The following is a 56,196-nucleotide window of genomic DNA, read 5'->3' on the forward strand; positions in this document are numbered from 1 at the left end:
CCCCCCCCCCCCCCCCCCCCCCCCCCCCCCCCCCCCCCCCCCCCCCCCCCCCCCCCCCCCCCCCCCCCCCCCCCCCCCCCCCCCCCCCCCCCCCAGGCCGGGTCAGGCCTCTTCGTCGACCCACGACATCAGCTTGCGCAGCTGCTTGCCGGTGGTCTCCAGCAGGTGCTCGGAGTCCTGCTTCTTGTACTCGTCGTACTTCTTCAGGCCACCGTGGTACTCGTCCATCCAGTTCCGGGCGAAGGTGCCGTCCTGGATCTCGGCGAGGACCTTCTTCATCTCGGCCTTGGTGGCGTCGGTGATGATGCGCGGGCCGGTGACGTAGTCGCCCCACTCGGCGGTCTCGGAGACGGACCAGCGCATCTTCTCCAGGCCGCCCTCGTACATGAGGTCGACGATCAGCTTCAGCTCGTGCAGGCACTCGAAGTAGGCGATCTCCGGCTGGTAACCGGCCTCGACCAGGGTCTCGAAGCCCGCCTTGACCAGCGCCGAGGCGCCGCCGCACAGCACGGCCTGCTCACCGAAGAGGTCGGTCTCGGTCTCCTCGGTGAAGGTGGTCTTGATGACGCCGGCACGGGTGCCGCCGATGCCCTTGGCGTACGAGAGGGCCAGCGCGAAGGCGTTGCCGGAGGCGTCCTGCTCCACGGCGGCGATGCACGGAACGCCGCGGCCCTCCTCGTACTGGCGGCGGACCAGGTGGCCCGGGCCCTTCGGGGCGACCATGCAGACGTCCACACCGGCCGGGGGCTTGATGAAGCCGAAGCGGATGTTGAAGCCGTGGCCGAAGAACAGCGCGTCACCGTCCTCGAGGTTGTCCTTGATGGACTCCTCGTAGACCTGCGCCTGGATCGGGTCCGGGACCAGGATCATGATGACGCTGGCCTCGGCGGCGGCCTCGGCCGGGGTCACCACGCGCAGGCCCTGCTCCTCGGCCTTGGCCTTGGACTTCGAGCCCTCGTGCAGACCGACACGGACGTCGACACCGGAGTCGCGCAGCGACAGCGCGTGGGCGTGGCCCTGGCTGCCGTAGCCGATGACCGCGACCTTGCGGCCCTGGATGATGGACAGGTCGGCGTCAGCGTCGTAGAACAGCTCGGCCACTTTGGGTTCTCCTTGTGTGCTGGTGGTGCGTCCCACCGTATGACGGCGGGCGGGAGGGAAGTTCGGGGGTCTCGGGATACGGGCGGCTGTTGATCGCCGGCCGTCCGTACCGGGTCTTACGCCGTCCGGTCGAGGGCGCGCAGCGAGCGGTCCGTGATCGAACGGGCGCCGCGGCCGATCGCGATCGTGCCGGACTGGACCAGCTCCTTGATGCCGTACGGCTCCAGCATCTTGAGCATGGCGGACAGCTTGTCGCCGGAACCGGTGGCCTCGATGGTCACGGCCTCCGGGGAGACGTCCACGGTCTTGGCGCGGAACAGCTGGACGATCTCCACGATCTGGGAGCGGGTCTCGTTGTCGGCGCGGACCTTCACCAGGACGAGTTCGCGCTGCACGGCCTGGCCCGGCTCCAGCTCGACGATCTTCAGCACGTTGACGAGCTTGTTGAGCTGTTTGGTCACCTGCTCCAGCGGCAGGTCCTCGACGGTCACCACGATGGTGATGCGGGAGATGTCGGGGTGCTCGGTGACGCCGACCGCGAGCGAGTCGATGTTGAAGCCTCGCCGGGAGAACAGGGCGGCGATCCGGGCGAGGATGCCCGGCGTGTTCTCCACCAGGACGGAGAGCGTGTGCTTGGACATGGTGGTTGCTCTTCCTTGCCTGTTGACGGTCAGTCGTCTTCGTTGTCGCCGAAGTCGGGGCGGACGTCCCGGGCGGCCATGATCTCGTCGTTGGAGGTGCCGGCGGCGACCATCGGCCAGACCATCGCGTCCTCGTGGACGATGAAGTCGACGACGACCGGGCGGTCGTTGATGGAGTTGGCCTCCTCGATGACCTTGTCCAGGTCCTCGGGGCGCTCGCAGCGCAGGGCCACGCAGCCCATGGCCTCCGCCAGCTTCACGAAGTCCGGCACCCGGGTGCCCCGGGCGGCCGGGTCGACGTCGTCCGGGCCGCTGTGCAGCACGGTGTTCGAGTAGCGCTGGTTGTAGAAGAGGGTCTGCCACTGGCGGACCATCCCGAGGGCGCCGTTGTTGATGACGGCGACCTTGATCGGGATGTTGTTCAGGGCGCAGGTGGTCAGTTCCTGATTGGTCATCTGGAAGCAGCCGTCGCCGTCGATCGCCCACACGGTCTGCTCCGGGCGGCCGGCCTTGGCGCCCATGGCGGCGGGGACCGCGTAGCCCATCGTCCCGGCGCCGCCGGAGTTCAGCCAGGTGGCGGGCCGGTCGTACTGGATGAAGTGCGCGGCCCACATCTGGTGCTGGCCGACGCCCGCGGCGAAGATCGTGCCCTCGGGGGCGAGCCGGCCGACGCGCTCGATGACCGCCTGCGGGGAGAGCGAGCCGTCCTCGGGCAGGTCGTAGCCGAGCGGGTAGGTCTCGCGCCACCGGTTCAGGTCGCTCCACCAGGCGGTGTAGTCGCCCTTGTGGCCCTCGCTGTGCTCCTTCTGCACCGCCTGCACCAGGTCGGCGATGACCTCGCGGGCGTCGCCGACGATCGGCACGTCCGCCGCGCGGTTCTTGCCGATCTCGGCCGGGTCGATGTCCGCGTGGACGATCTTGGCGTAGGGCGCGAAGCTGTCCAGCTTTCCGGTGACACGGTCGTCGAAGCGGGCGCCGAGGGCCACGATCAGGTCGGCCTTCTGGAGCGCGGTGACCGCGGCGACGCTGCCGTGCATGCCGGGCATGCCGACGTGCAGCGGGTGGCTGTCGGGGAACGCGCCGAGCGCCATCAGGGTGGTGGTCACGGGGGCGCCGGTCAGCTCGGCGAGGACCTTCAGCTCGGCCGTGGCCTGTGCCTTCAGGACGCCGCCGCCGACGTACAGCACCGGCTTGCGGGCGGCGGTGATGAGCTTGGCGGCCTCGCGGATCTGCTTGGCGTGCGGCTTGGTCACCGGGCGGTAGCCGGGCAGGTCCATCACCGGCGGCCAGGAGAAGGTGGTCTTCGCCTGGAGGGCGTCCTTGGCGATGTCGACCAGGACCGGGCCCGGCCGGCCGGTGGAGGCGACGTGGAAGGCCTGCGCGATCACCCGGGGGATGTCCTCGGCCTTGGTGACCAGCCAGTTGTGCTTGGTGATCGGCATGGTGATGCCGACGATGTCCGCCTCCTGGAAGGCGTCCGTGCCGATCGACTTGGAGGCCACCTGGCCGGTGATCGCGACCAGCGGCACCGAGTCCATGTGCGCGTCCGCGATCGGCGTGACCAGGTTGGTGGCGCCCGGGCCGGAGGTCGCCATGCAGACGCCGACCTTGCCGGTGGCCTGCGCGTAGCCGGTGGCCGCGTGGCCCGCGCCCTGCTCGTGCCGGACCAGGACGTGCCGCACCCGGGTGGAGTCCATCAGCGGGTCGTACGCCGGGAGGATCGCGCCGCCGGGAATGCCGAATACCGTGTCCGCGCCGACCTCCTCGAGGGAGCGGATGAGGGACTGCGCACCCGTGACGTGCTCGACGGGGGCGGACTGCTGTCCTCCGGAACGGGGCCGCGGCTGCGGATGGTGGGCCCCGGTGGCCTGCTCGGTCATCGGCATTCTCTTCTCGATGCTGAGGTTTTTTGCGAGGTTCGGGCGGATCTGGGGTGCTGCACGAACGGCACTCGTGCAACAAAAAACCCCTCGTGCCGCAAGGCAAGCGAGGGGAGCGCGCCGGTGAGGTCGCTGGGGATTCCGGAACGTTCTCCGGTGGGTCCCAGCTCAGCCGACGCGCTGTCCAAGTACGAGAATTCGGGTGCGCATGGAACTGACCCTCCCCCCGGCACGCACCACGTGTCAAGTGGGTGGGACGGGCGTCTCAGCATGTGAGCGAAGGGCGCCGCCGCCTCCGAAGACGGCCGGAACACCCCCTGCGTACATCCCGTTCGGCTCCCTCGCGCTGCCCGCGAACGCGGGTTCGGCCGGGGCGTGCGGCACCGGGTAGTGGCCGGATCCGAGCGCCCGGCGCAGCCGGTACTCGTCCAGCGGACCGGCGAACGCCATACCCTGGCCGTGGGTGCAGCCCATGGCGCGCAGCGCGGCCACCTGCTCGGGCAGGTCGACGCCCTCGGCCACCGACTGGAGGCCCAGATCGCCGGCGATCCGCAGCAGACCACTGGTGATCTTGTGCAGCCGCGCGGACTCGACCACGCCCTCGACCAGGCCGCGGTCGAGCTTGAGGATGTCCACGGGCAGCCGCCGCAGGGCCGTGATGGCCGCGTAGCCGCTGCCGAAGCCGTCCAGCGCGATCCGCACCCCGAGCCGGCTGAGCGCGGTCAGCCGCCGCTCCAGCTCGTCCAGCGAGACCCGCGGGTCGGTGTCGGACAGCTCCACGACCAGCGCCCCGGGCGGCAGCCCGTGCCGGGCCAGCAGCGCCTCCACCGAGCCCAGCGGCGACGAGCGGTCCACCAGCCGGCGGGCGCTCATCCGCACCGTCACCGGCACGGCGACCCCGGCGGCGGCCCGCTCGGCCGCCTGCCGCACGGCCTCCTGGAGGATCCAACGGTCCAGCTCGGCGGTCTTGTCGGCGTCGTCGGCCACCCGCAGGAACTCCGCCGGGGTGAACAGCACCCCCTGGGAGGAGCGCCAGCGGGCCTGCGCGGAGACGGTCGTGATCCGGCCGCTCTCCAGGCACACCACCGGCTGGTGCAGCAGCGTGAACTCGCCGTCGTGCAGCGCGGCGCGCAGGCGCGTGGCCAGCTCCGCCTTGCGGACGACGTCCTGCTGCATCTGCGGCTTGTACAGCTCGACCCGGCCCTTCCCGGCCGACTTCGCGCGGTACATCGCCAGGTCGGCGTTTCTCAGCAGCTCGCCCGCGCCGATGCCCGGCTCGGCGAAGGCGACGCCGATGGAGGCGGCGACCCGGACGTCGTTGCCGTCGATGACGTACGGCTGGGAGAGGGTCACCCGCAGGCGGTCGGCCAGTTCCAGGATGTTCCGCTCGCGGGCGGCCCGGTCCCGGGTGCCGTCGCCGACGATCAGGGCCGCGAACTCGTCGCCGCCCAGCCGGGAGGCGGTGTCGCCCTGCCGGACGGCCTCCTGGAGTCTGCGGGCGGCCTGGATGAGCAGCTCGTCGCCGGCCTGGTGCCCGATCGTGTCGTTGACCGCCTTAAACCCGTCCAGGTCGATGAAGAGCACCGCCGTACCGCGCAGGGCGGCGCCCCGGTCGGTGGCCCGGCGGCCGGACAGGGCCTGCTGCACGCGCCGGGTGAACAGCGCGCGGTTGGGCAGGTCGGTCAGCGGGTCGTGCTCGGCGTTGTGCTGCAACTGCGCCTGGAGGCGGACCCGCTCGGTCACGTCCCGGCTGTTGAAGATCAGCCCGCCGTGGTGGCGGTTGACGGTCGACTCGACGTTCAGCCAGCCGCCGTCGCCGGAGCGGAACCGGCACTCGATGCGCGTGGTGGGCTCCTGCACCGGGTTGGCGGCGAGGAAGCGGCGCACCTCGTGCACCACGCAGCCCAGGTCCTCGGGGTGGATGAGGGCGGCCAGCTCGGTGCCCACCAGTTCCTCGGCGGGCCGGCCGTACACCCCGGCGGCGGCCGGGGAGACGTACCGCAGGACGCCGTTGGGCGCGGCGATCATGATGACGTCGCTGGAGCCCTGCACCAGGGACCGGAAGTGGTTCTCCTTCTGCGCCAGTTCCTGGGTGAGGGTGATGTTGTCCAGCAGCATGATGCCCTGCCGGATGACGAGGGCCAGCACCACGGCGCCCGCCGTGATCAGGACGACGTGGTCGGGCCTGCGGCCGTTGAGGACGTTGTACAGGATGCCCAGCGTGCACACGGCCGCGGCGAGGTACGGGGTGAGCGCGGCGAGGGAGCCGGTGAGCGGCCGGCCGGACGGGTACCGCGGGTGCTCGACGCCCGGCGCCGGCACCGGCAGCGCCGGCGCGTGCGGGTGCCCCGTGGTCCACTGGCCGGGGTTCCCCTGGCCCGTGCTCCATTGCGCCGTGCTCCACTGGCCCGTGCTCCACTGGCCGGTGCCGCGCTGGCCCGGCACGTGCTCGTGGACGACGCGCGTGTGCCCGTCGGAGGCGTGCGCCTCCTTCCCGCCGTGCCGCCGGGGCGCGGCCCAGGGGGCGTAGGCGAGCAGCAGCGAACCGGCGAACCAGCCCGCGTCCAGCAGCCGGCCGGAGCGGTAGCCGCTGTGCAGCAGCGGCGAGGTGAACAGCGCGTCGCACATCACGGTCAGCGCGAGCGCGCCGATCGCCGTGTTCACCGCCGTGCGGTTGCCCGGCGCCCGGCGGAAGTGCAGCGCGAGCACCATGCTGACCAGGGCGATGTCGAGCAGCGGGTACGCCAGCGACAGCGCCGCGTGCGCCACGCTCGACCCGTCGATCCGGGCCGCCTGGGCGAGCGCGAGGCTCCACGAGAGGGTGAGCAGCGAGCCGCCGATCAGCCAGGCGTCCAGTCCCAGACAGATCCAGCCCGCGCGGGACGCCGGCCGCTTGGCGAGCACCAGCAGGCCCACGATGGCGGGCGGCGCGAAGCACAGGAAGAACAGGTCGGCGTAGCTGGGGCTCGGCACCTCGGCGTCCAGGGCGACCTCGTACCAGCCCCAGACGGCGTTGCCCAGCGAGGTCATCGTCGCCGAGAGGGCGAACAGCAGCCAGGCGGACCGGAAGCGGACGCGCGGGCCGCGGGCGTACAGGAAGCAGGAGACGGCGGCGGCGGCGGCCGCCGCGCTCAGCCCGAAGTCGCCCATCACGTCCGCGACCCGGTCGGAGCCCCAGCCGAAGGCGGCTCCGCCGGCGTAGGCGGCGCAGACCAGGGCGAGGACCAGTTGCTCCACCAGGCGCCGGTTCTCGGCGACGGCCGGCCGGCGGGGCGGCGGTGCCTCGTGCGGGTGCGGTGCGCGCACCGCCCCGCCGAGGGGGGTCGTCAAGGAGGTCGGGGCACTCACCGGGGCCTCCCGGTCCGTGCCGTTCCCCGGTCCTGACGGTCCCGGTGCGCCGTGTACGCGGTCCGGCGACGGCCGCTGCACCTGCGCTGGTGGTGATGGCTGGTGTGATGGCCGCGCCTGCGCGTGGCCGTGCGCCAGGGTCGCCGTCGGCGGCTCCGCCGCGTCGGATCGTTCGTCCATAGGCCGTGCATCGCCCGTCGCCCCCCTCACGAATCTGAAATGTCCATCCCCGGCGCCGAACGTCAGCGGCGCAGCCCCTGCCCGGGACGATACACCAGGATCGTCACTCAGGGACATAGCTTCTCTACGCTCCGTGACGACCAGGGCGTATGCCGGTACGCGGTGCGCCCGAAAGATTGCGGAGGGTGCCGGAAGGCGCCTAGCGCCCGGTTGCTCCCCCCGTTTCGGGACCGGTCGTAAGGATCACGTTCCGCAGGGGTTCGTGGTTCACGAACCGGGTCAGCTGGTCGACGAGAAGCCGCTTGGCGCGGGGCAGGAAGGCCGAGGAGGGCCCGCCGACATGGGGGCTGATCAGCACGCCCGGCGCCTGCCACAAGGGGTGGCCGGCGGGCAGCGGCTCGGGGTCCGTCACGTCCAGGGCCGCCGTGATCCGGCCCCGTTCCAGTTCGGCGAGGAGCGCCTTGGTGTCCACGACGGGCCCGCGCGCGACGTTGACGAGCAGCGCGCCGTCCTTCATCCGGGCGAGGAAGCCGGCGTCCACGAGTCCCCGGGTGTCTTCCGTGAGGGGGGTGCACAGGATCACGACATCCGCGTGCGGAAGCAGAGAGGGCACATCGGCGATCGGATGCACGGGGCCGCGCGCCACCGTGCGACCGGAGCGTGCGACCCGTGCGACCCGCGCGACCTCGAAGGGCACGAGCCGGTCCTCGATGGCGGCGCCGATGGCCCCGTACCCGACGATCAGGACGTTCTTGTCGGCGAGGGAGGGGTGGAACCCGCCCACCCAGCGCTCCTGCTGCTGGGCGCGGACGAATTCCGGTATGCCGCGCAGCGCGGCGAGGGTCAGGGTGAGCGCCAGCTCGGCGGTGCTGGTCTCGTGCACTCCCCGCGCGTTGCACAGGCGTACGCCCGGCGCGATGTCCGAAAGCCGCGCGGTGATGTCGTCGACGCCGGCGGTGAGCGTCTGGATGACCCGGACGTTCGTCAGCCGCGCCAGCGGGGCCACCCGGGCCGGCAGCGGCTTCATGTACGGCACCACGTACACCGCGCACTGGGCCGGGTCGCCGGGGAACGGCTGGTCGCCGTCCGCGCCCCCGTCCCAGAACAGGTACCGGGGCCCCTCGGGCAGCCCCTCGATCTCCTCGGGCGGAATGGGAAGCCACACCTGTGAAGTCATGCCAGGAGGCTATGTCAGGCACGCGGGGGCGCAGAGGTTAGGTTGGTGGCCGGGCAGAGGGAGGTTCACGAGCAGGTGGAGCGCAGGACGATCGGCGCGGGGGGACTCGCGGTGGGGGCCGTCGGACTCGGATGCATGCCGATGAACTGGGCGTACACCGCATCCCGGCGACGGGGTGAGGAGTCGGTCAAAGCCGTGCACCGGGCGCTGGACCTCGGCTCGGACCTCCTGGACACCGCGGACATGTACGGACCGTTCACCAACGAGCTGCTGCTGGGGCGGGTGCTCAAGGAGCGGCGCGCGGACGCCTTCGTGGCGACGAAGGTGGGGCTGCTGGTGGGCGAGCAGCACATCGTGGCCAACGGCCGCCCCGGCTACGTGCGGCGGGCCTGCGACGCCTCGCTGCGCCGGCTCCAGACGGACGTGATCGACCTGTACCAGCTGCACCGCCCCGACCCCGAGGTGCCCGTCGAGGAGACGTGGGGCGCGATGGCGGACCTGGTGCGGGCCGGGAAGGTGCGGGCGCTGGGCCTGTGCGCGCTGGGGGCGCGCGGCGGGCGCCGCTCGGGCGCGGGGCCGTACGACGGGACGCTGCGCCGGTTGCAGCGGATCCAGCAGGTGTTCCCGGTGAGCGCGGTGCAGGCGGAGCTGTCGGTGTGGTCGCCGCAGGCGCTGGGGGCGCTGGTGCCGTGGTGCGAGGCGCGCGGGGTCGGCTTCCTCGCGGCGATGCCGCTGGGCAACGGCTTCCTGACCGGCACGCTGACGCCGGGCGAGGGGTTCGAGCCGGACGACGTGCGGGCCCGGCATCCCCGGTTCACGGCCGAGATGATGGCGGCCAACCAGCCGATCGTCGCGGGGCTGCGGCGCGTCGCCCGGCGGCACGGCGAGGGGGTCACCCCGGCGCAGGTGGCGCTCGCCTGGGTGCTGGCGCAGGGCCGCCACGTGATCGCGCTGCCGGGCACCAAGCGGGAGCGCTGGGCCGCCGAGAACGCGGGCGCGGCGGCCCTGCGGCTGACCGCGCAGGACCTGGCGGAGGTGTCCCGGCTGCCGGCGGCACAGGGGTCCTGGGGCTGAGGTTTCCTGGGACTGGGGTTTCCGGGGACTGGGGTGTCCGCCCGGCGGGGCGCCGGGCCGGGGGCCGGGGCGGGGTGACCGGGAATCCGGGGGCCGGGGTTCGGCGACGGCCTCCGGCGGCACCCGGCGGCTGTCCGGGGCGCGCGGCGTCCTCCGTGACGCGCACCGGCCGTCGCCGGCACGGCAACGGCCCTCGGGCGGGCGGGAGTAGCGTGCCGGGTGGGCCGTCGTGGTGTCCGCCGTCCCGAAGGGAACCGTGATCGTGCGACGTCGAGCTGTACCCGCCGTGCTGGCCGTGACCGCCCTGCTGCTGGCGGCCGGCTGCTCCTCCGGGGGCGGGGAGTCCCCGGGCCGGCTGCCGGGCGTCACCGCGCCCGGCGGGGACACCGCCTCGCGGGGCACCGGGCCGGCCGCCCCGGCCAAGGGGTCGGTGAAGGTGCTGCGCACGGTGGCGGAGGGGCTGAAGTCGCCGTGGGGGCTGGCCCCGCTGCCCGGCGGTGATCTGCTGGTGTCCTCCCGGGACGAGGGCACGATCAGCCGGGTCGACGCGAAGAGCGACCGGACGACGGTGCTGGGCACGGTCTCCGGGGTCTCCCCGGCCGGGGAGGGCGGGCTGCTGGGCATCGCGCTGTCCCCCGGCTACGCCTCGGACCGCATGGTCTACGCCTACTTCACCTCGGCCTCCGACAACCGCGTGGTCCGTGTCCGCTACGACGAGCGGAAACCGGCCGGTGAGCAACTCGGCGCACCCGACACGGTGTTCAAGGGCATCCCCAAGGGCACCATCCACAACGGCGGCCGGATCGCGTTCGGACCGGACGGCATGCTCTACGCGGGCACCGGCGAGAGCGGCAAGCGGGGTCTGGCACAGGACCGGTCCTCGCTCGGCGGGAAGATCCTGCGGATGACCCCGGACGGCGAACCGGCGCCCGGCAACCCGTTCCCCGGCTCCGTCGTGTACTCCTACGGCCACCGCAACGTCCAGGGACTGGCCTGGGACCGCCACGAGCGCCTGTTCGCCTCGGAGTTCGGCCAGGACACCTGGGACGAGCTGAACGCGATCAAGCCGGGCGGGAACTACGGCTGGCCGAAGGCGGAGGGCCGGTCCTCCGACGCCGGTCTCCAGAACCCGGTGGCCCAGTGGCACACCGACGAGGCCTCCCCCAGTGGCATCGCCCACGTGGACGGCGCGATCTGGATGGCGGGACTGCGCGGCGAGCGCCTGTGGCGCGTCCCGCTGGACGGTGTCACGGCCTCCGCCGCCCCGCAGGCGTTCCTCACCGGCACCTACGGCCGGCTGCGCACGGTCGCCCCGGCGGGCGCGGGCCGGCTCTGGCTCGTGACCAGCGACACGGACGGCCGGGGCGATGCCGGGAAGGGCGACGACCGGGTACTGGAACTTCAGGTCCGCTAGGTCCCGGCGGCCCGGGTCAGTCGGTGTCGCCGGTGCCGGGTTCGGGCTCCTCGTCGGGCCGGGCGGGCGGGGACAGTCGTATCACCGCCTTGCCGGAGGTCAGGTCTATGGGGCCGTGACCGGGGTCGTTGTCGCCGACGTCCTCCCGGGACAGCTCCAGCCGGTTCTGTTCGTCCCGGGTGTGTTTGCGGCCGGGTGCGAACAGGTCCTCGAAGACGTTGAACACGGCTCCCCCTCTTTGCCGGTTTTCTCCAGCGTAGATCTCACCCGGTCGTCTCGGCAGCGAGCGTCCCGGCCATGACCAGGCCGAGCCGGTGCGCCACCGCCGCCGCCTCGCCCCGGCCCGAGACGCCGAGCTTGCCCAGGATGTGGGAGACGTGGACGCTCGCGGTCTTCGGCGAGATGAACAGTTCCCCGGCTATCTGGCGGTTGGTGCGGCCTGCCGCGACCAGGGTGAGGACGTCCCGCTCCCGGCTGGTGAGGCCGAACGCGGCGGCCGGGTCGGCGGCCGTCTCCTGCCGTCCGCCGCCGCCGAGGGTGAGCCGGGCGCGCTGGGCGAGCCGGGCGACGGCGTCGGCGAGCGGGCGGGCCTTCAGGTGGGCGGCGACCGCCGCGGCCAGCCGGAGCAGTTCCACCGCGCGGTCGCGCTCGTCGTCGCCGCCCTCGGCCAGCAGCGCCCCGGCCAGGCGGTGCCGGACCCGGGCGAGGTCGTAGGGGCGGTCCAGGCATTCGAAGGCGGTGACGACCGGGGACCAGGCCCCGGTGGTGTCCCGGCCCTCGGCGCGGAGCAGTTCGGCCCGGGCCCAGCGGCCGTAGGCCTGCCACAGGGGGACGCCGGTGGTCAGCGTCCGCACGGCCGTGGAGAGGCGGTCGAGGATCTCGGCGCGGCCGGGCCGGGCGGCGGGCAGGGTGCGGGCGTCGGCCTCGGCGGTGGCGGCGGCCAGCAGCAACGGCCAGCCGTGCCGGTGGGTGCCGGGCGGGAACCCGGCGTCCAGGGCGGGCAGCAGGATCGCGCGGGCGTCCTCGATCCTGCCCTCGGCGGCGGCTGCGCCGAGGGCGGTGCGGGCCAGCGGCAGGGACTGCTGGGGCCGGGGGTCGTGGGTGCCGTACCAGGAGCGGGCGGTGGCGAGCTGCCGGGCGGCCTCGGCGAGGTCGCCGCGGGCCAGGGCGAGGTGGGCCAGGCGCAGGGCGCCCCCGGCCCGGGGCTTGGCGCTGTGGCCGACGCGGGTGGCGTGCGCGGCGGCCTCGGCGGCCTCGTCCCACCGGCCGAGCGCGTAGAGCGCCTCGGAGAGGTTGCCCCAGGCCCAGGCCCCGGAGTCCAGCAGTCCGTACCGGCGGCAGAACTCGATGCCCTCGTGCAGCAGCGGGACGGCCTCCCGGTCCCGGCCGACGCTGCGCAGCGCGGACGGCAGGTTGACATAGGCGCGGCCCGCGACCGGGTGCACGCCCTCCGCCAGGGTGTCCCGCAGCACCTGCCGCATCTGCGCGAGACCCGCCTCCGGGGCGCCGGACTCGACCGTCAGGCCGCCCAGGGTGAGCAGGGCGTGCAGCTCCGTCTCGCGGGCGCCCACCATGCGCGCGTACTCCACGGCCCGTTCGGCGGCGGCCAGGGCCTCGGGGCCGGGCCGGTGCTGCATGGACCAGTTGGCGACGACCGCCAGCACCTCGGCGTGCACCTCGGACGGCGGCAGGCCGCGCACCAGCTCCTGCGCGGTGGCCAGTTCCCGCCAGCCGTCGCCGCGGGCCTGGGCCTGGACCAGCCGGGAGCGCTGCACCCAGAACCAGGCGGCGCGCAGCGGGTCCGGGTCCTCCTCCAGCAGGCGCAGGGCCCGCTTGGTGATCTTCAGGGCGCGTTCCCGTTCGCCTCCGAAGCGGCCCGCCACCGCGGCCTCGGCCATCAGGTCGAGGTAGCGCAGCGGGGTGGTGGCCGGGTCGCAGCCGCACGGGGGGTAGACCTCCGCGTAGTCGACCGGGCGCAGGGCGGCGCGCACGTCCGCGGGGGCGCCGTCCCACAGTTCCATCGCGCGCTCCAGCAGGCCGAGTTGTTCGGTGTAGGCGTGCCGGCGGCGGGCGACGACGGCGGCGGCCAGGACGGCGGGCAGGGCCTTGGCGGCGTCGTGCGCGTGGTACCAGTAGCTGGCCAGGCGCATCACGCGGGCGTCGGCGGGGACGAGCGTGGGGTCGGCCTCCAGGGCCTCGGCGTAGCGGCGGTTGAGGCGGGAGCGCTCGCCGGGCAGCAGGTCGTCGGCGACGGCCTCGCGGACCAGGGAGTGCCGGAAGCGGTAGCCGTCGCCGGCGGGGGTGACGGTGAGGATGTTGGCGCCGACGGCGGAGCGCAGCGCCTCGATGAGGTCGTCCTCGGCCAGCCGGGCCACGGCGGCGATCAGCCGGTACTCCACCGTGGAGCCGCCCTCGGCGACGATCCGGGCGACCCGCTGGGCGGTCTCGGGCAGGGCCTCGACCCGGACGAGGAGCAGATCGCGCAGGGAGTCGGTGAGGCCGGTGCAGTTGCCCTGGCAGTCGGCGACGGCGAGTTCCTCGATGAAGAAGGCGTTGCCGTCGGAGCGGGCGTAGATCTCGTCGACCCGGGCGGGGTCGGGTTCGGCGGCGAGGATGCCGGCGATCTGGCGGCCGGCCTCCTCGCGGGTGAAGCGGGCCAGTTCGATCCGGCGGACGGTGCGCAGCCGGTCGAGTTCGGCGAGCAGGGGGCGCAGCGGGTGGCGGCGGTGGATGTCGTCGCTGCGGTAGCTGGCCAGGACGAGGAGGCGGCCGGCGCGCAGGGTGCGCAGCAGGTAGGCGAGCAGGTGGCGGGTGGAGGCGTCGGCCCAGTGCAGGTCCTCCAGGACCAGGACGACGGGGTGGGCGGCGGCGACCCGCTCCAGCAGCCGGGCGGTGAGTTCGAAGAGGCGGGCCATGCCCTGTTCGTCGTGGCGGCCGGCGCCGGCCTCGCCGAGGTCGGGCAGCAGCCGGGCGAGTTCCTCCTCCTGGCCGGCCGCGGCGGCGCCGAACTCCTCGGGCAGCGCGTCGCGCAGGGCCCGCAGCGCGGCGGAGAAGGGGGCGAACGGCAGCCCGTCGGCGCCGATCTCCACACAGCCGCCGACGGCGACGACGGCACCGCGGCCGGCGGCTGCCGCGGCGAACTCCTCCACGAGGCGGGTCTTGCCCACGCCTGCCTCGCCGCCGAGCAGCAGCGCCTGCGGCTCGGCGGCGGCGGCGCGGGCGAGCGCCTCGTTCAGCGTGGCCAACTCGGCGGCGCGGCCGACGAACACGGGACTGACGGACCTGGTCTCCACGGGCCCGAGCATCGCACGGGGCCGCGACGGCGGGGCAGTGGTTTTCCACAGGCCCTGTGTGATGGTCGTACCGGCAGCCGGGAGGGCCGTACCGCTCCGCCGGGAAGCCGTACGGCCCTGGGCGCGCGGGCGGCCGACCCCCGTGCGGCCGCCGTCCGCCCCCGTGGTCACGCGCTGCGCGGCAGCCCGTGCCGGCGGGGGCCGCCGGTATGCGACTCGGCGGCCGGGGCACCGCCGCCGGACCGCGCGCGGCGGGCGGCGCGGCGGGAGCGGACGACCTCGCGGGCCAGGCGCTCCTGCTGGGCCGTGCGGCGCAGCTCGGCGGATCGGACGCGGTGCAGTTCGAGTTCGTACATGGCGGGGTCCCTCCCGGGAGTCGGTGGTGTGTGCCGCGTTCGGCGACGTCCCCACTGTCGTCCCGCGCCCGGGGCCGCCGCATCGGGAGAGTTCCGCATCTTCGCCCGGCCGCACGCACGCGTAAGGGGCCTTAGGACGCCCCGCGCGCTGCGCGGAACGCCCTAAGGCCCCTCGGGTCTCGCGGTCGGTCAGCCGGTGGAGGGCAGGCCCAGCAGGGCGTCGGAGTACTTCAGGACGGCCAGCAGCAGGCCGATGACGCCGAGCGAGAGGCCCGCCCAGGCCACCGACCTGATCCAGGCGGCCTGCGGCCGGCCGGGGGTGCCGAAGGCGGGCCGGACCAGCACGACCACGGCGGTGATCAGCGCGGCCAGCGCGAACAGGCCGGCCCACAGCGCGGTGGTGTGCCAGGCGTCGCCGTAGACCTCCTTGAGCTGGGTGCCGACGCTCGCGCTGGTGGACGTCCGCAGCTGGCCGATGAGCTGCTCGCGGGCGGCGGCGACGGTGCCGGTCCAGCCGCCGGTGAGCGAGACCAGGCCCAGCGCCGCGGAGACGACGGCACCGGCGCCCTGGCCGACCCCGGAGGACTTCCCGCCGGCCTCTCCTTCTTCGGTGTCCGGGACTTCCCCGGCGTCCTCGCCGGCCGTGCCGGGCCCGGCGTTCCCGTTCTCCCCGGTCTCCTCGACGGCCCCGGTTCCGGCCGTGGCCGTCTCGTCGTCCTCGCGCGCCTCGGTACCGGAGCCGGTGCCGGCGCTCTCAGCGCCTTCCGCTGTCTTCGTTGCCATGTCCGGCACCGTACGGACGCTGTCTGAGAGGTCCCTTAATGATCGTCGAGGCCTCTTGGTGATCGTTGACCGTCGGGGTCGCTCAGTCGTTCTGTGCGGTACGCGCGCGTGCCGCACGCCACTCGGGGGCCAGCACCGCCCAGATCTCGGTGCTGGTGCGCACTCCCCGGTGCGGGTAGTTCTCGCGGAGCACGCCCTCGCGGGTCATGCCGAGCCGCCGGGCCACGCCGATGCTCGGTTCGTTGGCCGAGGACACCTGCCACTCCACCCGGTGCATGCCGCGCTCCTCGAAGGCCCAGTCGAGCAGCGTCCGCATGCCGCGCGTGACCAGCCCGCGCCCGGACGCGGCCGGCTCCAGCCAGCAGCCGGCCTCGCAGACCCCGCTCGGGGTGTCCCAGACCCGGAACAGCAGCCCGCCGACGAGCTTGCCGTCCAGCCAGATCCCGTGCAGGCCGCCGGCGTCGGCGGCGCGCTTGTCGGCGTAGGACTTCAGCCAGGCGCGGGCCCCGTCGAGATCGCAGACCACGTCGGCGAGCCCTACGTGCCGGCCGATGAACTCCCGTCCCCGGTCGATGTTCTCCAGCAGCTCCCCCGCGTGCCACACCTCCAGGGGCCGCAGTTCGGCGCCGTCGTCACCGAGCGATGTCGCGTACATCCGCCGCTCTTCCTTCCGCAGTTCGTCCGCCGGGATCCGGCCGGTACGGCAAAAATACGTCAGTCGAACTGGTCCCCGAGCGCCATGGTCATCGCGCCCGCGACCAGCAGCCACAGGGCCCTGCGGGTACGGCCCCGGCCGCCGAGCACCGCCGCCGGGACGCACACGGCGGCACCGAGGGCATAGGCGGCGGGCACGAGCGCCGGGGCGGCCCCGGCGGCCCTCAGCAGCGCGGCGGCCAGTCCCGCGCAGGCCAGCAGCGTCCCGGTGCCGACGGCCAGCCAGCGGGCCCGCCGGGCGTCCCCGACGCACTCCTCGGCGTCCCCCGCGTACGGCTCGGCGTCCCCGGCGCGCTCCCCCGCGTCCCCGGCGTACTCCCCCGCGTCCCCGGGGTCCCCGGCGCCTTCCGGCTCTTCCACGGCCTGCGTGGTCGCGGGCTCGACATCGGCATCGGTGCTTCCCCTCATGGCGGGCGAGCGTACCTCCCGCCATGGCGAAAACCCGGTGCGGGGCGGCCGTCCCGGCTGCTAGGCAGGTCGCTTGTGAACACGACACCGACCACACCGGACGCGCTCACCCGCCGTCTCGCCCATCCGCGTTACCCCCGCAGCAACGGCTACGACGCCCGCTGGACCATCGAGAACCAGATGGGCCCGCACGCGCTGTGGCTGCTGGAGTGGCTGGCGCCCGCGCTGGGGCTGGACGCGCTGCCGCCGGGAGCGCGCGTGCTCGACCTCGGCTGCGGGCGGGCGATGACCTCCGTCTTCCTCGCCCGCGAGTACGGCTTCCAGGTCACCGCCGCCGACCTGTGGGTGAAGCCCGGCGACAACGCCGTGCGGATCGCCGAGGCGGGCGTCGCCGACCGGGTGCTGCCCGTGCACGCCGAGGCGCACGACCTGCCGTTCGCCGAAGGGTCCTTCGACGCGATCGTCTCCATCGACGCCTACCAGTACTTCGGCACCGACGACCTCTATCTGCCCACGCTGACCCCGCTGCTGAAGCCCGGCGGGCGGATCGGGGTCGTCGTGCCGGCGCTGCGCGAGGAGCCGGCGGGCACCGAGCCGCCGGAACATCTGAAGCCCTGGTGGGAGCCCGCGTTCTGGTGCTTCCACACCCCCGGCTGGTGGCGGCGCCACTGGACCCGCGGCGGTGGGGTGGAGGTCGAGGCGGCCGACTGGCTGGAGGACGGCTGGCGCGACTGGCTGCTGTGGTGCGACGTGGTCGCCGAGGAGAGCACGGACGACTTCCACGTCCGCATGGCGGGCCGGTCCGCGCGGATGCTCCGCGCGGACGAGGGGCGTGCGCTGGGCTTCGCCCGGGTCGTGGGACGCCGGGTGTAAGCCGCCGTACGGCCCGAAGGGCGCCCCGCACCACGCGTACGGCCCCGGAGGGCGTGCCTCCGGGGCCGTACGCGGACGGGGTCAGCCCTCGCCGACGCCCAGCTTGTCCAGGATCAGCTCCTTGACGCGGGCCGCGTCGGCCTGGCCGCGGGTGGCCTTCATGACCGCGCCGACCAGGGCACCGGCCGCGGCCACCTTGCCGCCGCGGATCTTGTCCGCGATGGCCGGGTTGCCGGCGATGGCCTCCTCGACGGCGGCGGTCAGCGCGCCCTCGTCGGAGACGACCTTCAGGCCGCGCCCCTCGACCACCTCGTCCGGGGTGCCCTCGCCCGCGAGGACGCCCTCGATGACCTGGCGGGCCAGCTTGTCGTTCAGGTCGCCCCCGGCGACCAGCTCGGTGACCCGGGCCACCTGCTGCGGGGTGATCGCCAGCTCGTCCAGCGCCGTGCCGGACTCGTTGGCGCTCCGCGCCAGTTCGCCCATCCACCACTTGCGGGCGGCGGCCGCGTCGGCACCGGCGTCGATCGTGGCGACGATCAGGTCGAGCGCGCCGGCGTTGAGGATCGCCTGCATGTCGGTGGCGGAGATGCCCCACTCCGCCAGCAGGCGGGTACGGCGGGCCAGCGGCAGCTCGGGCAGGGCCGCGCGGATCTCCTCGACCCACTCGCGCGAGGGCGCGACCGGGACCAGGTCGGGCTCCGGGAAGTACCGGTAGTCCTCGGCCTCCTCCTTCACGCGGCCCGAGGTCGTGGACCCGGTGTCCTCGTGGAAGTGGCGGGTCTCCTGGACGATCGTGCCGCCGCCGGAGAGCACGGCCGCGTGGCGCATGATCTCGTAGCGGGCCGCGCGCTCCACCGAGCGCAGGGAGTTGACGTTCTTCGTCTCCGAGCGGGTGCCGAACTTGTCGGCGCCCTTGGGCATCAGCGACAGGTTCACGTCGCAGCGCATCTGGCCCATCTCCATGCGGGCCTCGGACACGCCGAGGGCACGGATGACCTCGCGCAGCTCGCGGACGTACGCCTTCGCCACCTCGGGGGCGCGCTCGCCGGCGCCCACGATCGGCTTGGTGACGATCTCGATCAGCGGGATGCCGGCGCGGTTGTAGTCCAGCAGGGAGTGGGACGCGCCGTGGATACGGCCGGTGGCGCCGCCGACGTGCGTCGACTTGCCGGTGTCCTCCTCCATGTGGGCGCGCTCGATCTCCACGCGGAAGGACTCGCCGTCCTCCAGCTGCACGTCGAGATAGCCGTTGAAGGCGATCGGCTCGTCGTACTGGGAGGTCTGGAAGTTCTTCGGCATGTCCGGATAGAAGTAGTTCTTCCGGGCGAAGCGGCACCACTCGGCGATCTCGCAGTTCAGCGCGAGACCGATCTTGATGGCGGACTCGACGCCGGTCGCGTTGACGACCGGGAGCGCGCCGGGCAGGCCGAGGCAGACCGGGCAGGTCTGGGTGTTCGGGTCGGCGCCGAGCGAGGTCGAGCAGCCGCAGAACATCTTGGTCTTGGTGCCGAGTTCGACATGGACTTCGAGGCCCATGACGGGGTCGTACGCGGTCAGCGCGTCCTCGTACGACACCAGGTCGGTCGTGGTGGTCACGGTGTAACTTCCCTCTCAGCCCAGCAGGACGTCGTCGTCGCCCAGCCGCTTCAGCTCGCGGTAGAGGATGGCGAGGCCGGTGACGATGCCCGCCGCGGTGACGACGGCGTCGACGAGCCTCAGCGTGTCGTTCTCGGCGCGGGCCTTCTTGATCTGCTTGGCGGCGCCGACCGCGCCGAACGCGGTGGCGGCCATGGACAGGTACGTACCGGACTTGGACTTCTTGAAGCCCTTGGCCTTGGACAGTGCGTTCACAGCGACGGTGCCTCCTCCAGCAGCGGGTGACCCCACTTTTCCACGAAGGCGGCCTCGACGGCGGCGCCCACCTTGTACAGCCGGTCGTCCTTCAGCGCCGGGGCGATGATCTGCAGGCCCACCGGGAGGTTGTCCTCGGGGGCGAGACCGCAGGGCAGGGACATGGCCGCGTTGCCCGCCAGGTTGGTCGGGATGGTGCACAGGTCCGCGAGGTACATCGCCATCGGGTCGTCGGCGCGCTCGCCGATCGGGAAGGCGGTGGTCGGGGTCGTCGGGGAGACGATCACGTCGACCTGCTCGAAGGCCTTCTCGAAGTCCCGCGTGATGAGCGTGCGGACCTTCTGCGCGGAGCCGTAGTACGCGTCGTAGTAACCGCTCGACAGGGCGTACGTGCCGAGCATGATCCGGCGCTTGACCTCGGGGCCGAAGCCGGCCTCGCGGGTCAGGGAGGTGACCTCCTCGGCGGAGTGCGTGCCGTCGTCGCCCGTGCGCAGGCCGTAGCGCAGGCCGTCGAAGCGGGCGAGGTTGGAGGAGCACTCGGACGGGGCGATCAGGTAGTACGCCGACAGGGCGAGGTCGAAGGACGGGCAGTCCAGCTCGACGATCTCGGCGCCCAGCTCCTTCAGCAGCTCGACCGACTCGTCGAAGCGCTGGATGACGCCGGCCTGGTAGCCCTCGCCGCGGAACTGCTTGACCACGCCGACGCGCATGCCGCGGACGCTGCCGTTGCGGGCGGCCTCGACCACCGGCGGGACGGGGGCGTCGATGGACGTGGAGTCCAGCGGGTCGTGGCCGGCGATCACCTCGTGCAGCAGGGCCGCGTCCAGGACCGTACGGGCGCAGGGGCCGCCCTGGTCGAGGGAGGAGGAGAAGGCCACCATGCCGTAGCGGGACACCGCGCCGTACGTCGGCTTCACGCCGACCGTGCCGGTGACGGCGGCCGGCTGGCGGATGGAACCGCCGGTGTCGGTGCCGATGGCGAGCGGGGCCTCGTAGGCGGCGAGCGCGGCGGAGGAGCCGCCGCCGGAACCGCCGGGGATCCGGGTGAGGTCCCAGGGGTTGCCGGTCGGGCCGTAGGCGCTGTTCTCGGTGGAGGACCCCATGGCGAACTCGTCCATGTTGGTCTTGCCGAGGATGACGATGTCGGCGGCCTTCAGCCGCTTGGTGAGCGTCGCGTCGTACGGCGGGATCCAGCCCTCGAGGATCTTCGAGCCGACGGTCGTGGGTACGCCCTCGGTGGTGAAGATGTCCTTGAGCGCCAGCGGGACGCCGGCCAGCGGACCGAGCTTCTCGCCGCGGGCCCGCTTCTCGTCGACGGCGCGGGCCTGCGCGAGGGCGCCCTCGCGGTCGACGTGCAGGAAGGCGTGGACCTTCTCGTCCACGGCCTCGATCCGGGCGAGGTGGGCCTCGGTGACCTGGACGGCCGTCAGCTCGCCGGAGGCGATCTTCTCGGCGGTCTGCGCGGCCGTGAGCTTGATGATGTTGCTGTCCGTCATGGTGGTCACTCCTCCCCCAGGATCTGCGGCACCTTGAAACGCTGCTGCTCCTGGGCCGGGGCGCCGGAGAGCGCCTGCTCGGGGGTGAGCGAGGGACGGACCTCGTCCGGCCGCATGACGTTCGTCAGCGGGAGCGGGTGCGAGGTCGGCGGTACGTCTTGGTCGGCGACCTCGCTGACGCGGGCGACCGCGCCGATGATGTCGTCGAGCTGTCCCGCGAAGTGGTCGAGTTCTTCGGGCTTCAGCTCCAGACGCGCCAGCCGGGCGAGGTGGGCGACCTCCTCGCGCGTGATGCCAGGCATGCAGCGATCCTCTGGGGTGAGTGTGTGTGGTTTGGGCCCAATCCTAGGGGGCGGCGCCCCGTGCCCGTGAAACGGTTTCCCCCGGGCCCTCTCCCGGCGGCTCCCGGCGGGCGCCGCGTGGCGTGGCGCTCAGATCGCGAAGAGCAGACCGGCGGTGATCAGCACGACGGTCGCGGTGGCGAAGTGGATGCCGAAGGCGACGGCTCTCGTGCCGCCGTTGCGCAGGACTGTCAGTGTGTCGGCGAGCGGGACGAGTGCCACGCAGAGCATGAACCAGGCCTCGGCGCGGGTTCCGGCGAAGGCGAGGAGGGCGAGGCCCAGCAGCCCGAAGGTGCCGTCCCTGAGCCCCTTGACCGACAGGTAGGCGCGGGCGTCGCCGCGCGGGTCGGCCGCGACTCCGTACCCGGCCGCCGCGGGGCCCGGCCGGAACAGGAAGCGGTAGCCGAGGAACACGCAGAACAGGTCGAGCGGGACGGCCAGGGTGTACGCGGTGACGGTCACGCCATCTCCTTGCCAGCAACGCTGGTGACAGGAGTGAAGCCAGCAGGGCAATGACAGAATGACTAGCGCCGCTAGAGTCAGCAGTGACGCGATCATGGCTGCGGTCGCGGTGCGGGGCTTCACCGGCCTGGCGGCCGGGCGGCGGGCCCGCACGGCGGCGCCGGGCACGCGAGAGGGCGCCGGCGGCGGTGGCGCGGGCGTCCACGTCCTTCGCCCGGCGCCGGGCCGCCCTCTCACCGCGATGTGCACCGACCAGGTGGGACTGCCGTCCGCCGCGCAGCAGCACCGGCACCCCTGTGGGATGCCTTCGCGGAGCTGCTCCTCGCCGGGGAACCGAGCGCGCGGGACGACGACGGCCCCGTCCTGCTCGCGGAGACCTTCTAAGCGGGGCCGCACGGTCTGGCGACGCGCCACAGGCGGCGCACGAGGCGCGTCCGGCGCAGCCGGCCGGCCACTGCACGAGCGGCCGAGCGGCGCCCCGGAGCGGCAGCGGCAGGCGGAGCGGGCGGCTACTCGGCCGCGGGCAGCGCGGCGGGAGCGGCGGGAGCGGCGGGCGTCCGCTGCCAGCCGCGGGACCCCCGGGCCAGCAGCCAGGTGGTGGCCTCGTCCGGCGGCATCGCCGCGGCGACCAGCCAGCCCTGCACCGCGTCGCAGCCCAGGTCCCGCAGCCGCTCCCAGGTCTCGTCGTCCTCCACGCCCTCGGCGACGACCAGCAGCCCCAGCGAGTGGGCCAGGTCCACCGTGCAGCGGACGATCTCGGCGTCCTCGGCGTCCACGGCGAGCCGGGCCACGAAGGAGCGGTCGATCTTCAGCTCGCTGACCGGCAGCCGCCGCAGGTGGACCAGGGACGAGTACCCGGTGCCGAAGTCGTCCAGGGACATCTTCACGCCGTGTCCGGTGAGCCCGGCGAGGGTGTCGGCGGCCCGCTGCGGGTCCTCCAGCAGCACGTGTTCCGTGATCTCCAGCTGGAGCGCCCCCGGGGGCACCCCGTGCCGGGCCAGCCGGGCGGCGACGGAGCCGGCGAAGCCGGGGGTGTGGACGTCGCGCGGGGAGACGTTGACGGCGACCGGGACCCGCAGGCCCTGCGCCCGCCAGCGGGCGACCTGGCCGAGCGCGGTCTCCAGGACGTACTCGGTGAGGTGGGGCATCAGCCCGGAGGACTCGGCTATCGCGATGAACTCGTCCGGCGGCACCTTGCCGCGCTCGGGGTGCACCCAGCGCACCAGCGCCTCCAGGCCGGCGACCTGTCCGTCGAAGCGGACCTTGGGCTGGTAGTGGAGGTGGACCTCGTGCGCGTCGAGGGCCCGGCGCAGGTCACCGAGCAGGCCGAGGCGGTCGGGGGTGTTGGAGTCCCGCTTGGATTCGTAGACCTCGACGCCGGTCCGGTCCCGCTTCGCCTGGTACATCGCGACGTCGGCGCGGCGCAGCAGGCCCTCGGCGTCGAGCGCGTGGTCGGGGAAGACGGCGACGCCGGCACTGGCCTCCAGGACGAGGGTGAGGCCGTCCAGGTCGAGCGGGGAGCTGAGGGCGGTCACGAGACCGCGGGCGACACGCGTCGCCGACGTGGTGGAGTCGGCGACGGGGAGTAACACGGCGAACTCGTCACCGCCGAGCCGGGCGGCCTCGGCGCCGCGCGGCAGGGCGAGCCGCAGCCGGTCGGCGATCTGGAGCAGCAGCCGGTCCCCGGCCAGATGGCCGAGCGTGTCGTTCACCGAACGGAACCGGTCGAGGTCGATCAGCATGAGCGCGGAGCGCGCCCCGATGCGGTCGGCGTCGTCCAGGGCGGTCCAGATGCGCTCCAGCAGCCACTGGCGGTTGGGCAGCCCGGTCAGCGGGTCGCGCAGCTGCTCCTCGGCGCGGGCGCGGGCCATCCACAGCGTGGAGTCCAGGGCGATGAGCGGGATGGCGAAGAGCGGGAGCAGGATCGGCTCGGCGTCGGCGACGACGCACAGCAGCGGGGCGATGCCGAGCAGCGCGACGGCGACCAGTCCCTGTCTGACCAGGGCGGTGCGGGCGACGGTGGGCACTCCGCCCTCGCGCGGCGCGTACAGGTACCACAGCAGGCCGCGGCTGACGGCGAGGTAGGCGACCGCGACCAGGACGACCTGGGGGGCGGTGGCGACGGTCCAGCTGTCGGGCCGCCAGGGCGTCTCGACGCTCGGGACCCGGCCGAACGCGCCGAGCAGCAGGGCGCCGACGCCGATGCCGAGGATGTCCACCGCGCCGTGCAGGACCCCCTGGCGCCAGCGGTGCCGGCGGGCGATGCCGACCAGGACCACGACGGTGAGGCTGACCAGTCCGGCGGGCACCCAGCCGTACAGCAGCAGGACGGCGAGGGTGAGGGCGGCGCCCGATCCGGTGCCGCCCCACCAGCGGGCGCGGCCCAGCATCACGAGGTGGCCGACGATGACGCCGGTGAGCAGGGCCAGCGCCCAGCCGACCGTGCCGCGCGGGAAGAGGGCGTGCTGGTCGGTGTAGGCGCGGTAGAACCCGGCGGCCAGGGCGCAGCCCGCGGCGGCGACGACGGCCGCGGGCAGCGCGGGCCAGGACAGCAGGTGCCGTTCGGTGTCGGCGCCGGTCAGGGCGGGGGCGCCGGCCGGCGGCAGGGGGGCGGCGGGCTCGGTGGCCGCGCACGGGCCGGCGAGGAGCGGGCCCGTGGGGCGCGGCCGCGCGCCCGTACGGCCCGCGGCCCGGCCGGTCCACCGGTTCCGGCGCCAGGTGCCCGCACGGCGGCGCGGACGCAGCCGTGCGTCGGGGGCGGCGCTCTCGGTCGGTTCCATTCCCGTCCCTCTCACAGCCGGCGGTGCCCACGCCACGCGGCCCGGTGCCCGACAACCCTCAGCGGCTCCGCGTCGAAGAAACCCTCCCCGGGCCTGTCGAGGGCACGGAGGTGCCCCAGCCGCAGCTGGGCACGGCAGGCGCACGCCTCAACAGTAGGCCGCGGAAGGCTTCCACGGGCAGCGGTCTCCGACGGTTGCCCGAATGCGCCCGGGCCACCCGTATGCATCTGATATGCGCCGATCGGGCGGCCTTCAACCGCTACTCCTCGGTCGGAAGCGCGACTTCGGCCGCCGCTTCGGGGCCCTGCTCCAACAGGACGTCGAAACCATCCTCGTTCAGAACAGGAACCTTCATTTGCATGGCCTTGTCGTACTTCGATCCAGGGTTGTCACCAACGACAACGAAAGAGGTCTTTTTCGAAACCGAACCGGTCACTTTCGCTCCCCGGCTCTGCAGCGCCTCCTTGGCGCCGTCCCGGGTGAAGTGCTCCAGGGTGCCGGTGACGACGACCGTGAGCCCCGCCAGCGGGCGCGGCCCCTCCTCCTCGCCGGACGCCTCGTCCTCCAGCGGGACCCCGGCGGCCTTCCACTTGCGGACGATCTCGCGGTGCCAGTCCTCGGCGAACCACTCCTTGAGCGCGGCGGCGATGATCGGGCCGACGCCGTCGGTGGCCGCCAGCTCCTCCTCGGTCGCCTGCTCGATGCGGTCGACGGAGCGGAACTCGCGCGCGAGGGCCTGCGCGGCGACCGGGCCCACGTGCCGGATGGACAGCCCGTTAAGGAACCGGGCCAGCGGACGGGACTTGGCCGCCTCGATGTTCGCCAGCAGCGCGAGGGTGTTCTTCTTCGGCTCGCCCTTCTGGTTGGCGAAGACCGTGACGACCTTCTCCTCGCCGGTCTTGGGGTCGCGCTTGGGCAGCCCGCTGTCCGGATCGAGGACGTGGGCCTTGATGGGCAGCAGCTTCTCCACCGTCAGGTCGAACAGGTCGCCCTCGTCCACCAGCGGCGGGTCGGCCGGCTCCAGCGGCCGGGTCAGCGCGGCGGCGGCCACCTGGCCGAAGTGCTCGATGTCCAGGCACTCGCGGCCCGCCAGGTACGACACCCGCTCGCGCAACTGGGCCGGGCACGTACGGGCGTTCGGGCAGCGCAGGTCGACGTCGCCCTCCTTCATCGGCCGCAGCGGCGTGCCGCACTCCGGGCACTTCCCCGGCATCACGAACTCCCGCTCGCCGCCGTCCCGCAGGTCGACCACCGGGCCGAGGATCTCCGGGATGACGTCACCGGCCTTGCGCAGCACGACGGTGTCGCCGATGAGGACGCCCTTGGCCTTGACGACCTCCTGGTTGTGCAGGGTGGCGAACTCCACCTCGCTGCCCGCCACCGTGACCGGCTCCACCTGGGCGTACGGCGTGACCCGGCCGGTGCGGCCGACGCCCACCTTGATGTCGACCAGCTTGGTGTTGACCTCCTCCGGCGCGTACTTGTAGGCGATCGCCCAGCGGGGTGCCCGCGCGGTGGAGCCGAGCCGCCCCTGGAGGCGGATCTCGTCCAGCTTGACCACGACACCGTCGATCTCGTGCTCGACGGAGTGCCGGTTCTCGCCGTAGTGCGCGATGAACTCGCGCACCCCGTCCAGGCCGTCGACCACGCGGTTGTGCGGGGAGGTGGGCAGGCCCCAGGTCTTCAGCAGGTCGTACGCCTGGGAGAGCCGGGTCAGGCCGGTGAAGCCCTCCAGGGCGCCGATGCCGTGCACCACCATGTGCAGCGGGCGGGTCGCGGTGACCCTCGGGTCCTTCTGGCGCAGCGAACCGGCGGCGGCGTTGCGGGGGTTGGCGAACGGCTTGTCGCCGGCCGCGACCAGGCGTTCGTTCAGTTCGAGGAACTTCTCCATCGGGAAGTAGACCTCCCCGCGGATCTCCACCAGGTCGGGCACCTCGTCGCCGGCCAGGCGGTCCGGGATCTCCGCGATGGTGCGGACGTTCGGCGTGATGTCCTCGCCGGTGCGGCCGTCGCCGCGGGTGGCCGCGCGCGTGAGACGGCCCTTCTCGTACGTGAGGTTGACCGCGAGACCGTCCACCTTCAGCTCGCACAGGAAGTGGTACGTCTGGTCGCCCAGTTCCCTCGCGACGCGGTCGGCCCAGGCGGCCAGCTCGTCGTCGTTGAACGTGTTGTCCAGCGACAGCATCCGCTGGCGGTGCTCGACGGCGGTGAACTCCGTCTCGTAGGACCCCGCGACCTTCTGGGTGGGCGAGTCCGGGGTGCGCAGCTCCGGATACCGCTCCTCCAGGGCCTCCAGGGACTTCAGGAGCTGGTCGAACTCCGCGTCGCTGACGACGGGGGCGTCCTTCACGTAGTACCGGAAGCGGTGCTCCTCGATCTGTTCCGCCAGCCGCGCGTGGGTCTCGCGGGCCTCGGCGGGCACCGCTGTCGTCTCCGCTTGCTTGTCGCCGGCCACCGTGTTGTCCTCCGTTACTCAGGGTTGTCCGCGAGGGATCTCGCCGCCCGGACGCAGTGGGCGAGCGCCTGGCGTGCGTACGCGGGGGAAGCGCCCGCCAGACCGCATGCCGGGGTCACCGTGACCGCCTCCGCGAGCAGCCCCGGACGCAGCCCCAGCCTGCGCCACAGCGTCCTGACACCCATGACGCTACCGGCAGGGTCCGACAACGGGCCGTCCGTGCCCGGCACGACACCGGCGAACAGCCGCGTGCCGCTCTCGACGGCCTCACCGATCATGTCGTCGTCACGCTCGGTGAGCAGCGCGAGGTCGAAGGAGACGGCCGCGGCGCCGGCCCGCCGCAGCAGCGCGAACGGCACGTCCGGGGCGCAGGAGTGCACGGCCACGGGCCCGCCGTCGTGCGCCCCGACGACGTCCCGGAGCGTGTCCTCCACCACCTGCCGGTCCACGGCGCGGTGGGTGCGGTAGCCGCTGGCGGTGCGGATCTGACCGCGCAGCACGGCGGTCAGGGAGGGCTCGTCGAGCTGGAGGAGGACCCGGGCGCCCGGGACGCGCCGCCGCACCTCGGCCAGGTGCGAGCGCAGTCCCTCGGCGAGCGAGGCGGCGAGGTCCCGGCAGGCCCCGGGGTCCGACAGGGCGGCCTCGCCGTTCCGCAGCTCCAGCGCGGCGGCCAGCGTCCACGGCCCGACGGCCTGCACCTTCAGATCGCCCGTGTAGCCCTGGGTGAACTCCTCCAGGGCGTCCAGGTCCTCCACCAGCCAGGACCGGGCCCGGCGGGTGTCCCGGCCCGGCCGGTCCCCGATCCGCCAGCCGCTGGGCTCCACGCGCGCGTACAGCTCGACCAGCATCCCCGCGGTCCGGCCGATCATGTCGGCGCCGGGCCCGCGCGCGGGCAGCTCCGCGAGGAACGGGAAGTCCTCGAAGCTGCCGGTGGCGGTCTTGGCGGCCTCGCGGGCGTCGGTGCCGGGCAGGGAGCCGACACCGGTGGCTCCGGGGAACCTGAACAGGCTGTTTTCGCTCACCAGGGAAGCCTACGGAACCCCGGGACCCCGGTCAGCGCCCCGGGCGTACCGACAGGTCGTTGACCTCCGCGTCCCTCGGCAGGTCCAGGGCCATCAGGAGGGCCGTGGCGACCGACTCGGGGTCGATCCACTTCCCCGGGTCGTACTCCTTGCCCTCCTGCTGGTGCACCTTGGCCTGCATGGGGCTGGCGGTGCGGCCGGGGTAGACGGTGGTGACGCGGACGCCGCCCGCGTGCTCCTCCTGGCGCAGCGCGTCGGCGAGGGCCTTCAGGCCGTGCTTGGAGGCGGCGTACCCGGACCAGCCGGCGGAGGCGCTCAGACCCGCACCGGAGTTGACGAAGATCACATGGCCGCGGGCCGCCCGCAGCTGCGGCAGGAAGAGCCGGGTCAGCTCGGCGGGCGCGATCAGGTTGACGTTCAGCTGGTGGTGCCAGGACTTCGGGGTGAGGTCCCCGACCTGCCCCAGCTCGACGACCCCGGCGATGTGCAGCAGGGAGTCCACCCGGTCCGGGAGCGTCTGGTGGGAGAACGCCCAGGAGAGCTTGTCCGGGTCCGCGAGGTCGCCGACCAGGGTGCGTGCGCCGGGGAACTGCGCCGCCAGCTCCTTGGCGCGGCCCGCGTCGCGCGCGTGCAGCACGAGGTCGTCCCCGCGCGCGTGCAGCCGGCGGGCCACGGCCGCGCCGATGCCGGATCCGGCCCCGGTGATCACATGAGTAGCCATGGGGCCATGCTCGCATCAGTGCCCGGCGAGCTGCTCCTCCAGGTAGGCCAGGGCGCCGGCGGGCGCGTCGGCGAAGAAGACCAGCTCGGCCAGCGGGCGGGGCAGGAAGCCCTCGGCCTCCATGCGGCGGAACTGCTCGCGCAGGCCGTCGTAGAAGCCCGCCGTGTTCAGCAGCACGACCGGCTTCCGCGTGCGGCCGTGCTTCTTCAGCTCCAGGATCTCGGTGGCCTCGTCGAGGGTGCCGGTGCCGCCCACCATGATCACCACGGCGTCGGCCTTCTCCAGCAGCAGCCTCTTGCGTTCGGCGAGGTCCGCGGCGATGACCATCTCGTCGGCGCCGGGCCGCGCCTTGTTCGCCAGGAACTCCACGGAGACGCCCAGCAGCCTGCCGCCCGTCTCCTGCACCCCGTCGGCGACCACCTTCATCAGACCGCTGTCGGAGCCGCCCCAGACCAGCGTGTGACCGGCCTTGCCGATCAGTTCCGCGAACTCGCGCGCGGGGCGGGTGTAACGCTCGTCGAGGTCGGCGGCGGACAGGAAGACGCAGATGTTCATGGCTCATACCGTACGGTGCCCGGGCCGGCCGGGAAGAAGCGCGGTCCGTCCGGTGCTGTTCCGGTATGACCGATGGACACACGATCACGATCCACAAGAGCGAGCGGCACGTGCGCGTGGTGCACGGCGACCAGGTGCTCGCGGAGTCCGACCGTCCCCTGGAGCTGCGCGAGACGGGCTGTCCGGTGCGGTACTACATCCCCGCCGAGGACGTGCGCCTCGACTTGCTGACCCCCTCCGACACGCACACCGTCTGTCCGTACAAGGGCACGGCGTCCTACTGGTCGCTGCCGGACGCGGCCGACCTCGTCTGGGCGTACCCCGAGCCCAGGCCCGACATGGCGGAACTCAGGGACCACTACTGCTTCTACGACACCGAGGTCGCATGACCCTCCCCGGCACCGCCGTGTCGTGACCGACGAGGCGGCGGCCGTGCGGCAGTCTGCACGGGCATGGACAAGAAGACGACTTCCCGCGACGGCACCCCCCTCGCGTACCACGTAACCGGCGAGGGGCCCACGGTGATCCTGGTGAGCGGCGCCATGTCCACCGGCGGCACCGTGCTGCCCCTGGCGGAGCGTCTCGCGGCCCGCTGCACGGCCGTCGTCTACGACCGCCGGGGCCGCGGCGCGAGCGGCGACACGGCGCCGTACGCGGTCGAGCGCGAGATCGAGGATTTGGCCGCGCTGATCGACGCGGTGGGCGGCGACGCGGCGCTGTTCGGGGTCTCCTCGGGGGGCGCGCTGGTCCTGCGCGCGGCGGCGGACGGGCTGCCGGCGACCCGGGCGGCGGTGTACGACGTGCCGTACGCCGATCATCTGGCGGACGGCGCCGCGCGTGAGGCCACGTACAAGGAGCAGTTGGGCAAGGCGCTCGGCGAGGGCCGGCGCGGGGACGCGGTGGAGCTGTTCCTGCGCCTGACGGGCCTCGGCGAGGAGATGATCCAGCGTGCCCGGGAGTCGCCGATGTGGCCCGGCATGGAGGCGGTCGCCCCCAGCCTCGCGTACGACGACGCGGTCATGGGCGACGGACTGCTCCCCCGGGACCGGCTCGCCGCGATCGGTGTGCCCGTGCTCGCGGTCGCGGGCGGTGCGAGCCCGGAGTGGATGCACCGGGCGAGCCAGGCGGTCGCGGAGGCCGTGCCGCGGGGCACGTACCGCGTCCTGCCCGGCCAGACCCACATGGTGGAGCCGGATGTGCTGGGGCCGGTGCTGTCGGAGTTCTTCGCCGGGTAGGCCCCGCGCGGCTCAGACCGACGCCGTCGCGCGCGTGGTGGACGCGATCGTCGCCGAACCCACCACGCGCGTGCCGTCGTACAGGACGATCGCCTGGCCGGGGGCGACGCCGCGGACCGGCTCGGCGAAGGTCACGCGCAGCTCGCCGTCCACGAGTTCGGCGCTCACCTCGGTCTCGCCGCCGTGGGCGCGCAGCTGGGCGGTGTAGGTGCCGGGGCCGGCCGGGGCGGTGCCGCACCAGCGGGGCCTGATCGCGGTGAGCGCGGTGACGTCCAGGGCCTCGGCCGGGCCGACGGTGACCGTGTTGGTGACCGGGGAGATGTCCAGGACGTAGCGCGGCTTGCCGTCCGGGGCCGGGGTGCCGATCCTGAGGCCCTTGCGCTGGCCGATGGTGAAGCCGTACGCGCCCTCGTGGCTGCCCAGCCGGGCGCCGGACTCGTCCACGATGTCACCCTCGGCCTTGCCGAGGCGGCGGGCCAGGAAGCCCTGGGTGTCGCCGTCGGCGATGAAGCAGATGTCGTGCGAGTCGGGCTTCTTCGCCACGGCCAGGCCCCGGCGCTCGGCCTCCGCGCGGATCTCCTCCTTGGTGGTGACCGTGTCGCCGAGCGGGAACATCGCGTGCGCGAGCTGCTTGTCGTCCAGCACACCGAGGACGTACGACTGGTCCTTGGCCATGTCGGAGGCGCGGTGCAGCTCGCGGGAGCCGTCCTCGTTCACGATCACCTTGGCGTAGTGGCCGGTGCAGACGGCGTCGAAGCCGAGGGCCAGCGCCTTGTCCAGCAGCGCCGCGAACTTGATCTTCTCGTTGCAGCGCAGGCACGGGTTCGGGGTGCGGCCGGCCTCGTACTCGGCGACGAAGTCCTCGACGACGTCCTCGCGGAAGCGGTCCGCGAGGTCCCAGACGTAGAACGGGATGCCGATGACGTCGGCCGCGCGGCGGGCGTCGCGGGAGTCCTCGATGGTGCAACAGCCCCGCGCGCCGGTTCGGAACGACTGCGGGTTCGCGGAGAGCGCGAGGTGGACGCCGGTGACGTCGTGGCCGGCCTCCGCGGCACGCGCGGCGGCGACGGCGGAGTCCACTCCGCCGGACATGGCGGCGAGGACGCGGAGGGGGCGGGTGCGCTGCGGGGTGTCAGTCATAACCCTTCCAGGGTACGGGGGCGCGGGAACCTGGTCGGCCGGTCGTCCGTTGAGGGTCACATGGGGGCGACGACGGGCTCGGCGGCGGGAGCGGGCACGGGGCCGCCGGGAAGCGACGGGGACCGCCGGCTGGGGCGGCGGGCCCTGCTGGTGGGCGGGGTCGCGGCGGCCGTGGGCACGGCGCTGCTGGCCCGTGAGGAGCTGTCCCGGTCGTGGTGGCGGCTGCCCGGGGTGGACAAGCCGCGGGAGGCGGGCGCGGTGGACTTCCGGGGCGCACGCTGGGTGGCGGCCTCGGCGGCGAACTACCGCGGGGCGGACCGGCCGGCCGACTATCCGGTGGACCGGGTCGTCGTCCATGTCACCCAGGGCGGGTACGCGTCGGCGGTGCGGGCCTTCCAGGATCCCGGCCACGGCGCGGCGGCGCACTACATCGTGCGCGCGGACGGCCGGATCACCCAGCTGGTCCGCGAGCTGGACGTGGCGTTCCACGCGGGCGACCGGACGTACAACGAACGCAGTGTCGGCATCGAGCACGAGGGCTTCGTGGAGGACGCCGGGTCCTTCACGGACGCCATGTACGCGGCCTCGGCGCGGCTGACAGCCGCGATATGCGGGCGGTACGGCATGCCCGCGGACCGGGAGCACATCATCGGGCACGTCCAGGTGCCGGGCACGGACCACACGGACCCGGGGAGGTTCTGGGACTGGGAGCGGTATCTGCGCCTGGTCGGCGCCGAGCGCGCCGCGGCCCGGCCGGCCGGCTAGGTGAGGCCGGCCGCGCGGGCGCGTTCCACCGCCGGGCCGATCGCCTTCGCCACGGCCTCGACGTCCGCCTCGGTGGAGGTGTGGCCGAGGGAGAAGCGCAGGGTGCCGCGGGCCAGGTCCGGGTCGGTGCCGGTGGCGAGGAGGACGTGGCTGGGCTGGGCGACGCCCGCGGTGCAGGCGGAGCCGGTGGAGCACTCGATGCCCTGGGCGTCCAGCAGGAGCAGCAGGGAGTCGCCCTCGCAGCCGGGGAAGGTGAAGTGCGCGTTGGCCGGGAGCCGGCCCCCGGGCGCCGGGTCGCCGCCGAGGATCGCGTCCGGTACGGCGCCGCGCACGGCGTCGACCAGCCGGTCGCGCAGCCCGCCGATCTCCCGCGCGAACCGCTCGCGGCGCTCGGCGGCGAGCCGGCCGGCGACGGCGAAGGAGGCGACGGCGGGCACGTCGAGCGTGCCGGAGCGGACGTGCCGCTCCTGGCCGCCGCCGTGCAGGACGGGCACGGGGCTGTACTCGCGGCCGAGGAGGAGGGCGCCGATGCCGTACGGGCCGCCGATCTTGTGGCCGGAGACGGTCATCGCGGCGAGGCCGGAGGCGGCGAAGTCGACGGGGACCTGCCCGAAGGCCTGGACCGCGTCGGCGTGCAGGGGGACGCCGAACTCGGCGGCGACGTCGGCGAGTTCGCGGACCGGCATGATCGTGCCGATCTCGTTGTTCGCCCACATCACGGTGGCCAGGGCGACGTCGCCGGGGTTGTGGGCGATGGCCTCGCGCAGCGCGTCGGGGTGGACGCGGCCGTGGGCGTCGACCGGGAGGTACTCGACGGTGGCGCCCTCGTGCTCGCCGAGCCAGTGCACGGCGTCGAGGACGGCGTGGTGCTCGACGGGGCTGGCCAGGACGCGGGTGCGGGCGGGGTCGGCGGCGGCGCGGGACCAGTACAGGCCCTTGACGGCGAGGTTGTCGGCCTCGGTGCCGCCCGAGGTGAACACGACCTCGCTGGGGCGGGCGCCGAGCGCCTCCGCGAGGGTCTCGCGGGCCTCCTCGACCGTGCGGCGGGCCTGCCGGCCGGACGCGTGGAGGGAGGAGGCGTTGCCCGTGATGCCCAGCCGGGCGGTGAACGCCTCCGCCGCCTCCGGGAGCATCGGGGTGGTCGCGGCGTGGTCGAGGTAAGCCATGGTGAGGCCGATTCTACGGCTCCCCCGCCGGCGGCCCGGGCCGCGTGTGGCGCCGGGGGCCGAAGGGCGCCTCGCGCCGGCCGGGTCCGGCACCGGATATCCGGTGTCCGGCGTGCGGCGTTCTCACAGGGTCCAGGACACCGACCCGGTCATCTCCATCGCCGTCACCAGGACCAGCAGGTCGGCGACGCCCAGGGCGAGGCCCAGGTAGGCGCGGCCCCGGCGGGCGGTGTCGCGCCAGAGGGCGGCCACGGCGAGGACGACGGCGATCGGGCCGAGGAAGAGGTTGAGGACGAGCAGGCCGAGGAGGCCGAGGATGAAGGACGCGACGGCCATGCCGTCGGCGTCCCGGGTGCGCGGGCGGGCGTCGGTGCGGCCGGTGCCGGCCGGTGCGGTGAGGTGCATGATGCTCAGCTCCCGAGGATCCTGTGCGGCGGACCGGCCGGTGATCCGGCACGGCCGCCGCCGGTCGGACGACGTGCCCGGACCGTCAGTCGGACGACGTGTGACGGCGGCCGTGGCGTTCGCGCAGTGCGAAGACGCCGAGCCAGACGGCGATGACGGCGGCCAGGACGGCGCTGACGCCGAGCGGCGCGTGGGCCACGGTGCCCAGCATCACTCCGAGCAGCATGAGCGCGGCGACGAGGAACAGCATGGGATCGGATCCCCCCTCCGGGGTGCCTCGTGTGCGGCCGTGTGAAGTTTGGGTGAACAGTTGTAGTAACAGTTGTCCACTGAATCCGAGTCTAACGCCTCCTGCGGCTTTCCCATTACGGAGAACAGTTGTTAACTGGATGACATGAGTCACACCCTCGGCATCCGGCAGGCCCAGAAGCAGAAGACCCGGCAGGCGTTCCTCGACGCGGCGCTCGCCCTGCTGGAGGAGCAGAGCCTGAGCAGCCTGGGCCTGCGCGAGGTCACCCGGGCGGTCGGGGTCGCCCCGACCGCCTTCTACCGGCACTTCCGCTCGACCGCCGACCTCGGGGTCGCCCTGGTCGACGAGGCGCTGGGCAGCCTGCATCCGATGGTGCGGACGACGGTGTCCACCACGGGCGACAGCGAGGAACGCATCGCGCGCGCCGTCGAACTGATCGCCCGTCACGTGGCCGAGTACCCCGCCCACGTCAGATTCATCGCCCGCGAACGGCACGGCGGCGTACAGCCCGTGCGCGAGGCCATCCGGGCCCAGTTGCACCGGTTCGCCGAGGAGGTCGGCGCGGAGCTGGCGCGGGACCGGGAGGCCGAGGGCTGGAGCGACGACGACCTCTTGATGCTCGCGCACCTCTATGTCGACCAGATGCTCATCACCGCCTCGCTGTTCCTGGAGGCACTGGAGGCCCCCGAGGAGGAGCGGGAACGGGTGACCCGGCTCGCCACCCGTCAGCTGCGGCTCATCACCCTCGGCCGCACCCACTGGCTGGACTGACGGCCGCCACCCGCTCAGCCCTCGTCGGCCGCCCCCGCCGCCCCGTACAGGTCCAGCACCGCACGCGCCCCCGCGACCAGTTCCGCACGCGCCTCGGGCGGGTCCAGGACCTCCACCCGGTCGGAGAACACGAGGAGCTGGCGTACCGCCCGCAGGGCCGGGTAGGCCAGCCGCGCGGTGACCCAGGCGCCCTCGCCGTCGTCTTCGGGGAGGGCCGTCAGCCGGGCGGCCGTCATCCGCCGGAACATGTCGGCCAGTTCGCGCCGGACCCGCACGGTGACCTCCACCTCGGCGTCCCGTTCCTCCACCCGCCGCCGCAGCCCCTCCCAGACGTCGGGGAGCTCCACCCCGGGCCGGCGCCGTACCGGCTGCTCCAGCGCGCGGGCCGAGCGCACCCGGTCGGCGCGAAACAGCCGGGGCCGGCCGCGCCGGTCGGCGACCAGGTACCAGGTCCCGGCCTTGGCCACGAGGCCGTACGGATCCACGGTGTACGTCCGCACCTCCCGCTCCCCGCTGTGCCGGTAGCGCAGCCTCAGGCGCCGGTCGGAGAAGACCGCGTCCTGGAGCGCCGCGAGGTCGGCGGTCCGTTCGGGGCCGCTCATCCAGCGGGTGGCGTCGACCAGGACACGGCGGCTGGTCACCTCGGCGGCGGGGCGGTGCGGCGCCGGCAGCGCGGCCATGACCTTGCGCAGGGCCGAGGCGAGGGCCGCGTCCAGGCCGAGCGCGGCATGGGCGCCCTGCGCGGCCAGGACGAACAGGGCCCGGGACTCGTCCGCGGTCAGCCCCGTGACATCGGTGCGGAAACCGGCGAGGAGCCCGATGCCGCCGTGCCGGCCGCGCTCGGCGTAGACCGGGACCCCGGCGGCCGACAGCGCCTCGACGTCCCGGTAGACGGTGCGCACCGACACCTCCAGGCGCTCGGCGAGTTCGGGCGCGGGGACCCGGCCCCGGGTCTGCAGGAGCAGCAGGATCGACAGCAGCCGGTCGGACTTCACCGCGCCAGCTTCCCGCCGGACGGGCGGCGACGGCAAACCTGACGGCGGGTGTCAGGTTTCGGCGGGAACGTACTCCCCGGACCACCCGTACGAAGGAAGGCCGGCCATGACCACCGATCCCCGCCCGCTGTACGCCCGCGCCACCGCCCAGGCGGCCCGGCTCATCGAGACCGTGCGCCCCGAGCAGCTCACCGCGCCCACGCCCTGTACCGAGTTCGACGTGCGCGCGCTGCTCGGGCATGTCGTCGGCGGCACCCGCCGGATCTCCCTCGTCGGCGAGACCGGCGACGGGCGGGGCGAGCCGATGACCGCCCCCGAGGTGCCCGACGACGGCTGGGCGCAGGCCTACGACGAGGTCCGGCGACGGGCCCTGGACGCCTGGGAGAGCGACGAGCGGATGGCGTCGTCGGTGACCGTCCCCTGGGGCGTGATCTCCGGGCGGGCCGCCCTGTCGGCGTACGTCATGGAGATCGTGACGCACACCTGGGACCTGTCCGAGGCGGTCGGCCGGCCGCTGGCGCTCGACGCGGAGCTGGCCGGGTTCGCGCTCGCCACCGCGCGGGAGGCCCTGCCCGGCGGGCCGCGGGAGGGCCGTCCCTTCGACGCGCCGGTGCCGGTCCCCGAGGGAGCCGGCGCCTACGAGAGGCTGGCGGCCTGGCTGGGGCGCGAGCCGCTCAGCCGAGCCTGACCCGGGCCAGCTGGCGGGACTGCGCGACCAGCCGGTCCGCGCTGTCCCAGACCTCGGCGTCCTCCTCCAGGAAGCCGCCGGCCAGGTTGCGGGTGGTGATCGACACCCGCAGCGGACCGGGGGCCGGGCGCCGGCGCACGTGGACGGTGAGTTCCACGGTCGGCACCCAGCCCTTGAGGCCCATCTCGAAGGCGGTGGGCGGGAGGGCGTCGACGGCGAGGAGCAGCGAGAGCGGGTCGGCGTCGCGGCCGTCGGCGAGGCCGAACCAGGCCCGCATCTCGCCCTTGCCGGAGGGGGTGCCGAGGGCCCAGCCGGTGGTGGCGGGGTCCAGCTTGATCATCAGCCGGCCGGCGATGGCGTTGCTGCCGTCGATCGGGGCCGGGCCGTCCTCGGGGCCGAAGCACCGCTCCGGCGGGGGGATCGCGGGCGGGGTGGCCGTCGTGCGGACGTCGTCGGGGAGGGCGGCGAGGTCGCCGTAGGAGGCGAGGACGCGGATGCGCTCGACCTCGTTGCCCTCGTCGTCGTACTGGAAGAGCGAGGCCTGGCCGGTGGAGAGGGTGCGGCCGGTGCGGACCGTCTGGGTGCGGACGACGGCCGGGCCGGGCCGGGAGGCGGTCAGGTAGTGGGCGGTGACGGAGAAGGGGTCCGGGTGCGGGAGGGTGTCCGCGAGGGCCCGGCCGAGCACGGCCAGCAGATAGCCGCCGTTGACGGCGCTGATGATGGTCCAGCCGGCCGAGAGGTCGATGTCGTAGACGCCGGGCTCGCGCCGGGTGACCGCGGTGTCGCGGTCGAACTCGCTGTCGCCGATCATGGCGCGCGGGGAGGGGGCGGTAGCTGCTTCTGCCATGCGCGAAACGCTACAACACGCAAATACTAAGCGGTAGCTTTCCCTGTTCCCGAAAGGCGACACGGCCTGCACCCGGGTGATGATCTGGCAGATTCCCGGTAAATGTCCGGACCCGTCCACAACCCCCCGCCCCGGATTTCCCTCTAGGGGGACATGAGCCTCACCGGGACTCCGTTCCTCTGCACCACCATCGTGCTGTCCGTGGTCGCCCTGATCCTGCCACTCGTGCTCTGGTCACGGATGGGCGGGCCCAGACCGCTGCGGGCCGCCGCCCGCGTCCTGATGCTGCTGTTCGCCCAGGGCACGGCCGTCACGCTGGTGTTCGTACTGGTCAACAACCAGAACAGCCTGTACGACGACTGGGCGGACCTGCTCGGCACCGGCGACCACGTCCAGCAGGCCGCCGACCTGGGCCGGGACGGCACCGGCGGCATCGCGGTGGAACGGCTGCCCCGGGTCCGGCAGACCTTCCGGACCGCCGGCGGGACCGGCACGCACGCGGCCGGCACCGTGCGCGTCACCCAGCTCGAGGGCCGGGTCTCCGGAGTGAACGCCGAGGTCTACGTCTGGCTGCCGCCGCAGTACGACGACCCGGCCTACCGGCACCACAAGTTCCCGGTGGTGGAGCTGCTGCCCGGCTACCCCGGCTCGGCGAAGGCCTGGTTCGGCGCGCTGCACGCCCCCGAGCAGCTGCTGCCGCTGATGCGCGACGGCCGGGTGGCGCCGTTCATCCTGGTCGCCCCGCGCACCAACCTGCTGGCCGGCGTGGACACCGGCTGCGCCAACATTCCCGGCCAGGTCAACGCCGACAGCTGGCTCAGCGTCGACGTGCCGAAGATGGTCAAGGACAACTTCCGCACCGAGCCGGCCCCGCGCGGCTGGGCGGTGGCCGGCTACTCGGCGGGCGCGCACTGCGCGGTGAAGCTGGCCGTGGCGCACCCGGACCGGTACCGGGCCGCGGTGAGCATGTCCGGCTACAACGACCCGATCGCCGAACGCGACTCCCTCGCCGCCCAGACCCCCGCCCTGCGCGCCGCGAACAACCCCTACACCCTGCTGCGGAGGGCGGCCGCACCGCCGCCGGTCGCGCTGTACCTCTCGGGCCAGCCCGGCGACGGCTACCAGGCGGGCATGGCCCTGCGGTCCGCCGCCAAGGCGCCCACCACCGTGCGCGTGGTCTTCCTGCCGCGCAGCGCGGGCGGTCACACCCTGGCGCTGTGGCGTCCGCAGCTCCCCGCCGTCTTCCGCTGGCTGACCCTCCAGATGGGGCAGAGCCACGCCAAGGGGCGGGACACCTCCGTCGCCGGCGCCGCTACTCCTCCGTCACCGTCGAGCGCCGGTTCCACGCACGAGGCGCTCGCCAGTGGAACCGCATCGCGAGCAGGCGCAGCACGAACGCCGTGAGGGCCGCGAACCCGCTGGTGAGCGGGGAGAGCACGTCATAGCGGATGCACAGCACCACCATCGCGGAGCCCACGATCGCCGGGACCGCGTACAGGTCGCGGTCCCAGCGCAGCAGCGAGGGCACCTCGTTGGCCAGCACGTCCCGCAGCACACCGCCGCCCACAGCGGTGGCCAGGCCGAGCGTCGCCGACGCGGTCAGGCCGAGGCCGTGGCTGTACGCCTTCGTCGTGCCGCTCACGCAGAACAGGCCGAGGCCGGCCGCGTCGAAGACGAGCACCGCCGACTGGATGCGCTCCACGTGCGGGTGCAGGAAGAAGACGACGAGCGCGGCGAGCAGCGGGGTGACGAAGTAGCCGAGGTCCGTGAAGGCCGCCGGGGGGACGGCCCCGATGACCAGGTCGCGGAACAGCCCGCCGCCCAGCGCGGTGACCTCGGCGAGCACGGCGATGCCGAACACGTCGAAGTTCTTCCGGACGGCCAGCAGGGCGCCGGAGATCGCGAACACGAAGATCCCGATCACTTCGAGCGTGTGCTGGACGGAGGGGCTGAAGAGTTGCTGGAGCTGCACCCTGACATTCTCGCCTGCCGGAGTGCCTGAACCTTACAAAGCCAGGCTAGAGGGCAGGTTTCCCTGTCGTGAACAGCCAGGTGTCGAAGAGGTCGTCCAGCTGCCGGCCGCTGACGCGCTCGGCGAGCCGGATGAAGTCGGCGGTGCCGGCGTTGCCGTACCGGTGGAGCGAGGTCCACGCGGGCAGCAGCCGGAAGAAGGCCGGGTCGCCGATCCGCTCGCGCAGCATCTGGAGGGTCATCGCGCCGCGCTGGTAGACGGCGGAGGCGAACATGGTGTCCCGCTCCGGGGCGCCGGGCCTGACCTGCCAGAAGGCGGAGTCGGCGGGCCGGGAGCCGTATCCGGCGAGGAAGGAGTCGTGGGCGGAGCGGGTGCCCTTGTGCTCGGCCCACAGCCACTGGGCGTAGGTGGCGAAGCCCTCGTTCAGCCAGATGTCGTTCCAGCGCGCCACGCTCACCGAGTCGCCGAACCACTGGTGGGCCAGCTCGTGCACGATCGTCGTCTCGCTGCGCACCGCCGAGTAGGCGGGCTTGGACTGCACCTCCAGCGAGAACCCGGCCTCCGGCATGTCGTCGACGATGGCGCCGGTCTCCTCGAAGGGGTACGGCCCGAAGACCTGCGACCAGTAGTCGGTGACGGCGGCCGTGACCCCGTAGACGTCGACGGTGTTGGCGTCCTTCAGCACGGGGTCGATGGCCACGTAGACGGGGATGCCGCCGGGGGTGCGGCCGGTGCGCACGTCGAACTTCCCGATGGTGGCGGTAGCCAGGTAGGTGGCCATCGGCCTGGACTCCCGCCAGTGGGTGTACGTCGAGCCGCCCTTGTCGTACGCCGACACCAGCCGGCCGTTGGAGACGGCGGTCAGGCCCTTCGGCGCCTTGATCCGGATGTCGTAGGTGGCCTTGTCGGCGGGGTGGTCGCTGGACGGGAACCAGGTGGAGGCGGCGTTGGGCTCGCAGGCGACGAAGACGCCGTCGGGGGTCTTCATCCAGCCGTAGTCGGAGCCGAAGACGATGGGGCCGCCGAGGGCCTCGGGGACGCCGCCGTAGGTGACGGAGACGGTGAAGTCGCGGCCCTTGGGGAGCGGCCGGCGCGGGGTGACGGTGACCTCGTCGCCGTCCCGGGTGAACGCCGCCCGTCCGCCGTCCACCTCCACCCTCGTGATCTCCAGCTTCTGGAGGTCGAGGTCGAAGGAGGAGAGGGTCTGGGTGGCGTGCGCGGTGAGGGTGGTACGGCCGTCCAGGCGGCCGGTGCCGGGGGCGTAGGCCACGTCCAGGTCGTAGTGGCGGGCGTCGTAGCCGCCGTTGCCCAGGTGCGGGAAGTAGGGGTCGCCGATGCCGGGGGCGCCCTGGGTGGGGGGCGCGGCGGCGGCGATGGCGAGGAAGGAGGCCGCGGCGGTGGCGAGGACCCCCAGACGTGCCGAACGGGAGAGTGCCATGAGTCGTCCCTTTCGAGCGTGCCGATCGGTGGTCGGGCACGGACGACTCTGCACTCTCCCGTTCAGGCATGTGCATGACTTTGCCCAGTCGTCATGCGTCACGTGCCGGACGGCTCCTGGGGGCCGGTCCCGGTGGAGGGCTTGCCGGGCGTCTTCTTCGCCGTCCTCCGGGTCGTCTTGCCGGTCGTCTTCGGCGTGGACCTCGCGCCGGGGCCGGTCTTCTCCCCGGAGGCCTCCGTCGCCGCGGCGGCCTCGGCGGCCTCGGGAACCGGCGCGGTGTCGGCGGCCTCGGCGACGGCCTCGGCGGACGCGGCACCCTTGGCCGTCTCGGAAGCGGTCGCCCCGGGGGCTTCCTCCGAGGCGTCTTCGGAGGCGGTCGCCTCGGAGGCCGCTTCGGAGGCGGTGCCCTTCGCGGCCGGCTCCTTCTCGACCGGCGGCTTCGCCTCGGTCACCGAAGCCTTCGCGTCGGCCGGCTTCTCCTCGCCCGCCGGCTCCTTCTCGGGCGCCGACTCCTTCTCGGCCGGACCGTCGGAGACGACCGCGTCCGGGACCAGTTCCGACGCCGCCTTCGCCGCCGACAGCAGGACCGTGTCCTGCGGGGCCTGGTCGGCGAAGTTCTCCGGGTGGTGGCAGGCCACCCGCTGGCCCGGCTTCAGCTCGATCAGCTGGGGCTCGGTCGTCCGGCAGATCTCCGTCGCCTTCCAGCAGCGGGTGTGGAACCGGCAGCCGGAGGGCGGGGCGATCGGGGACGGGACGTCGCCGCGCAGCAGGATGCGCTCGTTCTTCCGCCCCCGGCGCCTGGTGTCCGGCACCGGCACCGCCGACATCAGCGCCTTGGTGTACGGGTGCATCGGCGCCTCGTACAGCGAGGTGCGGTCGGCCAGCTCCACGATCTTGCCGAGGTACATCACCGCGATCCGGTCCGACACGTGCCGGACCACCGACAGGTCGTGGGCGATGATCACATAGGTCAGGCCCAGCTCCTGCTGGAGGTCGTCCATGAGGTTGACGACCTGCGCCTGGATCGACACGTCCAGCGCGGAGACCGGCTCGTCCGCCACCACCAGCTTCGGCTTCAGGGCGAGGGCGCGGGCGATGCCGATGCGCTGGCGCTGACCGCCGGAGAACTCGTGCGGGTAGCGGTTGTAGTGCTCGGGGCTGAGGCCGACCAGGGACAGCAGCCGCTGGACCTCCTTCTTGACCCCGCCCTCCGGCTCCACGCCCTGGAGCCGGAAGGGCGCCGAGACGATCGAGCCGATGGTGTGGCGGGGGTTCAGGGAGCCGTACGGGTCCTGGAAGATCATCTGGATGTCGCGGCGCAGCGGGCGCATCTGCCCGGCGCTGAGCCGCGTGATGTCCTGACCCTCGAAGGTGATCCTGCCGCCGGTCGGGTCCTGGAGGCGGGTGATGACCCGGCCCATGGTCGACTTGCCGCAGCCCGACTCGCCGACCACGCCCAGGGTCTCGCCCTTGCGCACCTCGAAGTCGAGGCCGTCGACGGCCTTCACGGCGCCGACCTGGCGCTGGAGGATGCCCTTCTTGATCGGGAAGTGCTTGGTCAGGCCCTCGACCCTGAGCAGCACCTCGCGGTCCGCCGAGCCCTCGGAGGCCGGCGTCTGCGGAGGGATCGCGGCCTCGTCCGTCTTCTTGGTCTCACTCACAGCTTCGGCGCAATCTCTTCGGTCCAGATCCGCTGGCGGTCCTCGGTCGGGAGGTGACAGGCGGACCAGTGCCCGGTGCTCACCTGCTCCAGCTCGGGGCGCACCGTGCGGGTGACATTCCCCTTGGGGATGTCCGCGTACGGGCAGCGCGGGTGGAAGGCGCAGCCCGAGGGGACGTTGATGAGGCTCGGCGGCTGGCCCTTGACCGGGATGAGCCGTTCGGACGTCTCGCGGTCGATGCGGGGCATCGAGCCGAGCAGGCCCCAGGTGTAGGGGTGCTGCGGCTGCTCGAAGACCTCGTCGGCCGGGCCGCGCTCCACGCACCGGCCGCCGTACATCACCAGGATCTCGTCGGCGATCTCGGCGACCACGCCGAGATCGTGGGTGATCATGACGACCGCGGAGCCGAACTCCTTCTGGAGGTCCCGGATCAGGTCGAGGATCTGCGCCTGGACGGTCACGTCGAGGGCGGTGGTCGGCTCGTCCGCGATGAGCAGCTCGGGGTTGTTCACCAGGGCCATGGCGATCATGGCGCGCTGGCGCATACCGCCGGAGAACTCGTGCGGGTAGCCGTCGACGCGCTTGGCGGGCTCGGGGATGCCGACCCGGTCGAGCATCTCGATGGCCCGGGTGCGGGCGACCTTCTTGCTGACGTCGTGGTGCACCCGGTAGGCCTCGACGATCTGGTCGCCGACCTTGTAGTAGGGGTGCATCGCGGACAGCGGGTCCTGGAAGATCATCGCCATCTCCCGGCCGCGCAGCCTGCGCACCTCGTCCGGGGAGGAGGAGATCAGTTCCTTGCCGTTCAGCCAGATCTCGCCGGACATCCGCACGTTCTTGCCGCGGGCGCCGAGCCGGTGCAGGCCCATGATGGCCAGCGAGGTCACCGACTTGCCGGAGCCGGACTCGCCCACGATGGCGAGGGTCTTGCCCTTCTCCAGCGAGAAGCTGACCCCGTCGACGGACTTGACCAGGCCGTCGTCGGTCGGGAAGTGCACCTTGAGGTCGCGGACCTCCAGGAAGGCTTCGGGGGCCTTGGCGGGGGCGGGCTCGCCCACCGCGGCACCGGTCTTGGAGAGTTCGGTCACGAGAGCCTCACCCGCGGGTCGGCGGCGGCGTAGAGCACGTCCACCACAAGATTTGCGATCACGACGAAGAAGGCGGCGAGCAGGGTCACGCCGAGGATCTTGGGCAGGTCGTTGTCGGTGATGCCCTGCACCGCGTACTCGCCGATGCCGTGCAGCGAGAACACCGACTCGGTGATCACGGCACCGCCGAGCAGCAGGCCGATGTCCATGCCGAAGACGGTGATGATCGGGGTGAGCGCGGAACGCAGTCCGTGCTTGACCACCACCCGGCGCTCGACCAGGCCCTTGGACCGGGCCGTGCGGATGAAGTCCTCGTTCATCGTCTCCAGCATCCCCGAGCGGGTCAGCCGGGCGTAGATGGCGGAGTACAGCAGGGCCAGCGAACACCAGGCCAGGAAAAGGGTGTTGGCCCACTGCGCCGGGTTCTCCGTGAGCGGGACGTAGGTGCGCCCGAAGATCGGGATCTGGACGGTGAAGAGCAGCTGCGCCAGCTTGCCCGTGAAGAACATGGGCAGCGAGACGCCGGCGAGCGCGACGCCCATGAAGGCGCGGTCGAAGAACGAGCGCGGCTTCAGCGCGGAGATCACGCCGACCACCACACCGGACAGGAGCCACAGCACGGCGGCGCCCACGGCCAGCGAGGCCGTGATCGGGATGCGGGAGGTCAGCTCCGGCCAGACCGCCTGGTGGTTCTTGAAGGAGTAGCCGAAGCACGGCGCGTCGCAGTGCACCGTGGTCGGGCCGAGGTCGTACGTGGCGCCGGCCACGATCCCCTTGATGAAGTGCCAGTACTGGACGTAGACGGGCTGGTCCAGACCGAGGTTGTGCTTGACCGCGGCGATGTCCGCCTTCGACGGGCTCTTGCCGATGTACTGCTGTGCCAGCTGGTCCGCCGTCTGGCCGGCGAGTCGCGGCAGCAGGAAGAAGATGGCGAAGGTGACCGCGGAGACGACCAGCAGCAGGATCACTGCCGCGAACGTCCGGCGGAGGATGTACGAGATCACGGGGGCCGGCGCTGGTGCCCGCGGGCCGGGGGGCCCGCGGACACCAATGCCTTCACCTGCCTTCCGGGGCTGCTACTTCGACGCGACGCCGATGTTGAGGTAGTCGTACTGACCGCTGAAGGCCGCCGTGGAAACCAGGTTGGTGTAGTTCTGCGGACGGCCCAGCAGGACCTTGAAGTAGGTCAGCGGGACGAGGACGGCGTCGTCCATGGTCTTCTTGTCGATCTGGCTGTAGAGGCTGTTGCGCTCGCCGGTGTCCTGGGTGGCGATCGCCTTGCCCAGCAGCTCGTTGACTTCCTTGCTGTCGTACTGCGACAGGTTGGTGCTGCCGGACTGGCTGATCGCCTTGCCGTTCAGGATCTGCTGCAGGAAGCCGTAGCCGGAGGGCCAGTCGGCACCCCACTGCATCATCATCAGGCCGACGTTCTGCTTCTGCGTGAACTTCGGCACGCCCGCGTAGTCCGTGAAGTACTTGCCGGACGGGTACTGCTTGAGGCTGGCGTTGATGCCGACCTTCTTCAGCGAGTTGATGATCGCGGTGGCGGCGTCGATCTCCTGCGGACGGTCCGAACGGGCCGTGATGTTGGTGGAGATCGAGGTCTCGCCGCAGGCCTTCAGCTGGTCCTTGGCCTTGGCGACGTCGCCCTTGCTGTCCTTGGTGGCGTAGACGTCGGCCTTGGCGTAGCCCGGGATGTCCGGGGGCAGGACGGTGGAGGCGATCTCACCGCGGACCGGCCCGCCCTCGGCGGTCTGCACCGAGACCTTGTCGATGGCGTACTGCACGGCCTTGCGGCACTCGGGCTTGTCGAACGGCTTCAGCTTGCTGTTGATCGCCAGGTAGACGAGACGGCCACCGTAGGTGTTGTCCGTGTTGGCCTTCTTGGCGGGGTCGGTGAGGATCTCGGCCTGGGTGGAGGCCTGGACACCGGTGCCGACCAGCTCGATGGCATTGCCGGCCGAGACGTCCTGGTCGATGGTCTCCGGGTTGACCTTCATCTTGACGACGATCTTGTCCGGCAGCTGCTTGCGCAGCGGGTCGGTCTTCGGGTCCCAGTTCTCGTTGCGCACGAACACGGCCTGCTTGCCGTCCTCGTAGCTCTGGAACTTGTACGAGCCGGAGGACAGGACGTGCTTGACGTAGTCGACGCCGGTGTCCTTCGACTGCGGCACCGGGGCCGTCTGCGGCGTGGCGACCAGGTAGTCGAACTCCTGGAAGGCCTGCTTCAGGTGGAAGACGATCGTGGTGTCGTCCGGGGTCTCGATGGAGGACAGGCCCTTGGGGTTCTTGTCCTTGTACGGGCCCTTGTACTTGTCGCCGTCGGCCATGAACTGCTGGAAGTAGTTCGGGCCGAGGGAGAGCACGTCACGCGCGAAGTTGGAGCGCTCGACGGCGTACTTGACGTCCTTCGAGGTGATCGGCGTGCCGTCCTCGTACTTCAGGCCCGCACGCAGCTTGTACGTCCAGGTCTTGCCGCCGTCGCTCGGCTGGCCCTTGCTCGCCGCGAGGTCCGGGACCAGGGTGTTGCCCTCGTCGCCGGCACCGGGCTTGAAGGTCATCAGCGGACGGGCGTACAGCCGGCTGAGGTTGTACATGTACGCGTAGTACGTGTTGCCCGGGTCGAAGGAGTCCGGGACGTCGGACATCTCGTAGGTGACCGTGCCACCCTTCTTGTCCGACGCGTTCACGACGCCCTTGGTCGCGGCGTTGGCCCCGGCCGACTTGGTGCCGTTCTCGTTGGTGTTGTCATCGGCCTTGCTGCAACCCGCAAGAAGCAGGCTGGCGGAGCCGATGGCCGCGATAGCGGCCAGCGCTGACCTTCGCATGATGGGCGCTTTCCCCTCCATTGATTGAAAACTTGTCGGGCTCTCGCGGCAGGCGTCAGCGGCTGCGCGGGTCGAGAGCGTCGCGGAGACCGTCACCGAGCAGGTTGAACGCCAGCACGGTGACGAAGATGGCGAGGCCCGGGACGATCATGTACTGGGGGTCGACCTGGTAGTAGGTGACCGCCTCGCGGAGCATGCCGCCCCAGGACGCCTGCGGGGGCTGGATGCCGACGCCGAGGAAGCTCAGCGACGCCTCGAAGATGATGTTGGTCGGGATCAGCAGCGTCGAGTAGACGATGATCGGGCCGACCAGGTTCGGCATCAGTTCCCGGAAGAGGATGTAGGGGGCCTTGGCGCCCATGCCCCGGGCCGCGTCGACGAACTCGCGCTCGCGCAGGGCGAGGGTCTGGCCGCGCACGATCCGGCCCAGATAGGGCCAGTTGAAGAAGCCGATGACGAAGATGAGCACGCTCAGGTGCAGCGGCAGTCCGTTGAGACCGAAGGCGCCGCCCTGGAGGGTGGCGGAGATGGCGATCGCGAAGAGCAGGAGGGGGAAGGCGAGGAAGGTGTCCATCAGCCGGCTGATGATCGAGTCCACCCGCCCGCCGTAGTAGCCCGCGATGACGCCCATGATCGCGCCGATGACGTTGGACAGGATGGTGGCGCCGAACGCGACCACCAGCGACACCCAGGAGCCCTCGAGGATGCGGGTGGCGATGTCCCGGCCGAACTTCGGGTCCACGCCGAGCGGGTGGTCCGCGCTCATGCCGCCCCAACTGCCCGTGGGCAGCGAGGTGTCCGGGGTGATCAGGTCCTGGTGGAAGGCGTTGGGGTCGAGGCCGAACAGGGCCTGGAGGGGACGGGAGAGGACGGCGAGGAGGATCAGCAGGATCACGATGACGCCACCGGCGACGGCGGCCTTGTCCTTCTTGAACCGGGTCCAGGCGATCTGGCCCAGGGAACGACCCTCGATCTGCCCCTTACCGGCACCCTCCAGCACAGCCTCCGGCTGCGCCTCGGCTGCCGCCCCGGTGGTCTCGATCGGTGCGGTCACGGTGAGCGACCCCTCTCGCCGGTGGTGACCGGCCTGCGCCTGCCGCGGATTGCGGCTTTGTCGACTTGCCATCGATCACGAGGCCCTCGGCCTCGCGTCTGAGTCGCGAGTCTTCAGCGTGGTTGTGATCACCCGCCAGAGCTGACGGCGAAAGTATGCGCAACCGTGATGCAGTGCGGGGGATTCCGTTATCCGAACAGTGGGTAACGGACCCCGGACGCGGGCCAGTTGGGACAGAACGGTGAATCTACGCGGTTCGGGAGGTTCGGCCGATGTCTACGCGCGCAGAAGCGTCCCGGTCCGATGGATTCTGCGTGTGCGTCAACAAGGCCGTCTCCGCAAGCGGTTGCTCAGTAGCCGCCGGGCGCGGGCGGATAGCCGTACCCGCCGGCCGGGGTCTGCGGCGGGGCCGGCACCTGGAGCGGGGACTGCGGTGGCACCGGGGCGTGCGCCTCGCGGTCGTAGAAGGGGCGCGCGTTGGCCCGCATCCACATCACCACCGGGTCGTGGGCGTCGGTCATGGCGACCGTCGAGACCGGCAGGCCCTCCGGGACCGCGCCGATGGACTGCTGCATCATGGCCCGCACCGAGTCGACCGCGGCGGGCGAGGTGTCGTACACGTCCAGGCCGATGGCGAGGTACGGCGCCCCGAGCGCGGGCTGCACCCAGGCGCGGCGCAGTGAGCGCAGCGCGGGGGTGCGGTGGGCGTTCTGCGCGAGCAGGGCGTAGAACTGCGGGATCTCGATGCCGGGCTCGGACAGGCGCAGCGGGCCGGCCGGCTGGCGGTCCAGACCGGTGGCGATGCGGCGCAGGTCCAGCCAGGGGATGCCGACGCCGCCTCCCGGGGCGTGCGGGTTGAGCCAGAGGCCGTAGTGGTCGGGGTAGAGGGTGCGGGCCACGTCCAGGCCGTCGGCCACCTCGTAGGAACGGTTCCAGCCGCTGGCCGACAGTTCCTGGGCGGAGGTCACGCCGGGGGCGTAGGGGAAGCCGTCCACCTCCATGTTCCCGTACTGGGCGTCCGGGGCGCCGGCCTGGCCGTGCCACAGGAGCATGAAGATCTGGCCGGAGGAGGGGGTGGCGAGGGCGCGCAGCAATGCCTCGTAGGCGTCGTAGCGTCCGGGCGTGACCTGGCGCAGCATGTGCTCGACGCTGCCGCTGTGGCTCGCGCTCACCTGATGAGCCCCTTCTTTGCTTGTGACCCGGCGTGTGAGCACAGCTTATGCGCCTACCAGCCCGGGGCCTTCGGTTCGATCGCGTGTGCGGGTGCGTGGAGGGTTCCCCGCGCCCCGCGGCGGAGCCGCATATCGGACACGGCCCCGCGTCCCCTCGGGGGCGCGTTCAGGGGCCGTATTGGTAGAAGGGGCGGACGTTCGTCTTCAGCCAGGTGGCCACCGGGTCGTCCGTCACGTCCAGGAGGACCAGGTTGACCGGCCACTTGACCGGGACCTCGGCCAGGGCCCTGCCGAGGGCCTGGAGAGGGAGGGCGCGCAGGTCGCCTTCCCACCGGGAGAGTTCGACGCCGACGAACAGCGCCGGGTCGGCCGTCTCGACGGCGGCCAGGCAGCGGCGGGCGGTGAGGACCACGCCGGTCCCGGTGAACTCGGCGGAGGCGGCGGCGAGGAAGTCGACCGGGTCGTCCTGCCAGTCGGGCTCGAAGAGGCGGACCCGGCCGCCGGTGCCCGGGCCGTCGAGCGGGGTGCGGCCCACCCGGCACAGCTCGGCCACCGCCTCGGGCGGCAGCGGTATGCCGACCACGCCCTCGGGGTTGACGACGATGCCCACCTGCGGGGGCAGACCGCGGGCGAACTCCACCGCCGGGGCGATGGTGTACGCCATGTGGGAGCCGGCCACCTGGCGCAGCTGTTCCTCGGAGCTGAACACCGGGACGTAGGTCTGGCCGCCGATGTCCAGCGTCGGCAGGTCCAGCGGGCCGCTGTCCGGGCTCCCGCCGCCCGGCAGCGGGATCCACAGGAGGCTGCGGCCGACGACCTCGACGATCCGGCCGCCCGCCGCGGGGATGCCGAGGGAGGCCGACAACACCTCCTCCAGCTCGTTGCCGGGCCAACCGCCGTGCGGGTGCGGGTGCGCCGGTGCCGGGAAGTCCGCGGGAAAGTCCGCCGGGAAGTCCATGTGCCTACCGCCTGCTGGGAACCACTGCTGTGACCATGAAGGCTAGCGGGTGGCACTGACAGCCCCTCACCGAGTGAAGCCGACGCGGGCGAGGACGTCCGCCGCGTCCCGGTCCAGCAGCACCGCCGCGCCGCACCCGGCGGGCAGCTCCCCCTTCTCCACCGCGCGCAGCAGCCGGGCCGTGGCGCGGCGGTGGCGGCGGAAGGCGTAGCGGGAGACGCCCCGGCCGCGCTCGCGCTGGCCCCGGCGGGCCGTCTCGGGGTCCACGTCGAGCAGCAGCAGGTGCAGGGTGCCGCCCCGGCGCCGGGCCGCGCGGGCCAGCCAGGCGCGCACCCACGGCTGGGTACCGCAGTCGTGCACGACCAGCCCCTCGCCGGTGCGCAGCGCCCGGCGCAGCCCGGCGTAGTGCGCGAGGCGGACCAGGGGGCGGTAGAGCGCGTACGGCAGTAAGCCGGGGACGCGGGCCTGGAAGCGGTCCCGGGTGTCCTGGGAGTCGACGCGGCGGCCGGCGACCGCGCGGTGCATCAGGGTGGACTTGCCGCTGCCCGGCAGCCCGGTGATCACCACCAGGTCGCGGGGGCCGAAGAGCAGGACGTGCGGGCTGCGGCCGGCCCGGTCGCGCAGATCGCGGACGACCGGCGCGGGGCGCTCCGCGCGGCGTTCCCGGGCCGCCGCGGCGGATGGTCCCGGAACCACCAGACCGGTGTGGGCGGCGTAGGCCGATGTCCTGTTCACCGTGATCGTCCTCCCCAGGGGCTCGGTCAATCCCATGCCCGTTCTGTGTAAAGGAAAGGTAATGGGAAACGGTCGGCGGTACGTGTGCGTACGGCCACAGGTCGGTCACAGGCGGCGCGCTCTGGATGGCCGGGGTGTGGCGTGCAATGATGAGGCCGCCAACTGCATACCGGCCGTTTGAATCCGCGCGGGAGAGTTCCCGGGCCCCCTCGGGGCCGCCTGGGGCGCCGAAGGAGCAAGTCCCTCCCTTGAATCTCTCAGGCCCCGTTACCGCGCGGGCGAGGCACATCTGAAAAGCGGGCCGCCGGCGACGGCGGCTCCACCCAAGGTGCAAGCCGTGATCGTCCCCGTGGCGGTGGCGGCGAACCTCTCAGGTTCCGATGACAGATGGGGAGGAACGTTCCTCGCCCCGTCCTTGTGCCCTGGGAGACGACCGACCGATGAGCAGTACCGAACTCCGCCATACCGCGCTCGACGCCGTGCACCGCTCGCTGGGCGCCACGATGACCGACTTCGCCGGCTGGGACATGCCCCTGCGCTACGGCTCCGAGCGCGACGAGCACACCGCCGTGCGCACCCGGGCCGGCCTGTTCGACCTCTCCCACATGGGCGAGATCACCGTGACCGGCGCCGAGGCCGCCGCCTTCCTGAACCACGCCCTGGTCGGCAACATCGCCTCCGTCGGTGTGGGCCGCGCCCGCTACACCATGATCTGCCGGGCCGACGGCGGCATCCTGGACGACCTGATCGTCTACCGGCTGGCGGAGACCGAGTACATGGTCGTGGCCAACGCCTCCAACGCCCAGGTGGTGCTGGACGCGCTCACCGAGCGGGCGGCCGGGTTCGCCGCCGAGGTCCGCGACGACCGGGACGCCTACGCGCTGATCGCGGTGCAGGGCCCCGAGTCCCCCGGCATCCTGAAGTCCCTGACCGACGCCGACCTGGACGGCCTGAAGTACTACGCCGGGCTGCCCGGCACGGTCGCCGGCGTCCCGGCGCTGATCGCCCGTACGGGGTACACCGGCGAGGACGGCTTCGAGCTGTTCGTGAAGCCGGAGCACGCCGTCGGCCTGTGGCAGGCGCTGACCGAGGCCGGCGAGGGCGTCGGTCTGGTCCCGTGCGGGCTGTCCTGCCGGGACACGCTGCGCCTGGAGGCGGGCATGCCGCTGTACGGGCACGAGCTGACCACCTCCCTGACCCCCTTCGACGCCGGGCTGGGCCGCGTGGTCAAGTTCGAGAAGGAGGGCGACTTCGTGGGCCGCGAGGCGCTGGCCGAGGCCGCCGCCCGGGCCGGGCAGAACCCGCCCCGGGTCCTGGTCGGGCTGGTCGCCGAGGGCCGCCGGGTGCCGCGCGCCGGGTACGCCGTGGTCGCGGGCGGCGAGGTGATCGGCGAGGTCACCTCCGGCGCCCCCTCCCCCACCCTGGGCAAGCCGATCGCCATGGCCTACGTCGACGCGGCGCACGCGGCGCCGGGCACGCCGGGCGTCGGCGTCGACATCCGGGGCACCCACGAGCCGTACGAGGTCGTGGCCCTGCCGTTCTACAAGCGCCAGAAGTAGCCGCCGGGCGCGCCCGCGCCCGCCCGGGGCCCCCGGCCGCGCGGCGGCGCGTGACCCTGCGCACATTCGCCCGCTCACCAGCGGTTTCCCCAGTCCCCCCGTCACCATCACTCCCGCGCGTACAGGAGAATTCAGGCCATGAGCAACCCCCAGCAGCTGCGCTACAGCAAGGAGCACGAGTGGCTGTCGGACGCCGAGGGCGGCGTCTCGACGGTCGGCATCACGGAGCACGCGGCCAACGCGCTCGGCGATGTCGTCTTCGTCGACCTCCCCGAGGTCGGCTCCACGGTGTCCGCGGGCGAGTCCTGCGGCGAGCTGGAGTCGACGAAGTCGGTCTCCGACCTGTACTCGCCGGTCACCGGTGAGGTCACCGAGGTGAACGAGGACGTCGTCAACGACCCCTCGCTGGTGAACTCGGCCCCCTTCGAGGGCGGCTGGCTGTTCAAGGTCCGCGTCACGGAGGAGCCGGCCGAGCTGCTCTCCGCGGACGAGTACACCGCCTTCACCGCCGGCTGAGGAGTCGTAGCGCCATGACTGTCCTGAACACGCCCCTGCACGAACTGGACCCGGAGATCGCCGCCGCGGTCGACGCCGAGCTGAACCGCCAGCAGTCGACGCTGGAGATGATCGCCTCCGAGAACTTCGCGCCGCTCGCGGTCATGGAGGCGCAGGGCTCGGTCCTCACCAACAAGTACGCCGAGGGCTACCCGGGCCGCCGCTACTACGGCGGCTGCGAGCACGTCGACGTGGCCGAGCAGATCGCCATCGACCGGGTCAAGGAGCTGTTCGGCGCCGAGTACGCCAACGTGCAGCCCCACTCCGGCGCCTCCGCGAACCAGGCGGCCCTGTTCGCGCTGGCCCAGCCCGGGGACACCATCCTCGGCCTGGACCTGGCGCACGGCGGCCACCTGACCCACGGCATGCGGCTGAACTTCTCCGGCAAGCAGTTCGACGTGGTCGCCTACCACGTGGACGCCGAGACCGGCCTGGTCGACATGGCCGAGGTGGAGAAGCTCGCCAAGGAGCACCGCCCCAAGGTGATCATCGCGGGCTGGTCGGCGTACCCGCGGCAGCTGGACTTCGCGGAGTTCCGCCGGATCGCCGACGAGACCGGCGCGTACCTGTGGGTCGACATGGCGCACTTCGCCGGACTGGTCGCCGCGGGGCTGCACCCGAACCCGGTCGAGCACGCCGACGTGGTCACCTCCACGACCCACAAGACGCTCGGCGGTCCGCGCGGCGGCATCATCCTCGCCAGGAAGGACTTCGCGAAGAAGCTGAACTCCTCCGTCTTCCCGGGCTTCCAGGGCGGTCCGCTGGAGCACGTGATCGCGGCCAAGGCCGTGTCCTTCAAGGTCGCGGCGGGCGAGGACTTCAAGGAGCGCCAGCGCCGCACGGTGGAGGGCGCCCGCATCCTCGCCGAGCGGCTGACCGCCGCCGACGCGCGCGAGGCCGGGGTGAACGTGCTGTCCGGCGGCACGGACGTGCACCTGATCCTGGTGGACCTGCGCGCGAGCGAGCTGGACGGGCAGCAGGCCGAGGACCGGCTGCACGAGGTCGGCATCACGGTCAACCGCAACGCCGTCCCGAACGACCCGCGCCCGCCGATGGTCACCTCGGGGCTGCGCATCGGCACCCCGGCGCTCGCCACCCGCGGCTTCACGGCCGAGGACTTCGCCGAGGTCGCCGACGTGATCGCCGAGACACTGAAGCCGTCCTACGACGCCGAGGCGCTCAAGGCACGCGTCAAGGCGCTCGCCGACAAGCACCCGCTGTACCCGGGTCTGAACAAGTAAGTCACCTTTCGCGGGGCACCGCGCACACTGGTAGTACCGGCGTGCGCGGTGCCCGCGCCCCTGTACCGCCCTTTTTGCACCACCCCGTCTTGAGGAGTCCTCCGTGGCCATCTCGGTCTTCGACCTGTTCTCGATCGGCATCGGCCCGTCCAGCTCCCACACGGTCGGCCCGATGCGCGCGGCGCGCATGTTCGCCCGCCGGCTGCGCAACGAGGGCCTGCTCGGCTCCGTCGCCTCCCTGCGCTGCGAGCTGTACGGCTCGCTCGGCGCGACCGGTCACGGCCACGGCACCCCGAGGGCGGTGCTGCTCGGCCTGGAGGGCGCCTCGCCGCGCACGGTGGACGTGGAGACGGCCGACGAGCGGGTGGAGAGGATCCGGCAGGCGAACCGCATCGCGCTGCTCGGCGAGCACGAGATCCCCTTCTCCTGCGACGACGACCTGGTCCTGCACCGCCGCAAGGCATTGCCCTACCACGCGAACGGCATGACCCTGTGGGCGTACGACGCCTCGGGCGCCGAGGTGCTGTCGAAGACGTACTACTCGGTCGGCGGCGGCTTCGTGGTGGACGAGGACGCGGTGGGCGCGGACCGGATCGTGCTGGACGACACGGTCCTGAAGTACCCGTTCCGCACGGGCGACGAGCTGCTGCGCCTGACGAAGGAGACGGGCCTGTCGATCTCCTCGCTGATGCTGGAGAACGAGCGGGCCTGGCGCACCGAGGAGGAGATCCGCGCCGGACTGCTGGAGATCTGGCGGGTGATGCGCGAGTGCGTGGGGCGGGGCATGTCCCGGGAGGGCATCCTGCCCGGCGGGCTGAAGGTGCGCCGCCGCGCGGCGGTCTCGGCCCGCCAGCTGCGCGCCGAGGGCGACCCGCTGGCGCACGCCATGGAGTGGATCACGCTCTACGCCATGGCGGTCAACGAGGAGAACGCGGCCGGCGGCCGGGTGGTGACCGCCCCCACGAACGGCGCGGCCGGCATCATCCCGGCGGTCCTGCATTACTACATCAACTTCGTGCCGGGCGCGGACGAGGACGGCGTGGTCCGCTTCCTCCTCGCCGCCGGCGCGATCGGCATGCTGTTCAAGGAGAACGCCTCCATCTCCGGCGCCGAGGTCGGCTGCCAGGGCGAGGTGGGCTCCGCCTGCTCCATGGCCGCGGGCGCGCTCGCCGAGGTGCTCGGCGGCTCCCCCGAGCAGGTGGAGAACGCGGCCGAGATCGGCATGGAGCACAACCTCGGCCTGACCTGCGACCCGGTCGGCGGCCTGGTGCAGATCCCGTGCATCGAGCGCAACGGCATGGCCGCGGTGAAGGCGGTCACGGCCGCGAAGATGGCGATGCGCGGCGACGGCTCCCACAAGGTCTCCCTCGACAAGGTCATCAAGACCATGAAGGACACCGGCGCCGACATGAGCGTGAAGTACAAGGAGACGGCGCGGGGCGGGCTGGCGGTGAACATCATCGAGTGCTGAACCGGTACGATTTTCGACCACGCCGTCACACATAGCTTTTTTTACGTCACCGAGGGCTACCATCGGTGACGTGATCGACCTGTACCCCGCGCTGTGGGGGCTGCTCGGCAGCAGTGTGGCCGAGGCGCTCAACCTCTCGGCGCTGATGCGTCCGACGGGTCCGCGCAGCCGCTGGCGCTGGCCCTGGCGCACTCGCGCCGACCGGCCGGTGATGCTGGTGGCCATCGGGCTGCGGCTGTTCGCCGGGTTCGGGCTCACCGCCGCGCTGGGCAATTCCGGTCAGCTGCCGAACGCGACCGCCGCGTTCGCCGTGGGGGTGACCACCCCGCTGGTCGTCGCGAAGTTCTTCCAGGCGATCCCGATCACCGGCGCGGGCGCGGGCCAGCAGCCCGAGCCCCCGCTGCCCACCGCCCGGCAGGCCGGCGCGGACGCGGAAGAGGCGCTGTCGCAGCCGAGGGGGTCCAGTGCTGCGAGCTGACAGCGCGCTCGGCCGTCTGGTGCTGGCGCTGGCCGTCCGCCCTGCCGACCCGCCGCCGGCGGCGCACGCGCGCCCCGGCACCCGGCTGAGCGCGGCCCTGGGGGCGCGCCCGGTGCCGCCCGCCGCGGCTGCCGCGCGGGCGCGGGCGCGGTACCGGCCGGCGGCCCGGGGGCGGTGGCTGCCGGGGCTGCTCACCACCTGGCTGATCGTCCTGACGTGTCTGACGGCCGCGGCGGTGCAGGAGGTGCTGCCCGGTCCCTGGCACGGAGGGCCGGGGCAGGTCCGGGCGCCCGCCCCGGAACACTGGCGGCTGACCGCCGCGGGGCGGCTCGGTCCGCGCGGCCGGGCCGAGGCGCTGGCCTTCACCCCGGACGGCCGGCTGCTGGTGACGGTCACCCGGTCCGCGGCCCGCACCTGGGACCTGTCGGATCCCGGACACCCGGCGCGGGTCCCCGTCGCCGGGGGCGTGCGCCGGGTGGAGGCCGTGACGACGAGTCCGGACGGCCGCACGCTGGTGGCGGCCGGGGGGCCGGACGCACGCGCGCTCGCCGTCGGCTCCGGGGCGACCCGGTGGTCCCTGGACGGCGCCCTGAGGGAGGTGAAGGCGGTGGCGGCGGGCCGGGACCGGGTCCTCTTCGCCGACTCGGGCGCGACCGGCTCGTCCCGGCTGGCCGAACTGCGCCTCGACCGGGGGCGGCCGCCGCGGCTGACCACCCTGAGCCGGTTTCACCAGGCGGTCGCGGCCGCCCAGTTCTCCTCCGACGGCCACACCCTCGCCGTCGCCGGTGCCGAGGGGTCG

The 56,196-nt window shown here is 72.8% G+C and carries 52 protein-coding genes and 2 riboswitches (1 of these 54 only partly in view); of the genes, 15 read left to right on the forward strand and 37 right to left on the reverse strand.

The window, feature by feature from the left end; genetic code table 11:
* Positions 1-102 precede the first annotated feature (102 nt).
* From ilvC to ACZ4W9_RS31150, 5 genes are all read right to left on the reverse strand, one after another.
* On the reverse strand, positions 103-1,101 hold the full coding sequence (gene ilvC / locus ACZ4W9_RS31130) for a ketol-acid reductoisomerase (protein WP_467941357.1): 999 nt from the start codon (positions 1,099-1,101) through the stop codon (positions 103-105).
* Positions 1,102-1,217: 116 nt separating this feature from the next.
* On the reverse strand, positions 1,218-1,742 hold the full coding sequence (gene ilvN / locus ACZ4W9_RS31135; protein WP_356860857.1) for an acetolactate synthase small subunit: 525 nt from the start codon (positions 1,740-1,742) through the stop codon (positions 1,218-1,220).
* 29 nt (positions 1,743-1,771) lie between these two features.
* Complete coding sequence (locus ACZ4W9_RS31140; RefSeq protein ID WP_467941359.1) at positions 1,772-3,622, reverse strand: acetolactate synthase large subunit; 1,851 nt, start codon at positions 3,620-3,622, stop codon at positions 1,772-1,774.
* Positions 3,623-3,865: 243 nt separating this feature from the next.
* Positions 3,866-6,970, reverse strand: a complete 3,105-nt coding sequence (locus ACZ4W9_RS31145) for a putative bifunctional diguanylate cyclase/phosphodiesterase (RefSeq protein ID WP_467941360.1) — start codon at positions 6,968-6,970, stop codon at positions 3,866-3,868.
* Between the two features lie 379 nt (positions 6,971-7,349).
* On the reverse strand, positions 7,350-8,327 hold the full coding sequence (locus ACZ4W9_RS31150; RefSeq protein ID WP_467941362.1) for a 2-hydroxyacid dehydrogenase: 978 nt from the start codon (positions 8,325-8,327) through the stop codon (positions 7,350-7,352).
* 75 nt (positions 8,328-8,402) lie between these two features.
* On the opposite strand from ACZ4W9_RS31150, the gene ACZ4W9_RS31155 reads away from it, so the two are divergent.
* Together ACZ4W9_RS31155 and ACZ4W9_RS31160 are read left to right on the forward strand one after the other, a co-directional pair.
* Positions 8,403-9,401, forward strand: coding sequence for an aldo/keto reductase (locus tag ACZ4W9_RS31155; protein ID WP_467941455.1), 999 nt, complete (start codon positions 8,403-8,405; stop codon positions 9,399-9,401).
* A gap of 262 nt (positions 9,402-9,663) precedes the next feature.
* Positions 9,664-10,815, forward strand: coding sequence for a PQQ-dependent sugar dehydrogenase (locus ACZ4W9_RS31160; protein ID WP_467941363.1), 1,152 nt, complete (start codon positions 9,664-9,666; stop codon positions 10,813-10,815).
* A 16-nt stretch (positions 10,816-10,831) separates the two neighbouring features.
* Here ACZ4W9_RS31160 and ACZ4W9_RS31165 read toward each other — a convergent pair whose 3' ends face one another.
* The 6 genes from ACZ4W9_RS31165 to ACZ4W9_RS31190 form a co-directional block, all read right to left on the reverse strand.
* Positions 10,832-11,041: a DUF6191 domain-containing protein gene (locus ACZ4W9_RS31165; RefSeq protein ID WP_467941365.1), complete on the reverse strand. Its 210-nt coding sequence runs from the start codon at positions 11,039-11,041 to the stop codon at positions 10,832-10,834.
* 37 nt (positions 11,042-11,078) lie between these two features.
* Positions 11,079-14,120, reverse strand: a complete 3,042-nt coding sequence (locus ACZ4W9_RS31170; protein WP_467941367.1) for a helix-turn-helix transcriptional regulator — start codon at positions 14,118-14,120, stop codon at positions 11,079-11,081.
* Between the two features lie 155 nt (positions 14,121-14,275).
* A complete protein-coding gene (locus tag ACZ4W9_RS31175; RefSeq protein WP_467941368.1) occupies positions 14,276-14,464 on the reverse strand; it encodes a hypothetical protein in 189 nt (62 codons plus the stop codon).
* Between the two features lie 189 nt (positions 14,465-14,653).
* Positions 14,654-15,247 (reverse strand): hypothetical protein, encoded by a 594-nt coding sequence (locus tag ACZ4W9_RS31180; protein WP_467941369.1) that lies wholly within the window; start codon positions 15,245-15,247, stop codon positions 14,654-14,656.
* 82 nt (positions 15,248-15,329) lie between these two features.
* Positions 15,330-15,902, reverse strand: a complete 573-nt coding sequence (locus tag ACZ4W9_RS31185; protein ID WP_467941371.1) for a GNAT family N-acetyltransferase — start codon at positions 15,900-15,902, stop codon at positions 15,330-15,332.
* 59 nt (positions 15,903-15,961) lie between these two features.
* On the reverse strand, positions 15,962-16,369 hold the full coding sequence (locus tag ACZ4W9_RS31190) for a hypothetical protein (protein ID WP_467941372.1): 408 nt from the start codon (positions 16,367-16,369) through the stop codon (positions 15,962-15,964).
* Between the two features lie 75 nt (positions 16,370-16,444).
* Between ACZ4W9_RS31190 and ACZ4W9_RS31195 the strand changes: the two genes are divergently transcribed.
* A complete protein-coding gene (locus ACZ4W9_RS31195; protein WP_467941373.1) occupies positions 16,445-17,242 on the forward strand; it encodes an SAM-dependent methyltransferase in 798 nt (265 codons plus the stop codon).
* A gap of 81 nt (positions 17,243-17,323) precedes the next feature.
* Here the strand turns inward: ACZ4W9_RS31195 and gatB are convergent, their stop codons facing one another.
* The 10 genes from gatB to ACZ4W9_RS31245 all read right to left on the reverse strand — a co-directional run bounded on the left by gatB (position 17,324) and on the right by ACZ4W9_RS31245 (position 28,925).
* Complete coding sequence (gene gatB, locus ACZ4W9_RS31200) at positions 17,324-18,838, reverse strand: Asp-tRNA(Asn)/Glu-tRNA(Gln) amidotransferase subunit GatB (protein ID WP_467941374.1); 1,515 nt, start codon at positions 18,836-18,838, stop codon at positions 17,324-17,326.
* Between the two features lie 15 nt (positions 18,839-18,853).
* Entirely contained in the window at positions 18,854-19,093 is a 240-nt protein-coding gene (locus ACZ4W9_RS31205; RefSeq protein ID WP_318201248.1) for a hypothetical protein, read from the reverse strand.
* Positions 19,090-20,589, reverse strand: coding sequence for an Asp-tRNA(Asn)/Glu-tRNA(Gln) amidotransferase subunit GatA (gene gatA, locus ACZ4W9_RS31210; RefSeq protein WP_318201249.1), 1,500 nt, complete (start codon positions 20,587-20,589; stop codon positions 19,090-19,092). Before gatA ends, ACZ4W9_RS31205 begins: the two co-directional genes overlap by 4 nt.
* A gap of 5 nt (positions 20,590-20,594) precedes the next feature.
* Positions 20,595-20,891: an Asp-tRNA(Asn)/Glu-tRNA(Gln) amidotransferase subunit GatC gene (gatC, locus tag ACZ4W9_RS31215; RefSeq protein WP_004925108.1), complete on the reverse strand. Its 297-nt coding sequence runs from the start codon at positions 20,889-20,891 to the stop codon at positions 20,595-20,597.
* Between the two features lie 129 nt (positions 20,892-21,020).
* On the reverse strand, positions 21,021-21,392 hold the full coding sequence (locus tag ACZ4W9_RS31220) for a DUF4267 domain-containing protein (RefSeq protein ID WP_467941377.1): 372 nt from the start codon (positions 21,390-21,392) through the stop codon (positions 21,021-21,023).
* A gap of 509 nt (positions 21,393-21,901) precedes the next feature.
* Complete coding sequence (locus tag ACZ4W9_RS31225) at positions 21,902-24,172, reverse strand: putative bifunctional diguanylate cyclase/phosphodiesterase (protein ID WP_467941379.1); 2,271 nt, start codon at positions 24,170-24,172, stop codon at positions 21,902-21,904.
* Positions 24,173-24,431: 259 nt separating this feature from the next.
* A complete protein-coding gene (ligA, locus tag ACZ4W9_RS31230; protein WP_467941380.1) occupies positions 24,432-26,627 on the reverse strand; it encodes an NAD-dependent DNA ligase LigA in 2,196 nt (731 codons plus the stop codon).
* A gap of 14 nt (positions 26,628-26,641) precedes the next feature.
* Positions 26,642-27,649 (reverse strand): methionine synthase, encoded by a 1,008-nt coding sequence (locus ACZ4W9_RS31235; RefSeq protein WP_467941381.1) that lies wholly within the window; start codon positions 27,647-27,649, stop codon positions 26,642-26,644.
* 31 nt (positions 27,650-27,680) lie between these two features.
* Entirely contained in the window at positions 27,681-28,370 is a 690-nt protein-coding gene (locus ACZ4W9_RS31240; RefSeq protein WP_467941383.1) for an SDR family oxidoreductase, read from the reverse strand.
* A gap of 15 nt (positions 28,371-28,385) precedes the next feature.
* Entirely contained in the window at positions 28,386-28,925 is a 540-nt protein-coding gene (locus tag ACZ4W9_RS31245) for an LOG family protein (RefSeq protein ID WP_467941385.1), read from the reverse strand.
* 65 nt (positions 28,926-28,990) lie between these two features.
* Here ACZ4W9_RS31245 and ACZ4W9_RS31250 point away from each other — a divergent pair, with 65 nt between their 5' ends.
* Both ACZ4W9_RS31250 and ACZ4W9_RS31255 read left to right on the forward strand, forming a co-directional pair.
* Positions 28,991-29,314: a DUF427 domain-containing protein gene (locus ACZ4W9_RS31250; RefSeq protein WP_467941386.1), complete on the forward strand. Its 324-nt coding sequence runs from the start codon at positions 28,991-28,993 to the stop codon at positions 29,312-29,314.
* Between the two features lie 63 nt (positions 29,315-29,377).
* On the forward strand, positions 29,378-30,160 hold the full coding sequence (locus ACZ4W9_RS31255) for an alpha/beta fold hydrolase (RefSeq protein ID WP_467941388.1): 783 nt from the start codon (positions 29,378-29,380) through the stop codon (positions 30,158-30,160).
* Positions 30,161-30,172: 12 nt separating this feature from the next.
* Here ACZ4W9_RS31255 and mnmA read toward each other — a convergent pair whose 3' ends face one another.
* Positions 30,173-31,300: a tRNA 2-thiouridine(34) synthase MnmA gene (gene mnmA, locus ACZ4W9_RS31260; protein WP_467941389.1), complete on the reverse strand. Its 1,128-nt coding sequence runs from the start codon at positions 31,298-31,300 to the stop codon at positions 30,173-30,175.
* Positions 31,301-31,360: 60 nt separating this feature from the next.
* Here mnmA and ACZ4W9_RS31265 point away from each other — a divergent pair, with 60 nt between their 5' ends.
* On the forward strand, positions 31,361-32,065 hold the full coding sequence (locus tag ACZ4W9_RS31265; protein ID WP_467941390.1) for an N-acetylmuramoyl-L-alanine amidase: 705 nt from the start codon (positions 31,361-31,363) through the stop codon (positions 32,063-32,065).
* Here the strand turns inward: ACZ4W9_RS31265 and ACZ4W9_RS31270 are convergent.
* The 3 genes from ACZ4W9_RS31270 to ACZ4W9_RS31280 all read right to left on the reverse strand — a co-directional run bounded on the left by ACZ4W9_RS31270 (position 32,062) and on the right by ACZ4W9_RS31280 (position 33,886).
* Positions 32,062-33,231: a cysteine desulfurase family protein gene (locus tag ACZ4W9_RS31270; RefSeq protein ID WP_467941391.1), complete on the reverse strand. Its 1,170-nt coding sequence runs from the start codon at positions 33,229-33,231 to the stop codon at positions 32,062-32,064. The two genes, ACZ4W9_RS31265 and ACZ4W9_RS31270, sit on opposite strands and share 4 nt — an antisense overlap.
* A 123-nt stretch (positions 33,232-33,354) precedes the next feature.
* Positions 33,355-33,636: a DUF4190 domain-containing protein gene (locus ACZ4W9_RS31275; protein ID WP_467941393.1), complete on the reverse strand. Its 282-nt coding sequence runs from the start codon at positions 33,634-33,636 to the stop codon at positions 33,355-33,357.
* 85 nt (positions 33,637-33,721) lie between these two features.
* The gene (locus ACZ4W9_RS31280; protein ID WP_467941394.1) at positions 33,722-33,886 is read right to left on the reverse strand and encodes a hypothetical protein; all 165 of its coding nucleotides are present in this window, start codon (positions 33,884-33,886) and stop codon (positions 33,722-33,724) included.
* A 144-nt stretch (positions 33,887-34,030) separates the two neighbouring features.
* On the opposite strand from ACZ4W9_RS31280, the gene ACZ4W9_RS31285 reads away from it, so the two are divergent.
* On the forward strand, positions 34,031-34,657 hold the full coding sequence (locus ACZ4W9_RS31285) for a TetR family transcriptional regulator (RefSeq protein ID WP_467941395.1): 627 nt from the start codon (positions 34,031-34,033) through the stop codon (positions 34,655-34,657).
* Positions 34,658-34,671: 14 nt separating this feature from the next.
* Here ACZ4W9_RS31285 and ACZ4W9_RS31290 read toward each other — a convergent pair whose 3' ends face one another.
* Positions 34,672-35,652, reverse strand: a complete 981-nt coding sequence (locus ACZ4W9_RS31290; RefSeq protein WP_467941397.1) for a helix-turn-helix transcriptional regulator — start codon at positions 35,650-35,652, stop codon at positions 34,672-34,674.
* A gap of 106 nt (positions 35,653-35,758) precedes the next feature.
* On the opposite strand from ACZ4W9_RS31290, the gene ACZ4W9_RS31295 reads away from it, so the two are divergent.
* Positions 35,759-36,340 carry a TIGR03086 family metal-binding protein gene (locus tag ACZ4W9_RS31295; protein WP_467941399.1) on the forward strand — a complete coding sequence of 194 codons (582 nt, stop codon included), beginning with the start codon at positions 35,759-35,761 and terminating at the stop codon, positions 36,338-36,340.
* Here the strand turns inward: ACZ4W9_RS31295 and ACZ4W9_RS31300 are convergent.
* A complete protein-coding gene (locus ACZ4W9_RS31300) occupies positions 36,327-37,187 on the reverse strand; it encodes a thioesterase family protein (RefSeq protein WP_467941401.1) in 861 nt (286 codons plus the stop codon). The two genes, ACZ4W9_RS31295 and ACZ4W9_RS31300, sit on opposite strands and share 14 nt — an antisense overlap.
* Before the next feature lie 153 nt (positions 37,188-37,340).
* On the opposite strand from ACZ4W9_RS31300, the gene ACZ4W9_RS31305 reads away from it, so the two are divergent.
* The gene (locus tag ACZ4W9_RS31305; RefSeq protein WP_467941403.1) at positions 37,341-38,591 is read left to right on the forward strand and encodes an alpha/beta hydrolase; all 1,251 of its coding nucleotides are present in this window, start codon (positions 37,341-37,343) and stop codon (positions 38,589-38,591) included.
* Here ACZ4W9_RS31305 and ACZ4W9_RS31310 read toward each other — a convergent pair.
* The 10 genes from ACZ4W9_RS31310 to ACZ4W9_RS31355 form a co-directional block, all read right to left on the reverse strand.
* A complete protein-coding gene (locus tag ACZ4W9_RS31310) occupies positions 38,500-39,159 on the reverse strand; it encodes a trimeric intracellular cation channel family protein (RefSeq protein ID WP_467941404.1) in 660 nt (219 codons plus the stop codon). The genes ACZ4W9_RS31305 and ACZ4W9_RS31310 overlap by 92 nt on opposite strands.
* Before the next feature lie 46 nt (positions 39,160-39,205).
* Positions 39,206-40,597: a M1 family metallopeptidase gene (locus ACZ4W9_RS31315; RefSeq protein ID WP_467941405.1), complete on the reverse strand. Its 1,392-nt coding sequence runs from the start codon at positions 40,595-40,597 to the stop codon at positions 39,206-39,208.
* Positions 40,598-40,695: 98 nt separating this feature from the next.
* On the reverse strand, positions 40,696-42,258 hold the full coding sequence (locus ACZ4W9_RS31320; RefSeq protein ID WP_467941407.1) for an ABC transporter ATP-binding protein: 1,563 nt from the start codon (positions 42,256-42,258) through the stop codon (positions 40,696-40,698).
* Entirely contained in the window at positions 42,255-43,346 is a 1,092-nt protein-coding gene (locus tag ACZ4W9_RS31325) for an ABC transporter ATP-binding protein (protein ID WP_467941408.1), read from the reverse strand. The genes ACZ4W9_RS31320 and ACZ4W9_RS31325 overlap by 4 nt, the downstream gene beginning before the upstream one ends.
* The gene (locus ACZ4W9_RS31330) at positions 43,343-44,350 is read right to left on the reverse strand and encodes an ABC transporter permease (RefSeq protein WP_467941409.1); all 1,008 of its coding nucleotides are present in this window, start codon (positions 44,348-44,350) and stop codon (positions 43,343-43,345) included. The genes ACZ4W9_RS31325 and ACZ4W9_RS31330 overlap by 4 nt, the downstream gene beginning before the upstream one ends.
* A 72-nt stretch (positions 44,351-44,422) precedes the next feature.
* Positions 44,423-46,174 (reverse strand): ABC transporter substrate-binding protein, encoded by a 1,752-nt coding sequence (locus ACZ4W9_RS31335; RefSeq protein WP_467941410.1) that lies wholly within the window; start codon positions 46,172-46,174, stop codon positions 44,423-44,425.
* Between the two features lie 55 nt (positions 46,175-46,229).
* The gene (locus ACZ4W9_RS31340) at positions 46,230-47,228 is read right to left on the reverse strand and encodes an ABC transporter permease (RefSeq protein ID WP_467941412.1); all 999 of its coding nucleotides are present in this window, start codon (positions 47,226-47,228) and stop codon (positions 46,230-46,232) included.
* Between the two features lie 350 nt (positions 47,229-47,578).
* Positions 47,579-48,367: an enhanced serine sensitivity protein SseB C-terminal domain-containing protein gene (locus ACZ4W9_RS31345; protein WP_467941457.1), complete on the reverse strand. Its 789-nt coding sequence runs from the start codon at positions 48,365-48,367 to the stop codon at positions 47,579-47,581.
* Between the two features lie 199 nt (positions 48,368-48,566).
* On the reverse strand, positions 48,567-49,358 hold the full coding sequence (locus ACZ4W9_RS31350; protein ID WP_467941414.1) for an enhanced serine sensitivity protein SseB: 792 nt from the start codon (positions 49,356-49,358) through the stop codon (positions 48,567-48,569).
* Positions 49,359-49,424: 66 nt separating this feature from the next.
* Positions 49,425-50,093 (reverse strand): AAA family ATPase, encoded by a 669-nt coding sequence (locus tag ACZ4W9_RS31355; RefSeq protein ID WP_467941415.1) that lies wholly within the window; start codon positions 50,091-50,093, stop codon positions 49,425-49,427.
* Positions 50,094-50,271: 178 nt separating this feature from the next.
* A riboswitch (glycine riboswitch) is annotated at positions 50,272-50,376 on the forward strand.
* A riboswitch (glycine riboswitch) is annotated at positions 50,377-50,490 on the forward strand.
* A gap of 43 nt (positions 50,491-50,533) precedes the next feature.
* Between ACZ4W9_RS31355 and gcvT the strand changes: the two genes are divergently transcribed.
* The 6 genes from gcvT to ACZ4W9_RS31385 all read left to right on the forward strand — a co-directional run.
* Positions 50,534-51,652 (forward strand): glycine cleavage system aminomethyltransferase GcvT, encoded by a 1,119-nt coding sequence (gcvT, locus tag ACZ4W9_RS31360; RefSeq protein WP_467941416.1) that lies wholly within the window; start codon positions 50,534-50,536, stop codon positions 51,650-51,652.
* Between the two features lie 138 nt (positions 51,653-51,790).
* Positions 51,791-52,168 carry a glycine cleavage system protein GcvH gene (gcvH, locus tag ACZ4W9_RS31365; protein ID WP_467941418.1) on the forward strand — a complete coding sequence of 126 codons (378 nt, stop codon included), beginning with the start codon at positions 51,791-51,793 and terminating at the stop codon, positions 52,166-52,168.
* A 14-nt stretch (positions 52,169-52,182) separates the two neighbouring features.
* Entirely contained in the window at positions 52,183-53,448 is a 1,266-nt protein-coding gene (gene glyA, locus ACZ4W9_RS31370; RefSeq protein ID WP_467941419.1) for a serine hydroxymethyltransferase, read from the forward strand.
* A gap of 103 nt (positions 53,449-53,551) precedes the next feature.
* Entirely contained in the window at positions 53,552-54,919 is a 1,368-nt protein-coding gene (locus ACZ4W9_RS31375; RefSeq protein ID WP_467941420.1) for an L-serine ammonia-lyase, read from the forward strand.
* 70 nt (positions 54,920-54,989) lie between these two features.
* Positions 54,990-55,397, forward strand: coding sequence for a hypothetical protein (locus tag ACZ4W9_RS31380; RefSeq protein ID WP_189756669.1), 408 nt, complete (start codon positions 54,990-54,992; stop codon positions 55,395-55,397).
* Positions 55,384-56,196 carry the 5' portion of a WD40 repeat domain-containing protein gene (locus tag ACZ4W9_RS31385; protein ID WP_467941422.1) on the forward strand. 342 nt of this gene lie beyond the right edge of the window, so the window shows 813 of its 1,155 coding nt (coding positions 1-813); it begins with the start codon at positions 55,384-55,386; the stop codon falls past the right edge of the window. Before ACZ4W9_RS31380 ends, ACZ4W9_RS31385 begins: the two co-directional genes overlap by 14 nt.

This window comes from Streptomyces sp. NPDC029296, assembly GCF_055569255.1.

Excerpts from the sequence above, each read along its gene's own strand:
- ACZ4W9_RS31190 (WP_467941372.1), bottom strand. The coding sequence starts at position 16,369 with ATGAGGGGAAGCACCGATGCCGATGTCGAGCCCGCGACCACGCAGGCC.
- gcvT (WP_467941416.1), top strand. The coding sequence starts at position 50,534 with ATGAGCAGTACCGAACTCCGCCATACCGCGCTCGACGCCGTGCACCGC.
- ACZ4W9_RS31275 (WP_467941393.1), bottom strand. The coding sequence starts at position 33,636 with ATGCACCTCACCGCACCGGCCGGCACCGGCCGCACCGACGCCCGCCCG.
- ACZ4W9_RS31345 (WP_467941457.1), bottom strand. The coding sequence starts at position 48,367 with ATGCTGCGCCAGGTCACGCCCGGACGCTACGACGCCTACGAGGCATTG.
- gcvH (WP_467941418.1), top strand. The coding sequence starts at position 51,791 with ATGAGCAACCCCCAGCAGCTGCGCTACAGCAAGGAGCACGAGTGGCTG.
- ACZ4W9_RS31280 (WP_467941394.1), bottom strand. The coding sequence starts at position 33,886 with ATGCTGTTCCTCGTCGCCGCGCTCATGCTGCTCGGAGTGATGCTGGGC.
- ACZ4W9_RS31175 (WP_467941368.1), bottom strand. The coding sequence starts at position 14,464 with ATGTACGAACTCGAACTGCACCGCGTCCGATCCGCCGAGCTGCGCCGC.
- gatA (WP_318201249.1), bottom strand. The coding sequence starts at position 20,589 with ATGACGGACAGCAACATCATCAAGCTCACGGCCGCGCAGACCGCCGAG.
- ACZ4W9_RS31315 (WP_467941405.1), bottom strand. The coding sequence starts at position 40,597 with ATGGCACTCTCCCGTTCGGCACGTCTGGGGGTCCTCGCCACCGCCGCG.
- ACZ4W9_RS31150 (WP_467941362.1), bottom strand. The coding sequence starts at position 8,327 with ATGACTTCACAGGTGTGGCTTCCCATTCCGCCCGAGGAGATCGAGGGG.
- ACZ4W9_RS31285 (WP_467941395.1), top strand. The coding sequence starts at position 34,031 with ATGAGTCACACCCTCGGCATCCGGCAGGCCCAGAAGCAGAAGACCCGG.
- glyA (WP_467941419.1), top strand. The coding sequence starts at position 52,183 with ATGACTGTCCTGAACACGCCCCTGCACGAACTGGACCCGGAGATCGCC.
- ACZ4W9_RS31185 (WP_467941371.1), bottom strand. The coding sequence starts at position 15,902 with ATGTACGCGACATCGCTCGGTGACGACGGCGCCGAACTGCGGCCCCTG.
- ACZ4W9_RS31140 (WP_467941359.1), bottom strand. The coding sequence starts at position 3,622 with ATGACCGAGCAGGCCACCGGGGCCCACCATCCGCAGCCGCGGCCCCGT.
- ACZ4W9_RS31170 (WP_467941367.1), bottom strand. The coding sequence starts at position 14,120 with ATGCTCGGGCCCGTGGAGACCAGGTCCGTCAGTCCCGTGTTCGTCGGC.
- ACZ4W9_RS31240 (WP_467941383.1), bottom strand. The coding sequence starts at position 28,370 with ATGGCTACTCATGTGATCACCGGGGCCGGATCCGGCATCGGCGCGGCC.
- ACZ4W9_RS31350 (WP_467941414.1), bottom strand. The coding sequence starts at position 49,358 with ATGGACTTCCCGGCGGACTTTCCCGCGGACTTCCCGGCACCGGCGCAC.
- ACZ4W9_RS31270 (WP_467941391.1), bottom strand. The coding sequence starts at position 33,231 with ATGGCTTACCTCGACCACGCCGCGACCACCCCGATGCTCCCGGAGGCG.
- ACZ4W9_RS31225 (WP_467941379.1), bottom strand. The coding sequence starts at position 24,172 with ATGGAACCGACCGAGAGCGCCGCCCCCGACGCACGGCTGCGTCCGCGC.
- ACZ4W9_RS31255 (WP_467941388.1), top strand. The coding sequence starts at position 29,378 with ATGGACAAGAAGACGACTTCCCGCGACGGCACCCCCCTCGCGTACCAC.
- ACZ4W9_RS31335 (WP_467941410.1), bottom strand. The coding sequence starts at position 46,174 with ATGCGAAGGTCAGCGCTGGCCGCTATCGCGGCCATCGGCTCCGCCAGC.
- ACZ4W9_RS31245 (WP_467941385.1), bottom strand. The coding sequence starts at position 28,925 with ATGAACATCTGCGTCTTCCTGTCCGCCGCCGACCTCGACGAGCGTTAC.
- ACZ4W9_RS31180 (WP_467941369.1), bottom strand. The coding sequence starts at position 15,247 with ATGGCAACGAAGACAGCGGAAGGCGCTGAGAGCGCCGGCACCGGCTCC.
- ACZ4W9_RS31250 (WP_467941386.1), top strand. The coding sequence starts at position 28,991 with ATGACCGATGGACACACGATCACGATCCACAAGAGCGAGCGGCACGTG.
- ACZ4W9_RS31305 (WP_467941403.1), top strand. The coding sequence starts at position 37,341 with ATGAGCCTCACCGGGACTCCGTTCCTCTGCACCACCATCGTGCTGTCC.
- mnmA (WP_467941389.1), bottom strand. The coding sequence starts at position 31,300 with ATGACTGACACCCCGCAGCGCACCCGCCCCCTCCGCGTCCTCGCCGCC.
- gatC (WP_004925108.1), bottom strand. The coding sequence starts at position 20,891 with ATGCCTGGCATCACGCGCGAGGAGGTCGCCCACCTCGCCCGGCTGGCG.
- ACZ4W9_RS31300 (WP_467941401.1), bottom strand. The coding sequence starts at position 37,187 with ATGGCAGAAGCAGCTACCGCCCCCTCCCCGCGCGCCATGATCGGCGAC.
- ilvN (WP_356860857.1), bottom strand. The coding sequence starts at position 1,742 with ATGTCCAAGCACACGCTCTCCGTCCTGGTGGAGAACACGCCGGGCATC.
- ACZ4W9_RS31295 (WP_467941399.1), top strand. The coding sequence starts at position 35,759 with ATGACCACCGATCCCCGCCCGCTGTACGCCCGCGCCACCGCCCAGGCG.
- ACZ4W9_RS31265 (WP_467941390.1), top strand. The coding sequence starts at position 31,361 with ATGGGGGCGACGACGGGCTCGGCGGCGGGAGCGGGCACGGGGCCGCCG.